A 48477-nucleotide genomic window follows, 5' to 3' on the forward strand; every position below is an offset into this window, starting at 1 on the left:
GAAGGGCTGGGCCGCCCGCACCGCCAAGGAACGCGCCCAGATCATGCGCAAATGGTTCGACCTGATGATGGAGAACCAGGACGACCTGGGCAAGATCCTGACCGCCGAACAGGGCAAGCCCCTGCCAGAGGCCAAGGGCGAGATCGCCTATGGCGCCAGCTTCATCGAATGGTTCGGCGAAGAGGCCAAGCGCATCTACGGCGAAACCATCCCCGGCCACCAGCCCGACAAGCGCCTGACGGTGATCCGCCAGCCGATCGGCGTGGTCGGCTCGATCACGCCCTGGAACTTTCCCAATGCGATGATCACCCGCAAATGCGGCCCGGCCATCGCCGCCGGCTGCGGCTTCGTCGGCCGCCCCGCCGCCGAGACGCCGCTCTCGGCCCTGGCGCTCGCCGTGCTCGCGGAACGCGCCGGCCTGCCCAAGGGGCTGTTCAGCATCGTGACCTCGTCGCGCTCCTCCGACATCGGCAAGGAATTCTGCGAGAACCCGCTGATCCGCAAGCTGACCTTCACCGGCTCGACCGAGGTCGGCCGCATCCTGCTGCGCCAGGCCGCGGACCAGGTGCTGAAATGCTCGATGGAACTCGGCGGCAACGCGCCCTTCATCGTCTTCGACGACGCCGACCTGGATGCGGCGGTGGAAGGCGCCATGGCCTCGAAATTCCGCAACAACGGCCAGACCTGCGTCTGCGCCAATCGCATCTATGTGCAGGCCGGCGTCTATGACGAATTCGCCAGGCGGCTGGCGGCGGCGGTCGACAAGCTGCGCGTCGGCGACGGGCTCGAGGAAGGCGTCACCACCGGCCCGCTGATCAACCGGGACGCGGTCGAAAAGGTCCAGGAGCATATCCAGGACGCGGTCGAGGGCGGCGCCACCGTCGTCACCGGCGGCAAGCCGCGCGAGGGGCTGTTCTTCGACCCGACCGTCGTCACCGGCATCACCGACAGGATGAAGGTGGCAAGCGAGGAAACCTTCGGCCCGCTGGCGCCGCTGTTCCGCTTCGAGACCGAGCAAGAGGCGATCGAGCGCGCCAATGCCACCATCTTCGGCCTCGCCGCCTATTTCTATGCCCGCGACATCGGCCGCATCACCCGCGTGCAGGAGGCGCTGGAATACGGCATCGTCGGGGTGAACACCGGCATCATCTCGACCGAGGTGGCACCCTTCGGCGGCGTCAAGCAATCCGGCCTCGGCCGCGAGGGCTCGCGCCACGGCATCGAGGATTACCTGGAGATGAAATATATCTGCCTGTCGATCTGACCGGCCAGAAAAAACCCCGGAGCCGAGCTCCGGGGTTTGCGGGATCAGTGATCCTCGTCCTCGTCGTCATCTGCATCGGGCAGGTTGAAGAAGCTGTCCGCATCCAGGTTGTCGTCCCGCTCGGGCTTGTCGTCGTCCTTGCTGAGGCTGAAATTCTCCAGCCCGGCGATCGAGCTGGGCAGGCGCGGCTCGTCCGACATGGCAAGCGAGGTCTCGGTCGAAAGCAGCTTGCGACGCTCGTCGTCGGTCATGGCGCCGCCCTCGGCCGCCTTGCGCTTGGCAGCCTTCTGCACGGCGGCGTCCAGCTCGGACTGCCGGCACAGCCCCAGTGCCACGGGGTCGATGGGCTGGATGTTCTGGATGTTCCAATGCGTCCGGTCGCGGATCGAGGCGATGGTCGGCTTGGTGGTGCCCACCAGCTTCGATATCTGCGAATCACCCAGCTCGGGATGGAACTTGACCAGCCACAGGATCGCGGCGGGCCGGTCCTGGCGCTTGGAAAGCGGCGTATAGCGCGGGCCGCGGCGCTTCTCCTCGCCCTCGGCGGCGGGGTTGTGCTTGAGCTTCAGCCGGTGCAGCGGGTTCTTCTGGCCCTTCTCGATCTCGGAGGCGTCGAGCTGGTTCGAGGCGACCGGGTCGAAGCCCTTGACGCCGACCGCCACGTCGCCGTCGGCGATGCCCTGGACCTCAAGCTCGTGCATGCCGCAGAAATCGGCGATCTGCTTGAAGCTCAGCGTCGTGTTGTCGACCAGCCAGACGGCGGTGGCCTTGGCCATCAGCGGCTTGTTCATGACCTTCTCCTTAACAATATCTTTTCCGGCCGGGGAAAACGGCTTTCGGCGGGGTGCCATTCCATTTTCGGGGGATTGACAGGCTATATAGGGCCGGAAGGGGCCAAAATAAAGCCTGAAATTCGTGGCGCGCGGCAAGGACCGGCGCTAGGTTCCCCACCATGAAACCGGCCATCCTGATCGCCTTCCTCCTGCTCGCCCCCGCGGCCCTGGCCCAGGACATCGCGGGACGGTTCGACTATTACGTCCTGTCGCTCAGCTGGTCGCCCAGCTGGTGCCGCGCCGAGCGCGATGCCGAGCAATGCGCGAGCGGACGGAAGCTTGGCTTCGTCGTCCATGGCCTGTGGCCGCAATACGAACGCGGCTGGCCAGAATATTGCCGGACCGAGGCCCGCGACCCCCCGCGCCGCGAAACCCGCGCCATGGCGGATGTGATGGGAACGGGCGGCCTGGCCTGGCATCAATGGAAGAAGCACGGGCGCTGCTCGGGCCTGCCGGCGCGGGACTACTTCGCCCTGACCCGCGAGGCCGCCGCCCGGATCGCCCTGCCCGAAACCCTGCGCCGGCTCGACCGCGACGTCACCCTGCCCGCCCAGGTGATCGAAGACGCCTTCATCGAGGCCAATCCCGGCCTGGCGCGCGACGGCATCACCGTGACCTGCCGCGCCCGCGCCCTGCAAGAGATCCGCATCTGCCTGACCCGCGACCTGCAGCCCCGCGCCTGCGCCGAGGATGCCAGGCGGGATTGCCTGGGCAGCTTCCTGATGCCGGCGCCGCGGTGACGGAACGGCTGCGATGCCTCCGGCGGGGATATTTAGACACGAAAGAAAAGCACACACCCCGCCCGCCGGAGCTGAAGGTCGGGGTGTGGCTTCTTCCGTGACGGCCATCGGCGTCCCCGCCTGTTCCGTGATTCCAAACTGGCAGAAAATCCTTGCGATTCGGTTAACGGCTTCTTTCGTGCTTCAAATATCCCCGCCGGAGGCACCGGGCCGTGCCAAAACCGCCGGAGCGGTCAATCCTCGGCCGAAACCCGCAACAGGATCTTGCCGATATGGCCGCTGCCCTCCATGCGGCGATGCGCCTCGGCCGCCTCGGCGAGCGCGAAGGTGCTGTCGATCAGCGGGCGCACCGCCCCGGCCTCGACCAGTGGCCAGAGCCGTTCCTGCAACGCGCCTGCGATGCGGGCCTTGGCCAGGTCGGATTGCGGGCGCAGGGTCGAACCCGTCACGGACAGCCGCCGGGCCATGATCTGGGCGAAATTGATCTCGGCCTTGGGACCGGCAAGGAAGGCGATCATGGCCAGCCGGCCGTCATCCGCAAGGCACCGGACGTTGCGGGCGATATAGTCGCCCCCGACCATGTCGAGGATCAGATCGGCGCCGCCGGCCTTGCGCAGCACGGCGACGAAATCCTGCTCGCGATAGTTGATCGCGGTGGCGCCCAGCCGCTCGCAGGCCGCGCATTTCTCGGCCGAGCCCGCCGTCGCCCAGACCCGCGCGCCCAGCGCCCTGGCGATCTGGATCGCCATGGTGCCGATGCCCGAGGAGCCGCCATGGACCAGGAAGCGCTCGCCCGGCTGCAGGGCCCCGCGCATGACCACGTTGGACCAGACGGTGAAGGCGGTTTCCGGCAATGCGGCGGCCAGGCGCAGCGACAGGCCCTGCGGAATCGGCAGGGCGTGGTCTGCCGGGCAGGTCGCGTATTGCGCATAGCCGCCGCCCGGCAGCAGGGCGCAGACCCGGTCGCCCGGCCTCCAGCGCGTGACGCCTGGGCCGACGGCCGCCACCTCGCCGGCGCATTCCAGGCCCGGCAGGTCCGAGGCCCCCGGCGGCGGCGCATAGGAGCCGGCGCGTTGCAGCACGTCGGGACGGTTCACCCCCGCCCAGGCGACGCGGATCAGGATCTGGCCATGCCCGGCCACCGGAACCGGCCGCGTCACCGGCCGCAGCACCTCGGCCCCGCCGGGGGATGAAATCTCGATCGCCTGCATCACATCGGGAATCACCCGTCGCCTCCTTCCGTCCGGGCGCGCGGATTTGCGCGCAACGCTCCGGGCAGATTGCGATTTTCCGGCCGCCTGATCCAGCCCGTCGCAAGCCCGGCCAGGGTCGAGACGCCGGGCAGCCCGCCGACCCGTTCCTTGAGGCTTTCGAAGCGCATCACGCCCTCGATGCGGCGGTCCAGGAAGCGGCGCGTCTCCTCGGCCTCGGGCGAATCGTCGCCCAGCCAGTAAAGCACCGTCGCGCCATAGACCGCCGACAGCGTCGCGCGCTTGGAATACCAGTTCACGTCCTCGGAGCGGTCGCCGAGCCCGTCCCAGATCGCATCGGCCGTCTCCCAGACCAAGCGCGCGCCGAGCGCCGCGTTCTGCGGCAGGGCCAGGATCGCCGCCCCCGCCCGCGCAAGCTCGCGGTTGCTCAGCGACAGCCGCTGCATCACCGCCGCCGAGACGCGGTCGCGAAACCGTCCCTCGGGCGGATGCGCGGCCATCCAGTCGCGCAGCGCCTGGTCGCCCCGGCGGTGATAGGCGGCGGCAAGATCCGCGCCGCCGCGCGGCAGATGCACCCGCGCCAGCGCCGGGTTCATGCCGATGTCGCGCGCGCCCTCGGCGATGGCCTTTTCCCCCATGCCCTCGAAGACGACATGGGACAGGGCGGCCTCGATCAGCCGCTCGCGGTCATCCGTCATGGCACTCTCCTTTTTTCTTCCTGCAGCGCGGGTCCAGAAAATCTGGACAAAGCCGATTCGGCTTGCTAGAAGGCCGCGTCCTGCAAATCAGCTCAACTTTAACCTAGGAAGGTGGTGACAACCACATGCAGGTAAGTGTTCGCGACAACAACGTCGAACAGGCGCTTCGTGCTCTGAAGAAAAAACTTCAGCGCGAGGGGGTGTTCCGTGAAATGAAGCTCAAGCAGCATTTCGAGAAACCCTCGGTCAAGAAGGCCCGTGAAAAGGCCGAGGCCGTCCGCCGCGCCCGCAAGCTGGCGCGCAAGAAAGCGCAACGCGAAGGCGCGCTGTAAGACGAGCGACACGTTCGTTTCAGGAAAACCCCCGTGCCATGCGCGGGGGTTTTTCATTCACGCCGGCACATTCACACCGGCAGCGCCGTGGTGAAGGCCACCGTGCGCAGCGAGAACGAGGAATGCATCTGCTGCACCCCCGGCAGCTTGGCCAGCCGCTGGCGGTGGATGCGGGCGAAATCGTCGGTGTCCTGGGCCACCACCTTCAGCAGGTAATCCGCCGAGCCGGCCATCAGGTGGCATTCCAGCACGTCGGGGATGGTGCGCACGGCGCGCTCGAAAGCCTCCAGCAACTCGTCGGCCTGGCCGGACAGCGTGATCTCGACGAAGACCGTGGTCGGGCGTTCGAGCTTGCGCGCGTCGAGCAGCGCGACATAGCCGCGGATCACCCCCGCCTCTTCCAGCCGCTGCACGCGGCGATGGCAAGCGCTGGGGGACAGCCCGACCTCGCCTGCCAGGTCGGCATTGGTCATGCGCCCGTCGCGTTGCAGGACGGAAAGAATGCGGCGATCCGTTGCGTCAAGCTCGATCATCGGGGCGATCCCTGTCTCGCGGCTGCCGGCCGGCGCCGGTTTCTTCGACCATAGCGCCGCCAGAGCCGGGATATAAGCGAAAATCGCCGCCATGGACGACAAGGCGCGACCCCAAAGGGGGGCCGCGCCATTGCCTTCCTGGGTCGCTTTCGCCTCAGGCGCGGCGGGCGCGCAGCTCGTCGCGGATCTCCATCAGCAGTTCCTCTTGCGTCGGGCCGGCGGGGGCGGCCTCTTCGGCCTCCTTCTTGCGGGTGGCGGCGCTTTGCACCCGGTTCACCGCCTTGACCAGCAGGAACACCGCCCAGGCGATGATCAGGAAATTGATGATCGCCGAGAGGAAGGCGCCATAGGCAAAGACCGAGGCGCCCGAATCGCGCGCCACCTGCAGGCTGGTGCCCGGCGGAACCTCGCCCTTCAGCACCAGGTAATGCCCGCTGAAATCCGTGCCGCCGGTCAACAGCCCGATGATCGGGTTGATCAGGTCGGCGACCAGCGAATTCACGATCGCCGTGAAGGCTGCGCCGATGATGATGCCGACGGCAAGGTCGATGACATTGCCGCGGGCGATGAATTCCTTGAACTCCTTGAACATGGGCTTACCTTTCCCAGCCTGTTGCGCGCGTTCCGGCAAAGGCTGCCACATCACGCTAACCCCTTGCAACATGAGACAGGACTCGACAGGAAACGACATGACGGCACTTTCCGAATTTCCGATCACCCGCCGCTGGCCGCCCCGGCGTCCCGACGTGATCCAGCTTTACACGCTGAACACCCCGAACGGCATCAAGACCTCGGTCATGCTGGAGGAATGCGGGCTGGACTATGACGCCCACCGCATCAGCATCGGCGACCCCGAGGACCAGTTCACCCCGGAATTCCTGTCGCTGAACCCCAACAACAAGATCCCGGCGATGATCGACCCGAACGGGCCGGACGGCCAGCCCATCGGGTTGTTCGAGACCGGCGCCATGCTGATCTATCTGGGCGACAAGACCGGGAAATTCCTGCCCGCCTCGGGGGCTGCGCGCTATCACACGATCCAGTGGCTGATGTGGCAGATGGGCGGGGTCGGGCCGATGTTCGGCCAGGTCGGCTATTTCCACCGCTACAAGGGCAGCGAGATCGAGGATCCCCGCCCGCGCACCCGCTATTACAACGAGGCGCGGCGGTTGCTGGGCGTGCTGGACAAGCAGCTTCAGGGGCGGGACTGGATCACCGGCGAATATTCCATCGCCGACATGGCCACCGGCCCCTGGCTGCGCACGGTGCGCGTGAACTACGAGGCCGAGGCCGAAACCGGCATGGACGGGTTCGCCAATGTGCGGGCCTATCTGGACCGCTTCCTTGCCCGCCCCGCCGTGCAGCGCGGCATCGAGGTCGGCGCCGCCTGACCGGCATCGCGGCAGGGCTTGCATCCGATGCGCAATTCATGGACCGTCCGGGAAACTTTCCCGGATGGTTGCATGCCTTTTATCGAGTATAACGGAAAACGTATCCTTTTCATTCACATCCCCAAGACCGGCGGCACGTCGATCGAGAACTGGATGCAGGGCGTCGCGCCGCTGCGCCTGTTCAGCCAGGGCATTCCCGCGGCGATGAAATGCACGCCGCAGCACCTGCGCATGCAGGACATCCGCGCGCTTCTGGGCGAGGGGTATTTCGACCATGTGCTGACGGTGGTGCGCAACCCCTACGACCGGGTCGCCAGCGAATACCGGATGCGGGCGCATCTGGCGAAGGAGAACTTCTTCAAGGGGTTGCCCGTCTTCTCGCTCTGGCTCGAGGACTGGCTGAACCGCCAGAAGCGCGAACCCTTCTGCCTGGACAACCACCTGCGCCCGCAATGGGAGTTCCTGGGCAGCGAGGTCGAGACCTTTCGCTTCGAGGACGGCTTGCAAGCCCCGGTTGCCCGCATGGCGGAATGGCTGGGCGTCGCCCCGCCCGAAAGCCTGACCCATGACCTGCGCCCCGACCCGCTGGAGATCGCCTGGGACCAGGTGGACCGGATCCGGGTGCGCGACCATTACGCCCGCGATTTCGAGACGCTGGGCTATTTCACCGACTGAACCGGGGTATCAGGCCGGGGCGCGGACCCCGGCCCCATGGCCCGCCCTAGCTGCGCAGCACGCCGCCGGTGGCCTTGCCGACCTTTTCGACGATCTTGGCGCTGACCGCCTCGATCTCGGCATCGGTCAGGGTCTTTTCCCGCGGCTGCAACCGCGCGGTGATGGCGATGGACTTCTTGCCGCCTTCCAGCCCGGTAAACTGGTCAAAGACCGTCACCCGCTCGATCAGCGCCTTGTCCGCGCCCGCCGCGGCATTGACCAGCGCCAGCGCCTCGACGCCGCCATCCACCACGAAGGCGAAGTCGCGCTCGACCGCCTGCAGGTCCGACAGCACCAGCGCCGGGCGCGAGGGCGTCCTGACCTTGGGCAGCGGCACGGCGGCGATGCGCAGGGTAAAGCCGACCGCCGCGCCCTTGATGCCGAAATGGCGCAGCACGCGGGGGTGGATCTCGCCGAAGGTGGCCAGCGTATTCGGCCCCAGCGCGATGTTCCCCGCCCGGCCGGGATGCCACCAGCCGTCCAGCTTGCGGTTGATCTGGGCTTTCGCGGGGGCGCCGATGGCCTGCAACACCGCCTCGGCATCGGCCTTGGCGTCGTAGATGTCCACCTTGCGCCGCGAGGCATAGGGGTCGCGCGCCGCGTTCGCCCCGACCAGGATGCCCGACAGGTGCAGATCCTGCTCGCCCGGCTCGCCGCCCGAAAAGACCGGGCCGCATTCGAACAGCGCCAGGTCGGCAAAGCCGCGCGCCTGGTTGCGCGCCGCCGCCGCCAGCAGGCCCGGCAGCAGGTCGGGGCGCATATGCGTCATCTCGCTGCTGATCGGGTTCTCGATCCTGACCGCCTCGGAACCCCCGCCGAACAGCGCCGCGGCCTTATGGTCGATGAAGCTGTAGGTCACGCATTCGTTGTAGCCCAGCGAGGCCGCCATGCGCCGCGCCGCCTGTTCGCGGCGCTGCAGGGGGGTCAGCACCGGCTGCGGCACGCCCGCCTGCGGGCGCGGCAGCGGCTGGCCCTGCAGCTTGGTCAGGCTGGCGATGCGCGCCACCTCCTCGACCAGGTCGGCGCTGCCCTGCACGTCGGGTCGCCAGCTGGGCACGAAAGCCCGGTCGCCCTCCAGCCGGAAACCCAGCGCGGCCAGCGTCGCGCGCTGCTCGGCCTCGGGGATGTCCATGCCGACCAGGCTGCTGACCCGCGCCGGCTCCAGAAGGTAGCTGCGGGTGGTGTCGGGAACCGCGCCCGCCGTCACCACCTCGGAAGCCTCGCCGCCGCACAGCTCCAGGATCATCTGCGTCGCCAGTTCCAGCCCCGGCCGGGTAAAGGCCGGGTCCGCGCCACGTTCGAAGCGATAGCGGGCGTCGGAGCTGATCTTCAGCGCCCGGCCCGCCGTGGCGATGGCGATGGGATCCCAATAGGCGCTTTCCAGGAAGACGTTCACCGTTTCCTCGGAACAGCCGGTCTCCTCGCCGCCCATGATGCCGGCGATGCTTTCCGGGCCGGCCTCATCGGCGATGATCATGGTGCCGGGGGCGAAGGCATAGATCTTGCCGTCCAGCGCCAGCAATTCCTCGCCCTCGGCCGAGGCGCGCACGGTCAGGTCGCCCCGCACCTTGTCGGCGTCGAAGACATGCAGCGGCCGGTTCAGGTCGAAGGTGAAGAAATTGGTGATGTCCACCAGCGTATTGATCGGCCGCAGCCCGATGGCGGTCAGCCGCTTTTGCAGCCAGTCCGGCGACGGCCCGTTCCTGACCCCGCGGATCAGCCGGCCGCTGAAGAACGGCGCCTTTTCCGCCATCTCGGGCGTGATCGTAACCTTGATGGGCGAGGCGAAGCTGCCCGGCACGGTCACGTCCCTGACCGGCTTCAGCCGGCCCAGCCCGCGCGCGGCAAGGTCGCGCGCGATGCCATGGACGCCCAGCGCGTCGGGGCGGTTCGGGGTGATCTTGATCTCGATCACCGGATCGACCGCCTCGGGACGGTTCGCGGCCAGCCAGTCGACGAACCTGTCGCCCACCTCGCCCGAGGGCAGTTCGATGATGCCGTCATGCTCCTCCGACAGCTCCAGCTCGCGTTCCGAGGCCATCATGCCATGGCTCTCGACGCCGCGGATCTTGCCGACGCCCAGGGTCACGTCGATGCCGGGGACGTAGTCGCCGGGCTTGGCCAGCACCACGGTAATGCCGGCGCGGGCGTTGGGGGCGCCGCAGACGATCTGCTTCTCGCCCTCGTCGGTCATGACGCGGCAGACCCGCAGCCGGTCGGCATCGGGATGCTGCTCGGCATGCAGAACCTTGGCCAGGGTAAAGGCCCCCAGCTTCGCCGCCGGATCGGCCACGCCCTCGACCTCGAGGCCAAGGTCGGTCAGCGCCTCGGTGATCTCATCGAGGCTGGCAGTGGTGTCGAGATGCTCCTTGAGCCAGGAGAGGGTGAATTTCATTGCGGCGGCTCCGTCGGGTTTGCGGGTGCTGTAACGCATGACGCGGCGGATTGGTAGGGTGGTGCCACCCGGATGCGAAGGCCCGGCATCCGGCGGGGCTCACCGCGAGATGGGCAAACATTCCGCGCATCGGCCCGCCCTTGTTGCGACGCCCATCCGGCCTATATGTGAATTGCATTAACATGGACGGAGCCGATGGACACGCAAAGGGAACTGCTGATCGAACAGAGGGTCGCGAATGACGCGAAATCGCCGCTGGTGGCTTACCTGCTGGCGATCCTGCTTTGGGGTTTCGGCGCGCATCGCATGTATCTGGGCCGCTGGGCCAGCGGCGTCGTCATGCTGCTGCTCTGGGGTCTTGGCTGGCTGTTGACGCCGGTGCTGATCGGCTGGCCGCTGGTCGGGCTGGTGTGTTTGTGGGCGCTGATCGACCTGTTCCTGATCCCCGGCATGATCCAGGACGACAAGGACGAAATGCGGCGGCGGTTGGGGTCGGGCTGGCGATAAAGGCTGCGGATCGAGGCGACATGGCTTTCCGGCATGCCGACTATGCCAGCGGATCACTTCAGGAGTTCGATTTCCTTGTGAGTTATCCATGCGACGACCATCGCGGCCGCCCCGGCAAAAATCGACATGATCGAAATCACGCCGAAGAACACGATAAGTCCGTTCTTCACCGGGCCGCGCTTCTGGCCGAATAGCTGGACGGTCCCAGCCGGAACCAGGGAACCATTTGCCCAGACGCCGGCGATGTCCGCTTTCTTCACCCCCGTCACCAGGATCCCGAACACATGATGCGCCGGTATGTTCGGCACTTGAAAGAAAGACCCGTTTTTCTCCCAGGCGATCGTGACGATCGGATCCCGATAGATATTTGCGACAGGCTTGCGAAAGTTCAGGCTGACATTCTGTAAGAGATCACTCCCCGAATTTTCCAGAAGGAAATAGACGCCCCCGCCGCAATACTCCAGGTTGGAACAGTTGGTCTCACCAGAACGGTCATCGGCCTGCCAGACCAAAGCAGCCGGCGCATGATACAGTTGGCCGAGATGCTTTACGACAAGTTCCAAGCCCGCGGTGATCGGATAGCCGATGAAGGCACCCGCGATGGCAGCCACCACGTGACTGCGAAAACTCACCGCGACAGCCCACCGCTCACGCTCGGCACATCCCCCGCCGCGAACCCGTAATGCCGCAGCCAGCGCAGATCGCTTTCAAAGAAGGCCCGCAGGTCGGGAATGCCGTATTTCAGCATGGCGATCCGGTCGATGCCCATGCCGAAGGCGAAGCCCTGCCATTCCTCGGGGTCGATGCCGCCGGCCGCCAGCACCTTGGGATGCACCATGCCCGAGCCCAGGATCTCGAGCCAGCTTTCCCCCTGGCCGATGGTCAGCTTGCCGCCTTCCCAGGAACAGCGGATGTCCACCTCGGCCGAAGGCTCGGTAAAGGGAAAATGCGAGGCGCGGAAGCGCAGCTCGACCTCGTCCACCTCGAAGAAGGCGCGGCAGAACTCCTCCAGCGTCCATTTCAGGTTCGCCATCGAGATGTCCTTGCCCAGCGCCAGCCCCTCGACCTGGTGGAACATCGGCGTATGGGTCTGGTCCATGTCCATGCGATAGACGCGGCCGGGGCAGATCACCCGGATCGGCGCGCCGGTCGCCTGCATGGCGCGGATCTGCACAGGCGAGGTATGGGTGCGCAGCACATGCGGCGGGCGCGGGTCGTCGGCAGAGCGCGCCATGAAGAAAGTGTCATGCTCCTGCCGGGCGGGATGCTCGGGCGGGATGTTCAGCGCGTCGAAGTTGAACCAGTCGCTTTCGATCTGCGGACCCTCGGCCACGCGGAAGCCCATGTCGGCAAAGATCGCCGTGACCTCCTCGGTCACCTGGCTGATCGGGTGGATGGTGCCCTGCGGACGCGGCCGTCCGGGCAGGGTCACGTCCAGCCATTCCTGCTTCAGCCGCGCATCCAGCGCCGCATCCTCCAGCCCCTGCTTGCGGGCGCGCAGGGCGGCGTCGATCTCGTCCTTAAGGCGGTTCAGGGCGGCGCCGGTGGTCTGGCGCTCCTCGGGCGTCATCCGGCCCAGCTCCTTCATCATGCCGCTGATCTCGCCCTTCTTGCCAAGGGCGGCCAGGCGCACCTGCTCCAGCGCGTCGCCGTCGGCGGCGGTCGAGATGCGGTCGAGATAGGACTGGCGAAGGGTGGTCAGGTCGGACTGGTCGGACATGGGCGGGCTTTCCTTGCGGTTTGCCCGCGCCGATTAGCACGCGGACGCCGCAGGGAAAAGCCTCAGCGGGCGAAGGTTTCCGCCACCCGCTCGGCCGGGCGGCACAGCCGCACCCCGCCGGGGCCGCAGACGAAGGGACGCTCGACCAGCAGCGGGTTATCGACCATGGCGGCCAGGATGTCGGCGTCGCCGGCGGCCAGCAGGCCGCGCGCCTCGGCATCGGTGCCCTTGACGCGCAAGGCCTGGCGCGGCGTCACGTCGGCGGCGGCGAACAGGCCCAGAAGCTGGCCGCGGCTCCAGCCCGCGCGGGCATAGTCGACGATCTCGGGCTCATGCCCGGCGTCGCGGATCATCTGCAGGACCTTGCGCGAGGTCGAGCAGGTCGGCTTGTGATAGATGGTGATCATGGCGCGACTTTGGCCCGGCCCGCGCGGGCTTTCAAGAGCGTTCCGCGACCTGCAGCCAAAGCCCGCCATGCGGCCGCAGGGTCAGGATCATGCGCGGCTGCGGCTGGCGCTCGGTCAGCGCAAAGCGGAAGCGGGCGACCAGCGTGGCCAGGATGATCACCGCCTCCTGCATGGCGAAGCTGGCGCCGATGCAGATCCGGGGACCGGCGCCGAAGGGCAGGAAGGCATAGCGGTCGCGAGTCACGCCGGGGGCGAAGCGCTCGGGGTCGAAACGGTCGGGATCATCCCAAAGCAGGCGGTGGCGATGCAGCGCATAGATCGGCAGCATGACCGTGTCGCCCCGCCGCACCTCGCGCCCGCCCAGGACGTCGGCCGTGCGCGCGGTGCGCGACAGGAAGGCGGCGGGGGGATAAAGCCGCAGCGCCTCCTCGACCACCTGGCGGATATAGGTCAGGCGCGGCAGGTCGGCGGCGGTCGCGGCGCGACCGCCCAGCACCGCGACCGCCTCGATGGCGGCGCGGTGCTGGACATCGGCGTCGAAGGCCAGCAGGTAAAGCGCCCAGGCAAGGGCCAGCGCCGTGGTCTCGTGCCCCGCGACGATGAAGGTCAGCAGGTTGTCGCGCAGCTCGGGCGTGCTCATGCGGCGCCGGGTCTCGGGGTCCACCCCTGCCCGCAACAGGTCCAGCAGGTCCGGCACCGGATGCGGGCCGGACCGGGCGCGCAGCCGGATCGCCTGGTCGGCCAGGCGCTTCATCCGCCGCAGGTCATTGCCCGAGAACAACCGCCCCGGTCGCGGAATCCAGCCGGGCAGGCCCAGAACGTCGAATACCGAAACCCGGGCCGCGCCGGCAATATAGGCGTCGATCGCCCGATGCACCGCGTCGCGGTCGAACCCCTCGTCGCCGGAAAAGGTCACGTCCGAGATCACCTCGAAGGTCGCGGCGGCGGTCTCGGAAAAGATCTCGACCCGCCCCGACGCCGCCGCCAGCCGGCGCGCGCAGGCCTCGGCGGCGGCGGTCATCACCGGGGCCAGCGCCTCGACATGGCGCTGGGAAAAGGCGGGTGCCGCGGCCAGGCGCTGCCAGCGCCAATGCGCGCCCTCGGCCACGAACAGCGAATTGCCGATGGCGGGCTCCAGGATCAGCCGGGTGACCAGCGATTTCGGATAATCCTCGACCCGGTCCTTCAGCACCCGGCGCAATGCCTCGGGGTCCATGACCATGTGCCAGCGCGCGCCCGTCCGCCCGGAAACCATGGGCTGGCGGGTGGCGATCTCGGGGATCAGCTCCAGCACGTTGCGCCGCGCGGCCAGGGCGCTGGCGATCACCCCGATCGGCTTGCGCTGCAAGGGCACGCGAACGGGATAGCGCGGGGAAGACAGATCCGGGGACATCAGCGCCGGCCTCCGCCGAAAAGGTCACGACCCCCGGCTTCTTTCGTGCCCAAATATCCTGGGGGAACGCCGGGCCGGCCCCATCGAGGGGCCGGCCCGGCGTGGGGGCAAAGCCCCCCTCGCCCCCCATGGTCCGGCCGCGAAAAAACCCGCGCCGGAAGCAGCGCGGGTTTCATCCGTTTCATCCTCTCGCCCCGACTCAGGCGGCGGCTTTCGCCTGCGCGACGACGGCCGCAAAGGCCTCGGGCTCGTGGACGGCCAGGTCGGCCAGGACCTTGCGGTCCACCTCGATGCCCGCTTTCGCCAGCGCGGCGATGAAGCGCGAATAGGTCATCTCGGCATCGACGGCGCGGACGGCGGCGTTGATGCGCTGGATCCACAGCGCCCGGAAGTTGCGCTTGCGCGTCTTGCGGTCGCGGGTCGCATACTGGTTGGCCTTGTCCACGGCCTGGGTCGCGGTGCGGAAATTCCGCGAACGGTTGCCGTAATAGCCTTTCGCCGCGTCCAGAACCTTCTTGTGGCGGGCGTGGGTGATCTTACCCGATTTGACTCGTGCCATGTCCGGTTCTCCTTAGCGGTTGTAGGGCATGTATTTCTTGACGATCTTCGCGTCCGCATCGGACAGGATCATGGTCCCGGTCACATCGCGGATGAATTTCGTCGAGCGCTTGATCATGCCGTGGCGCTTGCCGGCCGGGCCGGCCTTCACCTTGCCCGAGGCCGTCATCGAGAACCGCTTCTTGGCGGCCGCTTTCGTCTTCATCTTCGGCATTTTACTCTCCTTGCGGTCAGAGTGAACACGCGACTCGGCAATGCCATCGGCCGGCCGCGTGGGTGGAAGCGTGCGCTATAAGCGGGCACGCGCGGATTGGCAAGGGCTATTGGCCCTCGGCCTGCGCCTCGCCCTCGCCTGCATCCGGGGCGGCGGCATCGGCGGCGGGGGCTTCAGCAGCAGGCTCTTCGGCGGCAGGCTCTGCGGCGGCAGGCTCTGCGGCGACGGGTTCTTCCGCCGCGGGGGCCGCGGCCTCGGGCGCATCCGCTTCGGGCGCTTCGACCGCAGGGGGCTCGGCAGCGGGGGCCTCGACCGCCGGGGTCGCGGGCGCATCGGCGGCCGGGGTTTCCGCCGGCGCCTCCTCGGCCGGGGCCTCGGGCGCGGGGGCGGTCACCGGATCGGTGCCCGTCGTCACCTGCCCGTTCACCAGCCGCTGCCAGCTTTCCTGCAGGGACTGCACGCCGAAGGGCCGCTGGTCCAGCCACCCCCCGGCCAGAAGCATCGCAAGGCCCAGCACCAGCAGGATGGCGGCACCGCGGGGGGCCTGCGTGCGGGCCACCGACACGATGGCCATGAGGACCGAAAGAACGCAAAGCGCCACGCCGGCCAGCAGCAGGATGTCGATCATCGGATTACCTTTCCGTTGCGGATCTCTTTGAACCCGCGCCTTATTCTGGATCGGTACGATAGATCAAGCGCTCGTCGCATGGCGCGATGCGCAGGATGTTGGTGGTGCCGGGCACGTTGAAGGGCACGCCGGCCATGACGACGATCTGGTTCGTCTCGTCGGCAAAGCCGAAATCCCGCGCCGCCTTGGCCGCATTGACCACCGCCTGCTTGAAGCGCTCGAGCGAGGGGGTCTGCACGCAATGCGTGCCCCAGGTCAGGCACAGCCGGCGCAGCGTGTCCTGTTCCGAGGACATGGCGACGATCGGCACCCGCGGCCGCTCGCGCGCGGTCAGGCTGGCGGTGGTGCCCGACTGGGTGAAGGCGCAGATGCAGGAGATGTCGGTGGTCTCGGCGATCTCGCGCGCCGCGGCGACGATGGCATCGGCCACGGTCTGGCGCTTGGCGCTGCGCGAGCTTTCGATGATGTCGCGATAGGTCGGATCGCTTTCGACCGAGCGGGCAACGTTGTCCATGGTCGCGACCGCCTCGACCGGATAGGCCCCGGCGGCGCTTTCGGCCGAGAGCATCACCGCATCGGCGCCCTCGTAGATGGCGGTGGCCACGTCCGAGACCTCGGCGCGGGTCGGCATCGGGCTTTCGATCATCGATTCCAGCATCTGCGTGGCGACGATCACCGGCTTTGCCGCCGAGCGGCAGGCGCGCACCAGCCGCTTCTGGATCGGCGGCACGGAATGGACCGGCAGTTCGACCCCCAGGTCGCCCCGCGCCACCATGATCCCGTCCGAGACCTTGAGGATCTCGGAAAACGCGCGCACGGCGGCGGGCTTTTCGATCTTGGACAGGATGGCGGCGCGGCCCTTGGTCAGCTCGCGCGCCTCGATCACGTCCTCGGGGCGCTGCACGAAGCTCAGCGCCAGCCAGTCCACGCCCATCGCGCAGGCGAATTCCAGGTCGTCGCGGTCCTTGTCCGACAGCGCCGCCAGCGGCAGCACCACGTCGGGCACGTTCACGCCCTTGCGGTTCGAGATCGCGCCCCCCGCCGTCACCGTGCAATCGGCGAAATCGGCGCCGCAGGCCTCGACCCGCAGGCGGATCTTGCCGTCGTTGACCAGAAGCTCGGCGCCGGGCTCCAGCGCGGCAAAGATCTCGGGATGCGGCAATTGGACGCGGCTGGCATCGCCCGGCGCGGGGTCCAGGTCAAAACGGAAGGCCTGCCCGTCGGCCAGGTCGTGCGGGCCGTCGGCGAAGGTGCCGACGCGCAGCTTGGGCCCTTGCAGGTCGGCCAGCACGGCGATGGGGCGGCCTGATTCGGCCTCGACCCGGCGGATGATGTCATAGCGGGCGCGCTGTTCCTCATGCGTGCCGTGGCTCATGTTCAGGCGAAACACGTCCGCGCCGGCCTCGAAAAGGGCTCGGATGGTGGCGAAATCGCTGGATGCAGGGCCCAGGGTTGCCACGATCTTGACCTTGCGATGCCGTCTCATCCGTCTCTCCGTGCATGTTTGCGCTATCGTCGCCGCTGTTATGGCCTATCGGAGCGCTTGCGGCAACTGGTGCTTGGTCCGGCGATTGCCTAAACCTTGCAGCGGAAAGGCGACGGACGGATGACGGCACAGCCCTATTCAACGATCGGAGAGGACCGGCCCTCGCGCTGGCTGATCACCTGCGACCATGCGACGAACCGCGTGCCGGGCTGGATCGGCGGCGGCGAGCTGGGCATCGCGCCCGAGGACATGGCGCGCCACATCGCCTATGACGTGGGCGCGGCGGGGCTGACGCGCGCGCTGGCCGAGCGGCTGGACGCGCCGGCGATCCTGTCGGATTTCTCGCGGCTGGTGATCGACCCGAACCGGGGCGAGGACGACCCGACGCTGGTGATGCGCATCTATGACGGCACGGTGATTCCCGCCAACCGCCATATCGACGCGGCCGAGCGCGAAAGGCGGCTCGAGCGGCTCTATCGCCCCTATCACGCGGCCTATGCCCGGCTGGCGGCGATGCATCCGCGCCGGGCGATCTGCGCGATCCACAGCTTTACCCGGCAATTGCGCGGCCGGCCGCGCCGGCCCTGGGCGGTGGGGGTGCTTTATTCGCATCGCGACAAGCGGCTCGGCCCGGCGCTGGTGCGCGAATGCCGCGACCTGGGCTGGATCACCGGCGAGAACGAGCCCTATTCCGGCCATCTCGACGGCGATTCTATCGACCGCCATGCGCTGGCGCATGGCCGCCCGAACGTGCTGATCGAGGTCAGGAACGACCTGATCGCCGATGCGGCGGGCCAGCAGCTTTGGGCCGAGCGCCTGTCCGATGTGCTGGCAGGCTTCCTGGACCGGCGCGGCGTCTGAAACGGCTGGGCGCAGGCGGGGGATGACGGGCGGCCGCCTTGTCGATGGACAGGGCGATTTCAGGACAATGAAAAATGGCGGGGTTTGGTAGGCCCGGAGGGCGTCCGGGACATGCGGTAAATCAAGGACTTAGGGCGGCGAACCGGGAAAATCCGGTCCTTGATTTCATTGTGGAATTTCAGGGTTTGGCGAACCTTTTTCGGGGCGCACATACCCCCGAAACGAAAACTGCCGAGGGGGCTGGCACCCGCCTCGACAGCATTCAAAGTCTCGATATTCTTGGATTCTACCCGCCCCATGCTCGGTGCGCAAGCCTTGCGGAGATGGTGCGATGAGCTGGCGGGTTGCGAACCTTTGCGCCGAGCGCCGTTTCGGCAGCCCCGTGCGCAAGCAGATCATCATGTTTCTGGCGGACAAGGCGTCCGACGACGGTTCGGGCATCTGGTGCTCGAAAGGCACCATCGCGCGGCACACCGAGCTTGGCGATACCACGGTGAAGCGGGCGATCTCCGAGTTTCTGGCTGAGGGCATCCTGGTCGAAACGGGCCGACGCCCCTGCGTGAATGGATACACCGCGATCTATCGGATCGACCTTGATGCTGTCGGGTTGTTGGAGACGATTTCGGACCCCGACCTGGGGACGGGGTCCAGAGCGGACGGGGTCCGCAGCGGACCCGGTAGGGGGGCCAGTGTGGACGGGGTACCCGGTCCAGAGCGGACCCCAAACCATCCTAAAACCATCCAGAAACCACCTACGCGCGCGGAGACGCGCGAGGAGGCGGCAGAGGCTCCTGAACTGGCAAGGGTCTGGGCGGCCTATCCTGCGGATCGTCGGCGCGACCGGACGACCTGCCTGCGACGGATGCGCGAGGCGCTGGCCGAGGTTTCGCCCGATGAATTGCTCGCCGCCGTGCGGGCCTACGCCGCCGAGAGCGAGGGTTTCACGCGGTCCAAGGTCAGTTTCTCTGACAACTGGCTGCGGGATGGAAAGTGGCGGCGGTATGTCGAGGAGCTTCGGCGACGGAAGGCCGAGGCGGAAGCGGCTGCCGAGAAGCAACTTGTCCAAGTGGCGGCTTGGGTGAAGGCGCGGCACGGGATGTGCAAGCATGTGACCGAAGCGCAGGTCGCCTCCGCCATGGAGCGCGGGTTGCTCTTGCGGCAGGACGCGCAGGCAGCGGGGTTCATGCGATGATCCGGGTCATCCTGTCACCGCCCGCCCTCGCGCATGTCGCCCCGTCCCCGCGCAATGCCTTCGCGAAACCTGACCGCAGCGCCCATCACAAGGCTGGCGGAGGGCAGGTTTTGCAGCCGCCACCGGCGGCTTCGATCCGGGACGGATCGGCGGCGCAGTCGCTGGCGGGGTCGAGGGGCGTAGCGCCCTCGCCGACAGGTTGCTTGCAACCTAATAGTCGGTCCGTATTGCGTTTCTCTGGCAACGGGGGCTGAGCGATGCCCGGTCCCCAGTTCTTCCATGTCCAGACCTATTCCCGCAAGCCGAACGGGAAGGGCCAGTCGGTCGAGCAGGTTCTGGCCGAGGCCGGCCGCGCGCCGAAGTTCTCGCAGCATGTGGCCGCGCGTCAGGCGTATCGCATCGTCTTCGGTCTGTCGCCGCAGGAGGTCCAGGATCGCCATGACGAGATGGTCGCAGCGGGCGGCGTCACCGTCGCGTTGAAAGGCGGCAAGACCGCGCGCAGGGGTATCCGAAAGGACCGCCATACGCTGATGACCTGCGTGGCCTCTCACCCGTATCTGACCGCGCAGATCATGGGCGATCCCGCCGCGCGGGCGGATTACGGCGCATGGGTGGATCGCAATCTCCGGTTCCTCCGCGGCCTGTTCGGCAACCGCCTCGTCAGCGTGATCGAGCATGTCGATGAGGAGCATCCCCATCTCCACGCCTATGTCCTGCCGCTGGACGATCCAGGCTGTTCGGCGCGCGACCTCAATCCATGCTGGATCGCCAAGACCCGGGCGGAGGCCGAGGCGCGGGCGGCGGGGCATGACGACAAGACGGCGGTGAAGCTCGGGAACCTCGCCTACCGCGAGAGGGCGCGCGAGCTTCAGGACCAGTATCACCGGGAGGTTGGGCTGGCCTCCGGCCTGACCCGCACCGGGCCGAAGCGGGAGCGGTTGTCGCGGCAGCAGTGGCGGGCGCGGAAGGATGAGGCCGTGCGCGCGGCCCGGACCCTGCGCCAGATGGAGGAGATGGTGGGCGATCTGACCGACCGGGAGGAGGCGTTGACGCGCTCGGCCGAGGAGATGGCCCGCGATCTGGTGGCGAAGCTCGACCAGGCCGAAGCGCTGTTTGCCGAGGCGGAGACGGAGAAGGCTCTGGCGGTGCAGGAGCGCGCCAGAGCGGCGGCGGTTGCAGAGGCGCAGGAGAGGGAAGCAGCAGCCCGCCAGGCCGCTGCGGAGGAGGAGGCCAGGAAGATTAGGGTTTTGGCGCAGAAGGAGGCCGATGGGATGATCGCCCGCGCCGAGGCGGTGGCGGCCGACGCCACCCGGAGATCGGAGGAGAAGGCCCGGCAGCTTCACGAAGCGCGGCAGGCGTTCGAGGGCCAGAAAGCGGTTATCGCGCGACATGCCGCGAAGGAGGCGGCGGCCGTGGTGGTGCAGGTGATCGCTGGGGTTCTGACCGGCAGCGTGGGCATGAAACCTGATGGCTCGGGGTGGTTCATCCGGGACGAGGTGCTGCGCAGGCGGGTGCAGGCACTGCATCTCGGCGAGGCGCTGCGCGATGTCGTCGCGGTGGTCTCTGCACTGTGGGACCGGCTGACGGCACGTCTGTCGGCGGCCGATCTTTCCGGCGAACGTCACAACGCAACGGAACTGGCGCGTAAGCTCGATATGCCGCCTTTCTCCAACCGGCGAGGCGGGTTCGAGCCATGACCAACGATCTCGAAGCGCGGATCGCCGAACTGCGGCAACGGCGTCGGGCGGGACAGGAGGATACCGAGGTTGAACTGGACCGCCTGAAGGCCCAGCTTTCGGAGCATGTCCAGGGCATCAGGGCGGGCATGGACGACGAACTCGTGGACCGCATCGCCGAGTTCGCCACCGTCGGAAAGCTGGCCGCGAAGGCGTTGGAAACCGCAGAAAGGATACACCGGGAACACGAGGCCCTGGGTGAACGGATCACTGCCCACGGGGCCTTGCTCCGGCGGCAGGCGCGATTTGCATGGGCCGCCCTCGGCGGGGCATGTCTCGCCGCCGGGGCGGTTCTCCTGTTGGTGATCTGGACCGGGGCCGCGCTGAAACAGGCGGCAGCAAGAGAAGCCGACATCATCCGCGCCACGAATATCCGGGAACTGGCGGCCGCGCGTGACGAAGGAGAACGCGCCATTGCCACCCTGCACGAGCAGCTTGCTGGGCAGCGGACCTGGATCGAGCGTAGCATCGAGACGGTGGGCGTCGAACTGGCGAGCCTGACCGCCGAACGCGATGCGGTGCGGGCCGAGTTGGAACACTTCGCCGCCTTGCGCGACCGCCTCGGCATCCGGTTGATCGAGACCCGGACGCAGCCGGTCATCGTTGTGCCCGAGGGTCAGGAAATCCGCCTCTGGCGCGCGGCAGGCTTGCATGAACTCGCCCGCTATAACGGCCGGATGTATCGGGTTTTGGCGCGTGACTGACGATCAGTGCAAAGCCAGCAGGTCTTGCCCCAACTGGTGCAGGGGTATGACTTCGATCCCGTTCGGCAGCGGGAAGGCCTCGGAGCCGGGATAGATAACGATGCGCCGCGCGGGTTCCAGGTCTTCGCAGGCCGAGTGAAAGCCGCGCTCGACCTTGGGTGCAAGATTGCGCTTGACCTCTATCGCCCAGACCGCGCCGCCCGGCAGGGTCAGCACCAGATCGACCTCGGCCCCCGCGCCGCTGCGGTAGAATTGGGCCTGCGTCCCGTCGGGCATCGTGGTGTGCGCTGTTTCGATGACGAGACCTTCCCAACTCGCCCCCGCGACGGGGTGGCCGAGAACGTCATCGAGCGTCGTCAACCCGAGAAGGGCGTGCAGGATGCCGGTGTCGCGCACATAGATGCGCGGGGATTTGACCAGCCGCTTGCCGATATTCGCGTGCCAGGGCTCCAGGCGGCGCACCAGCATCAGATCGACCAGCAGATCGAGATAGGAGGCGACGGTCTTGGCATCGACCCCGAGCGCGCGGCCGAGTTCGGCGGCGTTCGACAGGCCGGATTGCCGATGCGCCAGCATGGTCCAGAACCGCCGCAGGGTCTCGGCGGCGATGCGGGGGCCGAGCGCGGGAATGTCGCGCTCCAGATAGGTGCGGATGAAGTCGCGCCGCCAGCGCTGACTGGCCTGATCACCCTTGGCGAGGAAGCTGTCGGGGAAGCCGCCGCGCAGCCAGAGGCGATCCAGATCGGCGGCGGGAACCTCCAGCGCATCGAGAGGGGCGAGTTCGGCATAGGCGATCCGTCCCGCCAGCGTCTCGCCGGATTGCCGCAAGAGGTCGATAGAGGCCGAGCCGAGCAGCAGGAACCGGCCCGCCCGCAGCCCCTTGCGCCGCCCCCGGTCGATCAGCCCGCGTAAGGATTGGAACAGGTCCGGCACCCGCTGGACCTCGTCGAGGATGACCAGCTTGTCTTCATGGGCTGACAGGTAGAGTTCGGGATCGGAGAGCTTCGCCCGGTCGGTGCTGGATTCGAGGTCGAGATAGAGCGAAGGGCGCGCATCGCCCAGCTCCTGGGCTAAGGTGATCTTGCCCACCTGCCGCGGCCCCAGCAGGGCAACGGCGGGGCTGTCGTCCAGCAGGGACTTGAGGGTGTCGGTTATGCGGCGTTCAATCATCATCCTTGCAATTAGGGAGTTTTGATCCCGATTTGCAAGGTTATTTTGAGGTGATCTTGCGGCCAGAAGTTAGATAGTCCCCCACGGGCTACTGACCGGGAACAGCTTTTGCCACCCTGTCCATCAGCAAGGCCGGTGACGCACCGATCCCCTCCGCCCATTCGATGAACTCGACCACGTCGAGCCGCCTTTCGCCGGTTTCCACCTTTGCCACATAGGATTGCGGCCGGTTCAGCCGGTCTGCCAACTCCTGCTGCGTGATCCCCGCTTCCTTCCGTGTCTCGATCAGCACCAGCATCAACGCCCGGTGCCCGGGCGTTCGCAGACTTCGGGCCATCGCGGCGTCTCCAAAGGGCCTAAGCCCTTGCCGCGTAATCCCGTTCTGGTATTATCCCATTTCAGGATGCTGGCGTTGCTGCATCCTCCTGCGCTCAGTGCCTTCTGAAGTGTGCGAGTGAATCTGGTCAGGCCATTCAATGCCGGTGCCGGAGCGTGGGTTTCGGTGGTGGAGGCATTGAAGATGAACAGGACGGCACCATGGCATCGCGCATTCGCGTCCCACCACCGCCATGTGCGGCCCGACAGGCGATCTTTGTCTGTCTATCGTGGCCGGGTGGTCTCCGTTGCAGACCGGGTGACGAGCACGACCGTCAGCGGCCAGCATGGCTACACCTCGGTCAACTCGGTGCCCGAGGTCTGGATCGCCGATGCCAACGGACAGGAGCTGCGATTCATCGACGTGACGCTGGGGGATTGCCGGGCCGGGCATGAGGTGGTGATCGTCGGCGATCCGGCGAAGGACAAGGTCCTCTCGATGCGGAACCTCTCGACCGGGCAGACGTGGTTTTCATCGTCCCTGACGGACCTGCCGTTCAATGGAAGCCACCTTTTCAGCATGATCCCGACCGCGATCCTGTTCTGTGGCATCGCCTCGTTCATATCGTTTGCCATGTTCGGTGAGGCATGGTCGCGCAGGACCTGGTGGGAGCAAACCGCCCCCGATCTGATGTTCTACGCCGCGCTGGCCCTGGGCTGTTGGTTGCCCGAAATGGGGCGGACATGGATCAACCACCGGAACGAGGCCCTGCGTGTCAGGATCACGCAGGAGCTGGAGGCGGCTTCCAAATGAGACATGCTCCTACGTTCACAGGCATCGTTCTGGCCGCCTGCCTCGGCCTGCCTGCTTCGGCTATCGATGACCCATTGCCGTCGGTGCCGTTCCAGACCACGGAAACCGGCCAGATGCGGGACCCGACCGGCCTCTGGACCCCGGCTGAGGTAGCCGAGGGCGGGTCGGATGTGCAGCCCTCGGTCTGGTATGCCCGTTTCCCGGTGCGGGGTGGCGAGGTCACGCTGGCGGTTCTGGTCGATGCCTGGTGCGGCATGTCCGAATGCCCGGTGCGGTTCCGGATTGAAACGGCCGATGGCCGGGCGGTCCAGAACTTCGGGACCGTCGATTACGACATGGTCTGCCAGGATTTCGAGAGCTTCACCTATGATCCCGAGGCGCGGGCGCTCCACGCCTGCGCCGCCAGGATCGCGCTGCTGCCGGAGGGTTGAGCCATGCGCGTTCTGCTTGCAGGGCTGACAATGGTCTGCCTTGCCGCGACGGCCTCGGCCGAAACCGCGCTGGACTCCCTCGCGCCGGGGCCGAGGGCGGCCTGGAACAATCTCGTGCTGGGGCTGACCCAGACCGATGGCTCCATTGACGTGGTGATCGCCGAGCGGCCCGATCCGGTGGCTCTGGCCAACCTGCTCGATCTGCTGGTGCTGCATACCGGCCTTCAGGTCCGGTTCAGCGTCTTCCACGATGTCGCGGATCGCGGCGAGGTGCTGGCGCAAATCTATGCCTTCCGCGAGGTGACGGGCACCGATCTGCACGTTTGCCGGAGCTGGTGGTCCTGGCCGGAGGCCGATGGCTATGCCGCGATGCTGCGCGATCGGTTCGGCGGCAGCCTGGTTTTCATCGACAACGGCGACAGTTCCGACGCCTATGACAACCCGGCCTCGGATTTCATGGCGGCGCGCATCCTCGATCCCCTATTTGCTGGCGTCTTCGGCCCAGACCCGCGCCGGATCGAAGATGGCGGCGACTACCTCGCGGCGATGGAGATGTTCTGGCGGCAGATCGACACGCTGAACATATGGGACCGCGACCGGCTGCTGGTACGCGGCGGCTGGGTCGATGGCTGCGGCGACCGATAGACGTTGACCGCGCCGCCCCCGCCGGGGCACAAGCCACCTTCCTTCCGTCTGGACCTGTAACGATGACCCACTGGTACACCGCCGACCCGCATTTCGGGCATGACAGCATCATCCCCAACACCCGCCGCCCCTTCCGCGACACCGGCCATATGGACGCGGTGCTGATCGAACGGTTGTGGGAGAAGGTCGGCCCCGATGACGATCTCTGGATCGTCGGCGATTTCGCCTTCGGGCCGAAGGCGAAGGACGAGGACTGGCTGCTGGTGATCTTCGGCCAGCTGCCCGGCGCGCGGCGGCATCTGGTGGTGGGCAATCACGATGGCCCGCTGACCCAGGCGTTGCCTTGGGACAGCGTGTCGTGGCTGGTCGAGGTCGATGACCCGGCCAGCGACCGGCCGGTGACGCTTTGCCACTATCCGATGATGACCTGGAACCACGCCCGGAAGGGCGCGCTGCATCTGTTCGGCCATGTGCATGGCAACTGGCAGGGCAGTGCGAACGCGGTCAATGTCGGGGTGGACGCCTGGGACTTTTACCCGGTGACGGTGCAGGAGGCCGCCCGGCGGGCGAAGGGGATGCCGGTGAACCGGCACTGGAAAGATGTCGAGCCAAGGGCGTGAGCTGATGCGTACAGGTTGTTTTACGCGGGCGACCTGTGCTGGGCAGTGGAAGGAATGGAAACGGCCCCTACCAGGATAGTCGTACCAGATACAGCATCCGGCCATGCTATTTAATCGGCGCGTGCATCAACGGGACAATGCTATGACGAACGAAAAAAATACACCCTGAGTTCGGGCATTTGTGGCTTGTTCGAAAATTCAAATTGGAGCCTTCAATGTCTTCTGTGATTGTCACATCGGAATGGGCAGCCGTAAGACGGTCTCTCCATTCGGTTAGAACGGCTTTTGAATCGCCCTGCCGATGATAGATGATCAGCTCACCGTGATCCCGCCCCAGCATAGCGGTCCCATACCGATGAGAAAGCTGGTGATAGCCATCCTCAAGCCAGCCGTAATCTCTATGGACCTTGGCCTCACCCAACCACATGAAGCTGTCGTGCTCGATTATCAGATCGCAATGGCCGTTCACATGCCGATCATGGGTTGCCGAAATACCTCCGGATTCAAGCATATCGGCGATCCGCATCGTGAGTTCGTCTTCACCTCTGTTCTCCTCTAAGCCACGCGTATCGACCAATCGTGAAAAACAAAATGCCAAGCTCTCTTCGAGAATCTTCAAACGCTCATCATGCGTTTTAGCTAGCTGCCAGCGCACGGCTCGCCCGCCCGCACTTCCCCCGAAAAAACTCAAATAGTCTGCTAAGCGCATGTCTTCAGCAGCCATCTACTCACCAGCCTTCAAGGAGTAGAAAATTCGGACATGACGCATAGGCTCATCTACGAGTTTACCAGATATCGGATGAGCAAGAACGCCACTCTCCATCAAGCCTTGAAATTCTTCTGTAGTTAGGTGGAGCTGTCCCTCCTCAGCGTCATCGAGATAACCATGAATTTCAAGTATTGCACTTTCACGTGAAGCCAGGATGCTCAATGCTGGCAGAAGCAATTCTCGATGCTTGTCGCTATCAAGATGTTCATAGAAGAACGATAACCCGATGTGCGCGCCGTCGCCTGCTCGGAAATCAGAGAGAATATCCGTAATAGCCAGACACGCGGACCGCATGTCTGCGGAAAGCCTTGAGGCGGCTAAGCGGTCTCTGAACTCCCCGAGGTTCATGTCGGCACTATTGCACGCTGTCGACTTCTAGTTTAGCCTTTTTTCCAAGGCGGTCGATTACAAACTCGTAGTCGGTTGCCCGCACGCAGTTCTGGATCTTCGCGCCTGTTACTATTGGGTTTCCATTTGTACCGTTACCCGCTGGACCGGATGCCGACAGCATCAATGATGGTACATAAGACACCCCATCTTCGTGGAAAGCCCACTCTACGGTGATTCGATAGATCGCGATGGCTTCCACTGCACCCTTTCCCGCGACATGGTAGGCTTCCGTCCGCTGATCGGCGTTAGCTCGCCTACGCGGCATCTTTTCGTCTTTGATACCGCCAGTTGTAGTCTGGAACGTCATCTGCGTTACCGTGCCTTCCGTTGCGTCTTCGTAAAATGGACGCACCGCTGGGAAGAGGTTCACAGCCCTGCCGAGTTCTACAATACCCCAGCTGTTAATGATCGTTTTTAGAACTGAATGTAACCCATGCACATCGGCCTCCGATGCTCCACGGGGAAAGTCCACGCGAACCTCCAGAAAATCGCGCTCGTGAGGCATCCAGATCACGTGGAACATCTGGACTGGCTGCCGCTTCAGCCCAACAACCTCGTCGTATAAAGCTTTCATCCCGGCAGGGTCATCAAATTCCTGAAAGGGAATTTCTTCACGGGTTCTGATCCAGAATACCGAAGAAAGCATAAGCCCAATGCCATCTTCGTTACTCTCTGCTCTGACGATAGCCATATCCCCAGTAGCTTTCATCAGCTCCTCGTCGGGCATTAGATGAGGATAGCTTTTAGTGGCGGGCGTATTAGAGATTTCAGCGCTTAACAACTTATTCTGGATTACGTTTCGAAGTGACGGATCAACCGCATAGAGCTTGGTGAACTTCTCGCCACATAGCAGATGTTCAACCAACGCATCTTCTAGTGCTCCGTGATTGACTTGTTGCCCTGAATCCTCGATTTTCTTAAGTGTGCTGTCCCAGCCGTGACTCGTGGAGATGCCGTTGGCCTGCAAAATTTTCTTTGCGTTTGTCCAATTCATTCGATGACGAAGGGTGCGGAAAAGTTCTTCCATCTGATCCTACTGTCTGTTCCAGGGGCTCAAGCTAAAGACACGTCGAGCGATAACTTGGGTCGTCAGTATATGACTGCATGTCCGCAAAGATCTCAAGGCAATAGTAGCGCGTGGTTGCCACATCGCCGAGGGAGTAGAAGTGCTTTTTCCGTCCATCGCCAGGCGCTAGAGATCTCATTTCTCCCGATCGCAGCAGTTCAGGCCGCCCGCCGCGAGAGACCGATTCCGCCCATCCCTTCACAACAGCATATATCCCACCCGGCACATCGCCATCCACAACCCGCACGGCTCAGCCCCCCTCCCGTCGCAGAATCTCTTCGTACTCTTCAGCCTCCCTCCGGGCAACCTCGGCTATCGTCTCTCGCCGCAGCCGATCATGGCTATAGTCCGGCTCCGACCGAGTGGCGGCGGCGGCGAAAGCGGCCTTGTCCCTGACTTCGGAGAGGGGAAGCTCCGGGAACTCCTTGAGCAGGACGCGGAAGGCGTCGATGGCCGTCTCGGCGATCCGGGTGCGGGCGCTGTATGACACCGGCAGCGGCGCACCCGTCACCAGCTCGTTCATGTCGCAGTCCAGCCACGCCGCCAGCTTGATCATCGCGGGCAGGGGGAGGGAGCGTGTGCCGTCCTCATACTGCTGGTAGGTGCGGCGGCCCACGCCCAGGGTCTTTGCCATTTCCTCCTGAGTCAGGCGCTTGGTCTTGCGGAAACGCCGAAGGTTCCCGTGCGGGACGCAGGCCGCTTCCTGCTGCGAACGCTCGATCTCCCGATACTCGGCCTCCAGTTCCTCGAACATCTCGGCCTCGATTCGGGCCTTTTCTTCGGGCGTTCGCTTCTGAAATCTGTACGTCGTCATCCTGCCACCTTGGAATGCGCATATTTGTGCGCCTATATGGGCATTTTTCGACGTTTCGCGCAAGATTTCTTGTCTCGGATGTGGTTCTGCGCAAACTTGCATCGAGAGGTAGCAGGAGGCGCAGGATGACGAGTTTTGTAGAGGATGCGCAGACCCCGGAAAGCTGGGTCGAGCAACTGCGGGTGCGCGGGATCAAACTGTCGGCCCGGCGGCTGCGGGAAAAGGCCCGTGCTTATGGTCAGTTCTATTGCCTTGGGCGCACGGTGTTTCTGTCGTCCAGTCATGTCGAAACGATCCTGGCGGCTGAGGCGGCTGGCTGGAACGAAGCGCTGCCCAACGGAAGGGCTAGGGCCGCAGCCTTGGAAGGAAGGGGCTGATGGCCAACCGCCGTTCGGCCTTCAGACAGTCCGATGTCGAGAAGGTGCTGAAGGCCTACCGGAGCGCTGGCTTCTCGGCCCCCGTCATCATCATTGAGCCGGAGCGGATCACAGCCAAGCCGGTGGAGGCAGCCGCCGATACCGCCCCGAACGAATGGGATGAGGTTCTGCGATGAAGAAGAAGCGCACGTTTCCGGGGGCTTCGGCCTATGCAGACCGCCACGGCACCCGCCGCTGGCGTTACCGAAAGGGTGGTTTCAGCCGGGAGCTTGGCACCGATTACGGATCGGAAGAGTTCGTGCGGCGCTACGAGGCCGCTGTGCAGGAACATCGCACCGGCCGGAAGGCGGGGGCGGGAGCCGCGCAGACAGTTCCGGGCAGCATCAACGATCTGGTCGCCAGCTACTACCGCACCCCGGAATGGCGAAACCTCGTCGAACTGACGAAGAAGACCTACAAGGGGGTGATCGAGCCGTTCCGGCTGGAGCATGGCACGAAGCTGGTGGTGCGGATGGAGCGCAAGCACGTCATGGCGATCCTCGGCAAGAAGGCCGACACCCCGGCGGCGGCGAACAACCTGCGCAAGCGCCTCGGCCAGCTTTTCGACCATGCCATCGCGCTGGATTGGATCAAGTTCAACCCGGCGCGGCTGACCAAAGCCTACAAGATCGCGGGCGACGGGTTCCACACCTGGGACGAGACCGAAATCGCAGGCTATTTCGAGGAGCACGAGCCGGGCACGATGGCGCATATCGCTGTGACGCTCATGCTCTACACCGGGGCGGCGCGGGTCGATGCCGTCAAGCTCGGCTGGGCCAGCATCAAGGCAACGGCGGATGGCCCGCGCCTGCAATATACCCGCCAGAAGACCCAGAAGAGCAACGGCGTCCCGGTCAGTATCCCCATCCACCCCGACCTCTGGAAGGTGATCCGCGATTTGCCCAAGGACCGGCCTTTCCTCGCGACAGCCTATGGCAGGGGTCGGACGGCGGCGGGCCTCGGGAACAAGATGCGCGAATGGTGCGATGCGGCGGGACTGGACGAATGTTCCGCCCACGGTCTGCGCAAGGCCTGCGCCCGGCGTCTGGCCGAGGCGGGGGCGACGCCGCATGAAATCATGGCGATCACCGGGCACAAGACATTGGCCGAAGTGCAGCGCTATACCCAAGCGGCGCTGCGTGAAGGGCTGGCGGATTCCGCGATGCAAAAGCTTCTGGCGCGGCCGAACCGGGAACAAACCGTGGTGAACCTTGTCCAATGGTTCGCCAATAATTCCTCTAACCACATGAAAGGACAATAAAAAATGACGGGGTTTGGTAGGCCCGGAGGGACTCGAACCCCCAACCAAGGCGTTATGAGCGCCCTGCTCTGACCATTGAGCTACAGGCCCCGAACGGCGCCACCATTGATCGAGCAGGCCGGCCGCGTCAAGGCCGGGAACGTCGCATTGCGGGAAATCCGCGGCAGGCGGGCCGGCATCGGCTCTTGATCCCGCATCCCGCCTGTGGGCTGATGGCGCAGGAAGCCGCGGCCCGGCCGCGGCAGGAAACCAGAGGCCCGATCATGTCCAGAACCGCCCTGCTGCCCTCGCTTGCCCTTGCCCTGATTGCCGCCGCGCCCGCGCTGGCGGACGATCCCGCCAGCTGCGGCACCGTCCGCTTCTCGGACCCCGGCTGGACCGACATCACCGCGACCAACGGCGTCGCCACCGCGCTGCTGCAAGGGCTGGGCTATACGCCCGACCTGCGCACGCTGTCGGTCCCCGTCGGCTACGAGGCGCTGAAGAACGGCGATACCGACCTGTTCCTGGGCAACTGGATGCCGGCGCAGCAGAAGTTCCGCGACGACCTCGACGCTTCGGGCCGGACCGAGGAGCTGGTGCAGAACCTGACCGGCGCCAAGTTCACCCTGGCCGTCACCGCTGCGGCCGCGGACCTGGGCGTCCAGGATTTCGCCGATCTCGACGGCCACAAGGACGCCTTCCAGGGCAAGATCTATGGCATCGAGCCGGGCGCGCCGGCGAACCAGACCATCCAGGCCATGATCGAGGCGGACAAGTTCGGCCTGGGCGACTGGGAGCTGGTCGAATCGAGCGAACAGGGCATGCTGGCCCAGGTGCAGCGCAACGACGCCGCCGGCCAGCCCTCGGTCTTCCTGGCCTGGGCGCCGCATCCGATGAACGTCGCGCTGGACATCACCTACCTGTCGGGCGGCGACGAGGAATTCGGCCCCGATTACGGCAGCGCCACCGTCCACACGCTGGCCCGCAAGGAATGGGCCGCCGCCTGCCCCAATGCCGCCAGGCTCTTCGGCCAGCTGGTCTTTACCGTGGAGATGGAGAACCTGCTGATGGGCAAGATCCTGGACGAGGGCATGGACCCGACCCAGGCCGCCAAGGGCTGGATCGCCGAGAACCCGGATGCGGTGGCGGCATGGCTTGACGGCGTGACCACGCTGGATGGAAAACCCGGCGCGGAAGCAGTCATGGCATCGGTGAAGTAATTGCAACGACCCAATATCCTGATCGTGATGGCCGACCAGTTGTCGGGGGTGCTGTTCCCCGACGGCCCGGCCGAGTTCCTGCATGTGCCGCATCTGCGCCGGCTGGCCGCGCGCTCGACCCGCTATGCCAACGCCTATACCGGCAGCCCGCTTTGCGCGCCCGGCCGCGCCAGCTTTATGTCCGGGCAATTGCCGCGCCGCACGCGGGTCTATGACAATGCGGCCGAGTTCTGCTCGGACATCCCGACCTATGCCCATCACCTGCGCCGGGCGGGCTGGCAGACCTGCCTGTCGGGCAAGATGCATTTCGTCGGCCCCGACCAGCTGCACGGGTTCGAGGAGCGGCTGACCACCGACATCTATCCGGCCGATTTCGGCTGGACCCCGGATTACCGCCGCCCCGGCGAGCGCATCGACTGGTGGTATCACAACCTGGGCTCTGTCACCGGCGCCGGCGTGGCCGAGATCACCAACCAATACGAATACGACGACGAGGTGGCCTATCACGCCACCCGCAAGCTCTACGACCTGGCGCGCGGCGGCGACGCGCGGCCCTGGTGCCTGACCGTCAGCTTCACCCATCCGCACGACCCCTTCGTCGCCCGGCGCAGGTATTGGGATCTCTACGAGGGCATCCCCGAGCTGGAGCCGCCCGAGGCGATCCCATATGACCAGATGGACCCGCATTCGCAGCGGCTGATGGACGCCTGCGACTGGCGGGGCCTTGAGGTGACGCCCGATCACATCCGCCGCGCAAGGCAGGGCTATTTCGCCAATATCTCGTATATCGACGACAAGCTGGGCGAGATCCTGGACGTGCTGGAGCGCACCCGGCAGGAGGCGATCGTGGTCTTCCTGTCGGACCATGGCGAGATGCTGGGCAGCCGCGGGCTGTGGTTCAAGATGCACTTCTTCGAGGGCGCGGCGCGGGTGCCGCTGATGATCGCGGCGCCGGGCATGGCGCCGGGGCGGGTGGACACGCCGGTCTCGACCATCGACGTGCTGCCGACGCTCTGCGAACTTGCCGGCATCTCGATGGCCGAGGTCGCGCCCTGGACCGACGGGCGGTCGCTGGCGCAGGGCGCCGGGGCGCGCGGGCCGGTGGCGATGGAATACGCGGCCGAGGGCAGCATCGCGCCGCTGGTCTGCCTGCGCGACGGCGACTGGAAATACATCGCCTGCGCGGCCGATCCCGAGATGCTGTTCGACCTGGCCGCGGACCCGGACGAGCGGGTGAACCGCGCCGCCGATCCGGCGGCGGCCGGGGTGCTGGCGCGGATGCGGGACATGGCCGGGGCGCGCTGGGACCTGGCCGCCTATGACGCCGAGGTGCGCGAAAGCCAGGCCCGGCGCCGGGTGGTCTACGAGGCGCTGCGCAACGGCGCCTATTTCCCCTGGGACCACCAGCCGCTGATGAAGGCATCCGAACGCTACATGCGCAACCACATGGACCTGAACGTGCTGGAGGAGGCCAAGCGCTTTCCGCGCGGCGAATAGGCGGGCGGCGAATAGGCGGGCGGCGGCCCCCGGCCGCTCCGTCGCGGCCGGGGGCTGTCTGCCCCCGGACCCCCGAGGATATTTGGCCACGAAAGAAGCGGGTAGGGATTTCGGCGGCCGCGACCCTGTGCCGCAGCAAGGAACCCGCGATGCGGGCGGGGCGTTGGCCCGCCATCAGCCAAGAGGGATTTCCGCCATGTCCGACCTGCTTGTCATCGCCTTCGACGACGAGGCGACCGGCTTCGAGTTGCGCACCGAACTGGTCAAGATGCAGAAGGAATATCTGATCGAGCTCGAGGATGCCGTGGTCGTCACCCGCCCCTCGGCCGAGGATATCCAGCTGCACCAGGCCGTGAACCTGACCGCGGCGGGCGCGCTTGGCGGCGGCTTCTGGGGCACGCTGGTCGGGCTGATCTTCCTCAACCCGCTGATCGGCGCCGCGGTCGGCGCGGGCGCCGGCGCCATCGCGGGCACGCTGTCCGACATCGGCATCAACGACGATTTCATGCGCGAGCTTGGCCAATCCGTCCCGCCCGGCGGCTCGGCCGTGTTCATCCTGGTGCGCAAGATGACCGCCGACAAGGTGCTGGCGCGGCTGGAAAGCTTCCACCTGAGGGGCCGGGTGCTGCAAAGCTCGCTGCCCGAGGCCGAGGAGGATCGCCTGCGCGAGGCCTTTGCCGGCGGCAAGCTGGGCACGGCGCTGGGCATGCCGCATGTGGACCGGCCGGCGTCGGGCGTGGCGCCGGCGGAGGGATCGGACCCGTCGCCCTCGGCCTGACGCTTGACGCAAGGGGCATGGGCGTGACAGGACGCCCCCATGCCCCACCGCACGGACACCCTTGACGACAACCCCGAGGCGCAGGTGACGCGCCGGCGCCGCGGCCTGCGCGTCGGGCGGCCGCTGCGCCGCCTGGCGCGGTGGCTCTGGTCCTGGACCAGCTGGATCGGCGCGCGGCTGCTGGCGCTGATGTTCGTGCTGGTCTTTCTGTTTTCCTTCATCAACCCGCCGACCACCTGGACCATCATCCAGGGCCAACGCGAATTTCCCGGCCGGGCCACGCGCGAATGGGTCGGCCTGGACCAGGTCTCGGCGCATATGGTCCGCGCCGTGGTCGCGGCCGAGGACGCCAATTTCTGCAACCACTGGGGCTTCGACATGGTCGAGATCCGCAGGGTGATCGCCTCGGGCTCGTCGCGCGGCGCCTCGACCATCACCCAGCAGACGGCGAAGAACGTCTTCCTGTGGCAGGGGCGCAGCTGGCCGCGCAAGGTGATGGAGACGGCCTATACCCCGATGATCGAGGCGCTGTGGTCCAAGCGCCGCATCGTCGAGGTCTACCTGAACATCGCCGAATTCGGCCGCGGCGTCTTCGGCATCAAGGCCGCCTCGGAGTATTATTTCAAGACCACGCCCGACAAGCTGAGCCTGCGGCAGGCGGCGGCGCTGGCCTCGATCCTGCCGGCACCGCGCACGCGCAACCCGCAGACCGGCTCGGCCCGCACCCGCTCGATCGTCAGCGGCGCCGAGACGATCCGGGCGGATGGCCGCGATTCCTGCCTGGGGCTTGGGCGCTGATCCGCGCCCTGCCGCGCATCGCGGTTGAAACTGCGCGTCCCCAAGCGTATCAACCGGAAGCCCGAGAACGAACCGGTTTTTCCACCCATGAACACGCCCTCGCCCAGTTCCACGATTCGCCTTTACCATGTCGCCCTGTCGCCCTTTTGCCGCAAGGTCCGTCTGGTGCTGGCCGAAAAGCGCATCGAGGTCGAGCTGGTCGAGGACCGTTTCTGGGAGCCGGGCTCGGAAATCATGCGCCGCAACCCGGCGGGCAAGCTGCCGGTCCTGCGCATGGACGGCCGGCTTCTGGCCGAAAGCCAGGCGATCTGCGAATACCTGGACGAGATCCAGCCGCAGCCCTCGCTGATGCCCGCCCTGCCGGCCGAGCGCTACGAGGTGCGCCGGCTTTGCGCCTGGTTCGATGACAAGTTCAACGCCGAGGTGACGCGCCCGGTAATGAACGAGCGGGTCTGGAAGAAGGTGATGCGCCTGGGCTACCCGGATTCGCGCACGGTCAAGGCCGGGCTTTCGGCAATCCGCTATCACCTGGACTACATGAAGGGCCTGCTGGAACATCGGCGCTGGCTGGCGGGCGACGTGATGACGCTGGCCGATTTCACCGCCGCCGCGCATCTGTCCTGCCTCGACTATATCTCGGACGTGGACTGGACCCATTCGGCCGAGGTGCAGGAATGGTATGCCAAGATCAAGTCGCGGCCCGCCTTCCGCAGCCTTTTGGCCGACCACCTGCCGGGCGTCCACCCGGCGCCGCATTATGCGCTGCTCGACTTCTAGGCCGACCGACCCGGCGGAGATCCGTTCGCGGCTGGAACAGCAGGCACGGGCCGAGGGTTTCTCGGCCCTTGGCATTTGCGCCCCCGACGCCAACCCGCAGCTGCCCGAGCGGCTGGCCGCCTTCCTGGAGCAGGGCCGCCACGGCCAGATGGGCTGGATGGCCGAGCGGGCGCATTGGCGCGCCTCGCCGGGAAGCCTGTGGCCCGAGGCGCGTTCGGTCATCATGCTGGCCGAGCTCTACACGCCCGAGCATGATCCGATGGAGGTCATCGGCCACAAGGACCGCGGCGCGGTCAGCGTCTATGCCCAGGGCAAGGACTACCACGACCTGGTCAAGAAACGGCTCAAGCGCCTGGGCGGCTGGCTGGTCGGGCTGACCGGCTGCGAGATCAAGGTCTTTGTCGACACCGCTCCGGTGATGGAAAAGCCGCTGGCGCAGGCGGCGGGCCTGGGCTGGCAGGGCAAGCACACCAACCTGCTGTCGCGCGAGCTGGGCAGCTGGTTCTTCCTGGGCGCGATCTTCACCACGCTGGAGCTGCCCAGGGACGCGGCGGAACGCAGCCATTGCGGCTCGTGCCGGGCCTGCCTCGACGCCTGCCCGACCGGGGCCTTTCCGGCACCCTACCAGCTGGATGCGCGGCGCTGCATCTCTTACCTGACCATCGAGCACAAGGGGCCGGTCGACCCCGAGCTGCGGCCGAGCCTGGGCAACCGCATCTATGGCTGCGACGATTGCCTGGCCGCCTGCCCCTGGAACAAGTTCGCGCAGGAAGCGACCGAGCTGCGCTATCACGGGCCCCATGGCGCGCCGGCGCTGGCGGAACTGGCGGCGCTGGACGATGCGGGTTTCCGCGAGCGTTTCTCGGGCAGCCCGATCAAGCGCATCGGGCGCGACCGCATGGTGCGCAACGTGCTTTACGCCATCGGCAATTCGGGGCTTGCACATCTGCGCCCGCTGGCCGAATCCTTGGCCGATGACCCCGACCCCGCGGTCGCCGATGCGGCACGCTGGGCATGCGAGCGATTGCCATGATCCATACGCCCCCAAGCCCGCTGCGCGGCATCCTGCTGAAATGCCTCAGCGTGCTGGTGTTCACCATCATGGCCTCGATCGTCAAGGCGACCGCCCAGGGGGGCCTGGGCGTGCCGCCGGGCCAGCAGGTGTTCTTCCGCTCGCTTTTCGCCATCCCGGTCATCCTGGTCTGGCTGGCCTTCCGGCACGAGCTGGGCGTGGGGCTGAAGACCTTTCGCCCGATGGGGCATTTCTATCGCGGCGTGATCGGCACTGCGGCCATGGGGCTGGGCTTCTGGGCGCTGGCCCTGCTGCCTTTCCCCGAGGTCACGGCCATCGGCTATGCCGCGCCGCTGCTGACGGTGATCTTCGCCGCCATGTTCCTGGGCGAGGACGTGCGGCTGTTCCGCCTGTCCATGGTGGTGCTGGGGCTGGTCGGCGTGGTCATCGTGCTGTCGCCGCGGCTGAGCTTCGGCGCCGCCATGGGCTACAGGGAAAGCCTGGGCGCCATGGTCACGCTGTCGGGCGCCGCCTGCACGGCGCTGGCGCAGATCTTCGTGCGCAAGCTGGTGCAGGAGGAACGCACCTCGGCCATCGTGTTCTGGTTCTCGGTCACGTCGACGCTGCTGGGGCTGCTGACGCTGCCCTTCGGCTGGGTCTGGCCCGATGCCGAGACCGCCGCGCTGCTGGTCACGATCGGGCTGCTGGGCGGGCTGGGGCAGATCCTGCTGACCTCGGCCTATCGCTATGCCGATGCCTCGCTGGTCGCGCCCTTCGAATATGCCTCGATGCTGCTGGCGCTGCTGATCGGCTGGTTCATCTTCGACGAGGCGCCGACGCTGGTCATGCTGGCAGGCGCGGCGCTGGTCATCACCGCCGGCATCCTGATCATCTGGCGCGAGCGGCAACTGGGGCTGGAACGCAACCGCCAGCGCAAGGCCATGACCCCGCAGGGCTAGTCACGGCTGGGCCGGGCCAGGCTAGGGCTGGCCGGCAAAGCCGAAGGCGACGTAATCGCGCAGATAAGCCCTTTTCGCCGCGGCGCGCAGTTCCTGGTCGTTCAGGAAATCCGGGAAGGGCCCGGCCCTGGGCAGGTCGGCCGGCGCCCCGATGCCGACGCTGGCGGCAAGCCAGGACAGCTCGCGCGGCAGGTCCGCCTCGCGCAGCACCATGTCGGGGGCGCCGAAGCGGGCGAACCCGGCCAGCACCTCGGACTGGCTGGCCCAGCCGGGATAGGTCGGCAGCGTGGTCTGGCCGTTCAGGTTGCGGCGCAGCAGGTCCAGGAAGGCCGCGAACAGCTCGGCCTTGCGGCCCTGGTCCAGCGCCGCAAGCTCGGGATCGTGCGGCAGCGGCACGCGATGGATCCGCCGCAGCAGGTCGCGCAATTCGGCATTCCTGCCCTGGGTCAGCGATTCGAACGCCTTCCAGGCCCGCAGCAACGGATGGCGCAGCACGGTGAAACTGCGATGGCCGACATGCTGGCGCTTCCATTGCCGCAGGCTGGCCTGGGTGAAATCGCCCGCGACCTCGCCCATCGCCCGCAGCCAGTCCGAGACCCGGCCGGTCGGCCCGCCCTTGACCGGCATGAAGATCAGCCCCCTGCCCGCCTCGGCCCCCAGGAACGAGGGCACGGCGGGACCGCGGCGCGGCTCGAAATTCGGGATGCGGCGCAGCATGAACGGGTCGAGGCGCGCCAGTTCCGCCTGCATCTCGTCGAAATTCTCGACCTTCTCGGACAGTTCGCGCGGGTTTTGCGGCACCTGGTCGCTGGCCGGCTCGACCCGCTCCAGGTCGGTGCGGCCCAGCCAGTGCAAGAGACCGGTCATCACCTCGGCGTCGCGCAGATCCTCGTAGCCCAGCCAGAAGGCGGCCTGGCCGGTCACTTGCAGCCGGTGCATGACCTTCAGCTGGAACGCCTCGATCTCGCCCACCGCCTGCCGGAACGCGGCGCCGTCGAAGCGCACGGCGGCGGGGATCGGGGTTTCGGTCTCGTTCAGCTTCCACTGGTTCGTCGCCCGCGCCAGCGCGGTCGAGACATAGCTGTCCACCGGGTTGCGGGTCAGCACGATCTTGGCGCAGGACCGATCCTCGATGATGGCGTCCAGGACGCGCGGGTCGTGGTCGTGGAAATAGCGAAACCCCGGCAGGTGGTTCGGCTTGTCGAAGATCGCGGCCAGCAGCCGGTGGGGATCGGCCTCGCGCTCGGCCATGGTGATGCCCTTCAGCTCGTCCTTGTCGGGCCAGCCCATCATGTAGGGGTTGAAGGCCTCGCCAAAGCAGGTGACGCGCTTGACGGCGTTCAGCGTCGCCTCGAGCAGGTTCGAGCCGGTGCGCATCTCGGCGAAGATGACAAAGCTGCGAAAGGGCTGGGTCATGGCGCGGGGTTTCCTTGGCTGGTCGGCGGGGCGGGATCGGCCACCGGGAAATCCCCCATCAGCCGCGGATGCAGCCCGGCATTGCGCAGCCTTTGCAGGAACCGCCCCATGCCGGCGATGTCGCACATCCGGGGCAGGTCGGCCGCGGCCCGGGCATCGCCGCCCAGCCCTTGCAAGAGGCCGCCCAGCACGGCCGCGGGCCGGGCGCAGACATCGCCCAGATCCCAGACCTGCGTGCGCGCCTTGAGCCAGACCGAGTTCAGCACCTCCATCTGCGCCAGTTCGGTGCGTTGCAGGATGGCGGCGACCCGGCGGATGTCGTCGAAGGGCATGTCGGAATGCAGCAGCGGCACCGCCCAGGCGCCGGTGACGACGAAGATGCGCGCATTGGGATCGGTGGCGAGGAACCAGTTCATTTCCTGCCCGTCGCGCGGGCTGAACTGCCAGGCCTGCATCCGCTGCGAGCTGCGGATCAGGTTGGCCAGGAAGCCGCGCTGGTCCAGGTCGCGCAGCCCGGCGCTGTCGGGCAGCGCCCCCGGCCCCAGCGGCTTGCGGCCGGCGAACTCGACGCCCTGCACGGCGAAGACATGGCCATGCACATCGGCGTCGATCCGCCCGGCCAGCCAGGATTTGAAACCGGGGAACAGGTCGGTGAAGCCCTGGAACAGGGCATAGGGCGCAGCGGTCTTGCCGTTCTCGCGGTCCTTCAGCGGAAAGCGGCTTTGCATGTAAAGCCCCGGCCGGCCCAGCCGCCGGCGCGCCACCGCCTGCGCGATGATGCGCTCCACCCGCTCGGGGCGGGGCTCGGCGGCCGGGGGGGCCGCGGCCTCGGCCGGCGGGAAATGCCGGTAAAGCCGATCCGCACCCCGCCAGATCTTGCGCGCGACAAAGCAGCGCGATTGCTGCAAAAGCTCCAGGTGGTCGTCGTAAAAGATATAGGGCTTGCCCTGGTCGTCGAACCTGGCCAGCGTCAGCGAGCGGCTTTCGATGCTTCTGGAATGGCGGCGGGCGAGGGTCTGGAAATAGCTTTCGTCCGGGATCCAGACCCGGCTGAAATAGCGGTCGAACTCGGCCCGGCGCGGATCGGCCAGGATCGCGCCCAGCGTGGCCCGCGTCAGGCACCACCATTGCGAGCCCAGATGCGGCACCAGGCCCCGCGGGATGCGGCGCTTGTAGCCCAGCCGGCGCTGCAGCGCGACATAGCGGTCGAAAAGCTTGTGCCGGCGCCGCCAGGAAAAGGGGAAATGCAGGGTGAAGCGTTCCTCGTTCAGCCCGCCGACGGTCCAGCCGACATCCTCGGCCGTCACGCTTTCGATGAAGTCGCGTCCGGGATGCGACGCCAGATAGGCGCAAAGATCCGCCACCGGGCGCAAGGGCAGGCAGGCGCCCGAGACGACCAGCACATGCGTCACGTCCCCGAACCGCCCGAGCAGCAGGGCCGCGGCGTCCTGCGTGGCGCGCACCAGGCTGAAGGTGCCCCATTCGCAGGGATGGCGCGGGCTGAACAGCACCTGCGGCAGGTCGGCCAGCCCGGCGCGCATGGGCCGGACCGCATCCTCGGCCGTCCGGGCATCGACATGGACCGCGACCGCCGCCCCGCCCTCGGCCCAGACCCGCGCCATGCGGGCGGCGATGGGCAGTTCCTCGTGGCACAGCATGACCACGCCCAGCCGCACCGGCGCGTCGCTCATGCCCAGTTCCCCTTGGAGATCAGGCCCAGATCCTCGAGCAGGCGCCAGTCCCGCAGCGCGCAGGACTGCTCGCACCAGAAATCCGGGTCGTCGCGCAGCCCGGCGTGATAGGCCAGGTATTCCTGGCTGTCGGCGTAATGCTGGCGCCGGCTCAGCTCTTCGGCGGATTTCTCGACGAAGCTGGACAGGAACTTGGCATGCAGCAGGCAACCCGAGGCCTTTTCGCCGCCGTCCTGGTCATAGACCAGGTTCAGCGAGCGCGGCAGCAGCATATGGGTCGAGCTGACATAGGCCTGGCCCCGCTGCCAGCGCACCAGCGGGATCTTGTTCAGCGCCGGGGCGTTTTCGGGATCGTCGGCAAAGAAGGCTCGCGCCCGCGGCCCGCCCTGGATCCACAGGTTGCCGTATTCGCCGTTCTTGCGGATGACGTAATTGGCCGGGTCGAACCAGCGCGCGATCTGGAACGGATCCTGCCCGGCGCGATAGGGCTCGGCGGCCAGCGAGCCCTGGGGATACATGTCCAGCAGCATGGCCGAGAAGGCGCGGATGTTGCTGGCATCCAGCCAGTCGGTCAGCGCCTGCAAGGGCCGGGTGTCGTGATGGGGATAGACCAGAAATTCGTCGGGATCGACCGTCAGGCACCAATGCCCCGCGCCATGGCGGTGCAAGAGCCAGTTCATCCAGTCCATGCCGAAGCGCGCCGCCTTGTAGCTGGCATGGGTCAGCCAGACCGAGACGTCCTGCTGCTCGCCCAGGTATTCGCGCCCGCCATCCTGCGAGCCGTTGTCCACCACCAGGAAGTGCCGGATGCCCATCGCCCGGTAATAGTCCAGAAACCACGGCAGGCGCGGCGCCTCGTTGCGCATGGTCATGAACAGCAGGATGTCGCCCGGCGCGATTCGGGCGGTGCGGTCCCAGACCGGATGCAACTGCCGGCGACGGCGGATCGCGCGCCCCAGCAGCCATTGACGGCGGGCGCGGAGCCTCAGTTTACGCCGGATAATCCTGAACGGGCGCGGCACGGGAACTCTTTTTACCTTTTACTGCCCGTCACATAGACGCAACCTCCGAGAGGCGCAATGTTTCGCTCAACCCCGCGTGGAAATGCGCGAAATGCCCGTCCCAGGCCGGCACCGGCAAGGCCGGCCGCCGCAGCGGCGAGGCAGCCGCCAGCCGCGCGATCTCGGCCGCCCAGTCGGCGGGGGCGTCGGGCGACAGCCAGGTCGCGTAATCGCCCAGCATCTCGCGCGCCGCCGGCAGGGGCGTGGCCAGGACCGGGATGCCGCGCCCGGCCGCCTCGGTCAGCGGCAGGCCGAAGCCCTCGGCCCGGCTGGGCATCAGCAACCCGTGGCTGCCGCTCAGCAGCGCCGCCACCGCACCGTCGTCCAGGTCGGAAAGCTCCTGCACCGGCCCGCCCGGCGGCAGGCGGTCGAGCCGGGCAAAGATCGCGCGATTCTCCCAGCCGCGACGGCCGATGACGAACAGCTGCGGCTTCGGCCCGCGCTCCAGCAACTGCCAGGCGTCCAGCAGCAGCCCGTGGTTCTTGCGCGGCTCGATGGTGCCCAGGGTGACGAAGAAGGGGCGCGACAGGTCCAGGCCGGCCGGCAGCCCGGCCGGATCGGGCGCGGCCAGCCTGGTGCCGATGGGCGCGGCGACGACCGGCGCATGGCCCGGCAGCCCCAGCCGCTCGCCCCAGCGCAGCACATCGGCGCGGGTGGCCTGCGAAACGGTCAGGATCAACTCTGCCTGCCCCAGCGCGGCGGCGAAGCGGTCGCGGAACTTCCCGGCCTGACCCGCGCGGGTGAATTCGGGATGGTCCAGCGGGATGGTGTCGTGGATCAGCACCGCCCGCGGCAGGGGACGCAGGTTCGCCAGCAGCGCCGGTTGCAGGTTGGCATGGCCGACGTTGACATAGACGCCCTGCCCCAGATGCGCCTGGGCGGCGCGGCCCAGGCCCCGCCCGTCGCGACCGGCCCGTGCCAGCGCCATGCCGCGCAGCGCCGCCTCGGCCCGCGCGGCCAGGGTGCGCCGCCCGCGCAGCCGGTCCAGCAGGTCGGGCGGCGGCAGGTCGTCCAGCGCCCCGCCCAGCCAGCGCAGGATCGCCGCCCCGGCCTGGGGCGGCAGCAGCAACTGCCCGCGCCGCACCCGGCACAGCAGCAGGTGCGGGCGGTCTTGCAGATGGGCCAGCCATTCCGCCTCGACCCGGTCGATGCCCGTCGCCGGGCCACCGCCAAGCCGCGAGATCAGCCGCGAGACATCCAGCAGAACCGCCGGGTCAGGCCTCATATCCGCCGTTCTGGTGCCAGCGCCAGGCGTCGCCGATCATCTGCGGCAGGGTCGAGCGCGCCGGGTTCCAGCCCAGCACCGAGACCGCCTTTTCACTGCCCGAGACCAGCTTGACGGCATCGCCGCCACGGCGCGGCCCCTCGGTCAGCGGCACCGCGCGGTTGGTGACATGCCGGGAATGGTCGATCACCTCGCGCACCGAAAAACCGTTGCCGGTGCCCAGGCAGAAGACCTCGTGCCCACCCTCGGCCACCTTGCCGTCCAGCAGGTGTTTCAGCCCCAGCACATGCGCGTCCACCAGGTCCATCACATGGACATAGTCGCGGATGCAGGTGCCGTCCGGGGTCGGATAATCCGTGCCGTGGATGGTCAGCGCCGCGCGCTTGCCATCGATGGCGTCCAGGATCAGCGGGATCAGATGCGTCTCGGGCTGGTGGAACTCGCCCACCTCGGCATCCGGGTCGGCGCCGGCCACGTTGAAATAGCGGAAGATCACCGATTTCAGCCCGTCCGAGGCGCCGAAATCCTTCAGCATGTCCTCGATCGCGCGCTTGGAGGCGCCATAGGCGTTCAGCGGCGTCTGCGCGGTCGTCTCGTCCAGCACGACACCGTCATGGTCGCCATAGGTGGCGCAGGTCGAACTGAAGACGAAATTCCGCACCCCCGCCGCCAGCGTCGCCTCGATCAGGCTCAGCGAGGCGCTGACATTGCCGCGCCAATACTTGCCCGGCTCGCGCATCGCCTCGCCGACCTGGCTCAGCGCGGCGAAATGCATCACCGCGACGGGCTTGTGGCGGGCAAAGACCTCGTCCAGCCGGGCCCGGTCCATGAGGTCGCCCTGCTCGAAGGGGCCGAATTTCACCGCCTGCCGCCAGCCGGTGCAGAGATTGTCATAGGTGACGGGCTCGAAGCCCGCCGCGCGCAATGCCTTGCAGGCGTGCGAGCCGATATAGCCCGCGCCGCCGGTCACCAGAACCTTGTTCGTCATGCCCGCTTATTCCGCCGCCTTGCGCATTGCCAGGACGTCGGAAAGATAGTCGGCAAATTCATCCCTCAGATCGTCGCGCGCCAGGCCGAAAGCCACGGTCGCCTGCAGGAAGCCCGCCTTCGAGCCGCAGTCGAAGCGCTGGCCGCGGAAGCGCAGGCCGAACACGTCGCGACCCTCGGCGATCTCGTCGGCGATGGCGTCGGTCAACTGGATCTCGCCGCCCGAGCCCTGCTTGAGCTTGTTGAGGTTGCTCAGCACCGAGGGCGCCAGGATGTAGCGGCCGATCACGGCCAGGTTCGAGGGCGGGTTGTCCTTGGGCTTTTCCACCATGCCGCGGGCGCGGACGATGGCGCCCATGTCCTCGGACACGTCCAGCACGCCGTAGGCCCTGGTCTTCTCGGCCGGAACCTCCATGGTGGCGACCATGCTGCCGCCGGTTTCCTGATAGGCCTCGATCATCTGTTGCAGGCAGGGCGGCTCGCCCATGATGACGTCGTCGGTCAGGATGACGGCAAAGGGCTCGTCGCCGACCAGGCGGCGGGCGCACCAGACGGCATGGCCCAGCCCCAGCGCCTTGTGCTGGCGGACATAGGCGATGGCGCCCGATTCCATGTTGGTCGAGCGCAGGATGTCCAGCAATTCGTTCTTGCCGGATTTCTTCAGGCTCGATTCGAGCTCATGGGCGTGGTCGAAGTAATCCTCGAGCGCGCCCTTGCCGCGCGAGGTGACGAAGATGAACTCCTCGATCCCTGCCGCCCGTGCCTCGTCGATGGCGTATTGGATCAGCGGGCGATCCACCAAGGTCATGATCTCCTTGGGAATGCTCTTGGTGGCGGGAAGAAAGCGGGTGCCCAGTCCAGCCACGGGGAAGATGGCCTTGGTGACTTTGCGAGTCATGAATTCGGTCTCCTGATTTCTGCACCGACGCAGGGCATTTATCCCTTTTTGCGGGCGCCTGCGCAACAAGCGCCTGGCCGGCACAGTCGTTCCTTTAAAATGTTAAAGCGATTCAATTTTTGCGTTTTGCGGCGATTTTCCGCTGATCTCGCTCCGCCGTCCAGGCAAATTTCCTCGCTCGCGCAGAATGCGCGCATTCTTGCTCAGAAATATGACAGGCGGGTCTCTGGGCAGCGAGGCGCCCCAAAGACCGCCCCATTGTTCCCACCAGCCGCCCGCGGCGCGGGTCCGCCGATGCGGCAGGAAACTGGGGGTCAGCAGCAGCAGTTCGGTGGGCCTCCCCTGCGCCACGGCTTGCGCCGCACGGGCGCGCAGGGCGCGCGCCTGCCAGTGCCAGCCGGCCAGAAACAGCGGCTCGCCGCCCGGCGCCCGGTGCGGCAGCGGCTGGAACGGCGGCGGCGGGGGCCGGTTCCAGACCGGCGGGGTGGGCGCCTGCCCTCGGCCCTGCGCCAGGCCGCGGTCCAGCGTCGCCAGGATCGGCGCAATGGCGAAAGGGTCGAGCCGGCCGGCCACCATATGCCGCAGGAGCCGCCGGCGCTGGCCTTCGCGCAGCCAGCCCGCATCGCCGCCGTGCCGCGTGGCGAAGATCGCGGCGGAACGGCCGATGGCGGTCAGATCGCGCGGCACCCCGGCCTCGCCCCGGACGGCGCCGGGGGCGGCGCCATGGATCACCTGCGCCGCCGGGACCACCGCCGTCAGCCCCTGCGGAAACCGCGCCGCCATGCGCAGGTTCGCGTCACTTTCGTCCAGGTAATAGGCGAAGGCCGGATCGAAGCCGCCGATCTGCAGCAGCGCGTCGCGACGAAAGCCGGAATTGGTGCCGATGGTGCTGACCGGGCAGCCGTTCTCGGGCGCAAGCAGCGCGGTTTCGGCGACATGCAGCGGCAGGGTGGCGCCCGAAGGCGTGATTCGCTCGGCCCGGACCTGCCAGCGCAGCCCGTCGGGCCCGCGGGTGAAGCCGGTGGCGGCGATGACGCGCGGATCGGCAAATGGCGCGGCCAGCGCCCCGGCCCAGCCCGGCTCGGCCAGCGCGTCGTCGTCGATGAACAGCACCACCTCGCCCGCCGCCAGCGCCAGCCCCTCGTTGCGCGCGGCCGAGATATTGGCCTGGTCGAAGGCCAGCCGCTTGGCCGGCAGTTCCGGGCAGATGCCGACGGCGGCGGGATCGGCCACCAGCACCAGCTCGAAACCGGCATGGACCTGGCCGGCCAGCGAGGCCAGGCAGCGCGCCAGCGCCTGCGGCCGGTGGCGCGAGACGACGATGATGCTGATCGAAGGCAGCCCGCCTTCGGGCATCAGGCGATGCCCATGCGCTGCATCATCGCTTCCAGCTTGGGCACGTCCGAGGGGTTGTTCAGCTCCCAGAACTCGCGGCCCTTCGCCTCGACCTCGACGCAGAGGATGCGGCGGCCGCGTTCCAGGAAGCGCAGCTGCTCAAGCCCTTCCAGCGCCTCCAGCCGGCCCTCGTCCCAGGTCGGGTATTCGGCCAGCGCCGTCGGGCGATAGGCATAGACGCCGACATGGTGAAAGACCGGCGTCGGCTCGCTGGGGCCGAAATCCGCCGCGGCATAGGGAATCACTTCCTTGGAGAAATACAGCGCCCGCCGGTCATGGCCGAAGACGGCGGTGGTGCCGCCGACGCGCCCCGCCACCCGGTCGGCGATCAGGTCCGAGCGCATGGCCCCCGAACAGCGCAGGACCGGCGTGGCCACGTCGGCGCCGGGATCGGCGCGCAGCCCGGCGACCAGTTCCTCGACGAACCAGGAAGGCGTCAGCGGCGCGTCGCCTTGCAGGTTCACCACGATCTCGGGCGACACGCCCAGATTGGCCACCGCCTCGGCGCAGCGCTCGGTGCCGTTGCGGGCAGCGGTCGAGGTGATGGCGACCTCGGCCCCGAAGCCCTCGGCATGGGCGCGGATGCGCTCGTCGTCGGTGGCGACGATCACCCGGTCGATGCCCTGGACGGCTCGCGCCGCCTCCCAGCTGCGGCGGATAAGCGACAGCCCCGCGCCGGTCGCGCCGCGCAGCTCGACCAGCGGCTTGCCGGGATAGCGGGTCGAGGCGTGGCGGGCGGGGATGACGATGACGACGGACATGGGAGTCAGTCCTTGACCAGCAGCACGCCGGGGGCGAAGGCGATGAAGAACGGGTTCTCGAACCCCGGCTTGCCATAGGTCAGCGGCGCGTGGTCATCGAATCGCACCACCTCGCCGCCCGCGCCGCGCAGCACCGCGTCGCCCGCGGCGGTGTCCCATTCCATCGTCCGGCCCAGGCGCGGGTAAAGATCGGCCTCGCCCGTCGCCACCAGGCAGAACTTCAGCGAGCTGCCCGCCGAGGTCATGTCGCGCACCCCGTAGCGGGCGATATAGTCGTCCGTCGCCGCGTCGCGATGCGATTTCGAGGCGACGACCATCAGCGCCCGGTTGTCGGGCGTCGAGTTGACGCCGATGGGCGTCAGCTCGCCCGGTTCTTCGCCGAAGGGGCCCTTTTCCTCGACCGAGCCGCCCTGCGCGGTGGTATAGAACAGCCGTCTCTTGGCCGGGGCATAGACCACGCCCAGCCGCGGCACGCCGTTTTCCACATAGGCGATGTTGACGGTGAAATCGCCGCGACGCTGCACGAATTCCTTGGTGCCGTCCAGCGGATCGACGATCAGGAAGGTCGAAAGGCTCTGGCCATGTGTCGCCGCCTGTTCCTCGGTCACCAGCGCGATGTCGGGGAAGGCCGCGCGCAGCCCGGCCGAGATCAGCGCGTCGGCGGCCTCGTCGGCCTCGGTCACGGGCGAGGCGTCGGATTTGGCGCGCACATCGAAATCCTCGGCGCCATAGATCTTCATGATCTCGTCGCCGGCCCGCAGGGCAAGACGTCGCATTTCGGCAATCATTCGATCGAATTGCATGGTTTTTCCTTTCCGTCCCGAAGCATCGGGGATGCGGCGCCGATTGAACACGGCTGTCGGCTTCCTTATGATGCGGCGGACCGCGCAGGGCAAGCACCCCGCGAAAGCCATAACCGAAACCGCAGCCAGAGCCATCCCGACCATGTTCACCCAGCACCGCAGCCGCAACATGGTCGAGGCCGCTTTCACCACGCTGTCGCTGATCTATCACGTGACGGTCAACAACCTGCGCAAGGGCCAGCGCAACGCCGTGGTCGGGCTGATCATGACGGTGGTGCAGGCCATCAGCATGATCCTGGGCTTCTATCTGCTTTTCGCCATCATGGGCATGCGCCACGCGCCGATCCGGGGCGACTACATCGTCTATATCATGTCCGGGATCTTCATGTTCATGGCCCATTCGCAGGCCATGGGCGCGGTGGCCATGGCCGGCAACCCCAACAACCAGATGATGAAGCACGGGCCGATGAACACCGCGGTGATGATCTCGGCCGCGGCGCTCGCCTCGCTCTACAAGCAGACCTTCTCGGCCGTCGTGGTGCTGAGCGGCTATCACTACATGATCCAGCCGATCCAGATCGACAACCCGCTGGCCTGCTATGCCATGCTGGTGCTGGCCTGGTTCTCGGGCTGCTGCATCGGGCTGATCTTCCTGGCCCTGCGGCCCTGGTGGCCGCAGGCGGCGCAGGTGCTGACGCAGTTCTACCAGCGCATCAACATGGTGTTTTCCGGCAAGATGTTCGTGGCGAACCTGATGCCCAGCGCGATGCTGCAGATGTTTTCCTGGAACCCGCTGTTCCACCTGATCGACCAGACGCGCGGCTTCGCCTTCATCAACTATTCGCCGCGCAACTCGTCGCTGGACTATCCGCTCTATGCCACGCTGACGCTGCTGATGATCGGGCTGATGGCGGAATACGCGACCCGCAAGGCGGTCTCGATCAGCTGGGCGGCCGGCCGGTGACGGCGGCCCCCGCCCCCTCTCCTGC

Annotated in this window: 54 protein-coding genes and 1 tRNA gene (1 of these 55 running past the window's edge); 25 read left to right on the plus strand and 30 right to left on the minus strand. The window is 66.8% G+C overall.

What is annotated here, in order from left to right:
• On the plus strand, positions 1 to 1264 hold the 3' portion of the coding sequence (locus IT40_RS06980) for an NAD-dependent succinate-semialdehyde dehydrogenase (protein ID WP_036752289.1). 209 nt of this gene lie to the left of the window's left edge; only the last 1264 of its 1473 coding nucleotides appear in the window; the start codon falls outside the window, past its left edge; its stop codon occupies positions 1262 to 1264.
• Between the two features lie 44 nt (positions 1265 to 1308).
• On the opposite strand, the gene IT40_RS06985 is transcribed toward IT40_RS06980, so the two are convergent.
• The gene (locus IT40_RS06985) at positions 1309 to 2055 is read right to left on the minus strand and encodes a DUF1013 domain-containing protein (RefSeq protein WP_036752291.1); all 747 of its coding nucleotides are present in this window, start codon (positions 2053 to 2055) and stop codon (positions 1309 to 1311) included.
• 161 nt (positions 2056 to 2216) lie between these two features.
• Here IT40_RS06985 and IT40_RS06990 point away from each other — a divergent pair, with 161 nt between their 5' ends.
• Complete coding sequence (locus tag IT40_RS06990; RefSeq protein WP_036752293.1) at positions 2217 to 2837, plus strand: ribonuclease T2 family protein; 621 nt, start codon at positions 2217 to 2219, stop codon at positions 2835 to 2837.
• 233 nt (positions 2838 to 3070) lie between these two features.
• Here IT40_RS06990 and IT40_RS06995 read toward each other — a convergent pair whose 3' ends face one another.
• Positions 3071 to 4048 (minus strand): NAD(P)H-quinone oxidoreductase, encoded by a 978-nt coding sequence (locus IT40_RS06995; RefSeq protein WP_036752294.1) that lies wholly within the window; start codon positions 4046 to 4048, stop codon positions 3071 to 3073.
• Positions 4049 to 4059: 11 nt separating this feature from the next.
• On the minus strand, positions 4060 to 4746 hold the full coding sequence (locus IT40_RS07000; protein ID WP_036752297.1) for a COQ9 family protein: 687 nt from the start codon (positions 4744 to 4746) through the stop codon (positions 4060 to 4062).
• Between the two features lie 125 nt (positions 4747 to 4871).
• Between IT40_RS07000 and rpsU the strand changes: the two genes are divergently transcribed.
• Positions 4872 to 5078, plus strand: a complete 207-nt coding sequence (rpsU, locus tag IT40_RS07005) for a 30S ribosomal protein S21 (protein ID WP_011748553.1) — start codon at positions 4872 to 4874, stop codon at positions 5076 to 5078.
• A 71-nt stretch (positions 5079 to 5149) separates the two neighbouring features.
• Here the strand turns inward: rpsU and IT40_RS07010 are convergent, their stop codons facing one another.
• Together IT40_RS07010 and mscL are read right to left on the minus strand one after the other, a co-directional pair.
• The gene (locus tag IT40_RS07010; protein ID WP_175562323.1) at positions 5150 to 5608 is read right to left on the minus strand and encodes an Lrp/AsnC family transcriptional regulator; all 459 of its coding nucleotides are present in this window, start codon (positions 5606 to 5608) and stop codon (positions 5150 to 5152) included.
• Between the two features lie 157 nt (positions 5609 to 5765).
• Complete coding sequence (gene mscL / locus IT40_RS07015; protein ID WP_036752300.1) at positions 5766 to 6203, minus strand: large conductance mechanosensitive channel protein MscL; 438 nt, start codon at positions 6201 to 6203, stop codon at positions 5766 to 5768.
• 97 nt (positions 6204 to 6300) lie between these two features.
• Between mscL and IT40_RS07020 the strand changes: the two genes are divergently transcribed.
• Both IT40_RS07020 and IT40_RS07025 read left to right on the plus strand, forming a co-directional pair.
• Positions 6301 to 7002: a glutathione S-transferase C-terminal domain-containing protein gene (locus tag IT40_RS07020; protein ID WP_036752303.1), complete on the plus strand. Its 702-nt coding sequence runs from the start codon at positions 6301 to 6303 to the stop codon at positions 7000 to 7002.
• A 72-nt stretch (positions 7003 to 7074) separates the two neighbouring features.
• Positions 7075 to 7677, plus strand: coding sequence for a sulfotransferase family 2 domain-containing protein (locus IT40_RS07025; RefSeq protein WP_036752306.1), 603 nt, complete (start codon positions 7075 to 7077; stop codon positions 7675 to 7677).
• A 46-nt stretch (positions 7678 to 7723) separates the two neighbouring features.
• Here the strand turns inward: IT40_RS07025 and pheT are convergent, their stop codons facing one another.
• Complete coding sequence (pheT, locus tag IT40_RS07030; protein WP_036752307.1) at positions 7724 to 10111, minus strand: phenylalanine--tRNA ligase subunit beta; 2388 nt, start codon at positions 10109 to 10111, stop codon at positions 7724 to 7726.
• A 195-nt stretch (positions 10112 to 10306) separates the two neighbouring features.
• On the opposite strand from pheT, the gene IT40_RS07035 reads away from it, so the two are divergent.
• Positions 10307 to 10618, plus strand: coding sequence for a TM2 domain-containing protein (locus IT40_RS07035; protein ID WP_036752310.1), 312 nt, complete (start codon positions 10307 to 10309; stop codon positions 10616 to 10618).
• A 53-nt stretch (positions 10619 to 10671) separates the two neighbouring features.
• Here the strand turns inward: IT40_RS07035 and IT40_RS07040 are convergent, their stop codons facing one another.
• The 8 genes from IT40_RS07040 to pyk form a co-directional block, all read right to left on the minus strand.
• A complete protein-coding gene (locus IT40_RS07040) occupies positions 10672 to 11229 on the minus strand; it encodes a hypothetical protein (RefSeq protein ID WP_147307263.1) in 558 nt (185 codons plus the stop codon).
• A gap of 17 nt (positions 11230 to 11246) precedes the next feature.
• Positions 11247 to 12338 carry a phenylalanine--tRNA ligase subunit alpha gene (gene pheS, locus IT40_RS07045; RefSeq protein WP_036752316.1) on the minus strand — a complete coding sequence of 364 codons (1092 nt, stop codon included), beginning with the start codon at positions 12336 to 12338 and terminating at the stop codon, positions 11247 to 11249.
• A gap of 62 nt (positions 12339 to 12400) precedes the next feature.
• On the minus strand, positions 12401 to 12745 hold the full coding sequence (locus IT40_RS07050) for an arsenate reductase family protein (protein WP_036752319.1): 345 nt from the start codon (positions 12743 to 12745) through the stop codon (positions 12401 to 12403).
• 31 nt (positions 12746 to 12776) lie between these two features.
• Complete coding sequence (locus tag IT40_RS07055) at positions 12777 to 14138, minus strand: cytochrome P450 (protein ID WP_036752322.1); 1362 nt, start codon at positions 14136 to 14138, stop codon at positions 12777 to 12779.
• A gap of 199 nt (positions 14139 to 14337) precedes the next feature.
• Entirely contained in the window at positions 14338 to 14697 is a 360-nt protein-coding gene (rplT, locus tag IT40_RS07060) for a 50S ribosomal protein L20 (protein ID WP_011748559.1), read from the minus strand.
• A 12-nt stretch (positions 14698 to 14709) separates the two neighbouring features.
• On the minus strand, positions 14710 to 14910 hold the full coding sequence (gene rpmI / locus IT40_RS07065) for a 50S ribosomal protein L35 (protein ID WP_017998717.1): 201 nt from the start codon (positions 14908 to 14910) through the stop codon (positions 14710 to 14712).
• Positions 14911 to 15016: 106 nt separating this feature from the next.
• The gene (locus tag IT40_RS07070; protein ID WP_036752325.1) at positions 15017 to 15538 is read right to left on the minus strand and encodes a hypothetical protein; all 522 of its coding nucleotides are present in this window, start codon (positions 15536 to 15538) and stop codon (positions 15017 to 15019) included.
• 40 nt (positions 15539 to 15578) lie between these two features.
• Positions 15579 to 17024, minus strand: coding sequence for a pyruvate kinase (gene pyk / locus IT40_RS07075; protein WP_036752328.1), 1446 nt, complete (start codon positions 17022 to 17024; stop codon positions 15579 to 15581).
• 120 nt (positions 17025 to 17144) lie between these two features.
• Here pyk and IT40_RS07080 point away from each other — a divergent pair, with 120 nt between their 5' ends.
• The 4 genes from IT40_RS07080 to IT40_RS07095 all read left to right on the plus strand — a co-directional run bounded on the left by IT40_RS07080 (position 17145) and on the right by IT40_RS07095 (position 21517).
• Positions 17145 to 17885, plus strand: a complete 741-nt coding sequence (locus IT40_RS07080; RefSeq protein ID WP_036752331.1) for an N-formylglutamate amidohydrolase — start codon at positions 17145 to 17147, stop codon at positions 17883 to 17885.
• Positions 17886 to 18216: 331 nt separating this feature from the next.
• Complete coding sequence (locus tag IT40_RS07085; RefSeq protein WP_036752334.1) at positions 18217 to 19077, plus strand: helix-turn-helix domain-containing protein; 861 nt, start codon at positions 18217 to 18219, stop codon at positions 19075 to 19077.
• A gap of 257 nt (positions 19078 to 19334) precedes the next feature.
• Entirely contained in the window at positions 19335 to 20774 is a 1440-nt protein-coding gene (locus IT40_RS07090; RefSeq protein WP_036752337.1) for a plasmid recombination protein, read from the plus strand.
• On the plus strand, positions 20771 to 21517 hold the full coding sequence (locus IT40_RS07095) for a hypothetical protein (protein ID WP_036752340.1): 747 nt from the start codon (positions 20771 to 20773) through the stop codon (positions 21515 to 21517). Before IT40_RS07090 ends, IT40_RS07095 begins: the two co-directional genes overlap by 4 nt.
• A 3-nt stretch (positions 21518 to 21520) precedes the next feature.
• Here the strand turns inward: IT40_RS07095 and IT40_RS07100 are convergent, their stop codons facing one another.
• Both IT40_RS07100 and IT40_RS07105 read right to left on the minus strand, forming a co-directional pair.
• On the minus strand, positions 21521 to 22687 hold the full coding sequence (locus IT40_RS07100; RefSeq protein ID WP_036752427.1) for an ATP-binding protein: 1167 nt from the start codon (positions 22685 to 22687) through the stop codon (positions 21521 to 21523).
• Between the two features lie 88 nt (positions 22688 to 22775).
• A complete protein-coding gene (locus IT40_RS07105) occupies positions 22776 to 22985 on the minus strand; it encodes a helix-turn-helix domain-containing protein (RefSeq protein WP_243700148.1) in 210 nt (69 codons plus the stop codon).
• Between the two features lie 222 nt (positions 22986 to 23207).
• On the opposite strand from IT40_RS07105, the gene IT40_RS07110 reads away from it, so the two are divergent.
• The 4 genes from IT40_RS07110 to IT40_RS07125 all read left to right on the plus strand — a co-directional run bounded on the left by IT40_RS07110 (position 23208) and on the right by IT40_RS07125 (position 25512).
• On the plus strand, positions 23208 to 23816 hold the full coding sequence (locus IT40_RS07110; RefSeq protein ID WP_166443841.1) for a hypothetical protein: 609 nt from the start codon (positions 23208 to 23210) through the stop codon (positions 23814 to 23816).
• A gap of 113 nt (positions 23817 to 23929) precedes the next feature.
• Positions 23930 to 24247: a hypothetical protein gene (locus IT40_RS07115; protein WP_147307261.1), complete on the plus strand. Its 318-nt coding sequence runs from the start codon at positions 23930 to 23932 to the stop codon at positions 24245 to 24247.
• 3 nt (positions 24248 to 24250) lie between these two features.
• Entirely contained in the window at positions 24251 to 24892 is a 642-nt protein-coding gene (locus tag IT40_RS07120) for a hypothetical protein (protein ID WP_116171070.1), read from the plus strand.
• 62 nt (positions 24893 to 24954) lie between these two features.
• Positions 24955 to 25512 (plus strand): metallophosphoesterase, encoded by a 558-nt coding sequence (locus tag IT40_RS07125; RefSeq protein WP_036752355.1) that lies wholly within the window; start codon positions 24955 to 24957, stop codon positions 25510 to 25512.
• A gap of 106 nt (positions 25513 to 25618) precedes the next feature.
• Here IT40_RS07125 and IT40_RS27370 read toward each other — a convergent pair whose 3' ends face one another.
• The 4 genes from IT40_RS27370 to IT40_RS26630 form a co-directional block, all read right to left on the minus strand.
• Positions 25619 to 26236: a hypothetical protein gene (locus IT40_RS27370; RefSeq protein ID WP_084196889.1), complete on the minus strand. Its 618-nt coding sequence runs from the start codon at positions 26234 to 26236 to the stop codon at positions 25619 to 25621.
• Positions 26237 to 26629: a hypothetical protein gene (locus tag IT40_RS28405; RefSeq protein ID WP_147307260.1), complete on the minus strand. Its 393-nt coding sequence runs from the start codon at positions 26627 to 26629 to the stop codon at positions 26237 to 26239.
• 7 nt (positions 26630 to 26636) lie between these two features.
• Complete coding sequence (locus IT40_RS28410) at positions 26637 to 27698, minus strand: hypothetical protein (RefSeq protein ID WP_147307259.1); 1062 nt, start codon at positions 27696 to 27698, stop codon at positions 26637 to 26639.
• A gap of 289 nt (positions 27699 to 27987) precedes the next feature.
• Positions 27988 to 28551 carry a helix-turn-helix domain-containing protein gene (locus IT40_RS26630; protein WP_052095772.1) on the minus strand — a complete coding sequence of 188 codons (564 nt, stop codon included), beginning with the start codon at positions 28549 to 28551 and terminating at the stop codon, positions 27988 to 27990.
• A 125-nt stretch (positions 28552 to 28676) separates the two neighbouring features.
• Between IT40_RS26630 and IT40_RS28415 the strand changes: the two genes are divergently transcribed.
• Genes IT40_RS28415 through IT40_RS07140 form a run of 3 tightly spaced genes read left to right on the plus strand, consistent with a single transcriptional unit; the run spans position 28677 to position 30228 of the window.
• Positions 28677 to 28928, plus strand: coding sequence for a hypothetical protein (locus IT40_RS28415; protein ID WP_116171069.1), 252 nt, complete (start codon positions 28677 to 28679; stop codon positions 28926 to 28928).
• Positions 28928 to 29104, plus strand: a complete 177-nt coding sequence (locus IT40_RS28420) for a hypothetical protein (protein ID WP_157034062.1) — start codon at positions 28928 to 28930, stop codon at positions 29102 to 29104. The genes IT40_RS28415 and IT40_RS28420 overlap by 1 nt, the downstream gene beginning before the upstream one ends.
• Positions 29101 to 30228: a site-specific integrase gene (locus IT40_RS07140; protein ID WP_052095773.1), complete on the plus strand. Its 1128-nt coding sequence runs from the start codon at positions 29101 to 29103 to the stop codon at positions 30226 to 30228. The genes IT40_RS28420 and IT40_RS07140 overlap by 4 nt, the downstream gene beginning before the upstream one ends.
• A 14-nt stretch (positions 30229 to 30242) precedes the next feature.
• Here IT40_RS07140 and IT40_RS07145 read toward each other — a convergent pair.
• Positions 30243 to 30318 (minus strand) — tRNA-Ile (locus IT40_RS07145).
• Between the two features lie 173 nt (positions 30319 to 30491).
• Here IT40_RS07145 and choX point away from each other — a divergent pair.
• From choX to IT40_RS07180, 7 genes are all read left to right on the plus strand, one after another.
• A complete protein-coding gene (gene choX / locus IT40_RS07150; RefSeq protein WP_084196897.1) occupies positions 30492 to 31430 on the plus strand; it encodes a choline ABC transporter substrate-binding protein in 939 nt (312 codons plus the stop codon).
• Positions 31431 to 32927: a choline-sulfatase gene (betC, locus tag IT40_RS07155; RefSeq protein ID WP_036752360.1), complete on the plus strand. Its 1497-nt coding sequence runs from the start codon at positions 31431 to 31433 to the stop codon at positions 32925 to 32927. It begins immediately after the preceding gene.
• Positions 32928 to 33123: 196 nt separating this feature from the next.
• Complete coding sequence (locus tag IT40_RS07160) at positions 33124 to 33705, plus strand: DUF1269 domain-containing protein (protein WP_036752363.1); 582 nt, start codon at positions 33124 to 33126, stop codon at positions 33703 to 33705.
• Between the two features lie 39 nt (positions 33706 to 33744).
• Complete coding sequence (gene mtgA, locus IT40_RS07165; RefSeq protein WP_036752366.1) at positions 33745 to 34503, plus strand: monofunctional biosynthetic peptidoglycan transglycosylase; 759 nt, start codon at positions 33745 to 33747, stop codon at positions 34501 to 34503.
• A gap of 87 nt (positions 34504 to 34590) precedes the next feature.
• A complete protein-coding gene (gene fzlA / locus IT40_RS07170; protein ID WP_036752368.1) occupies positions 34591 to 35280 on the plus strand; it encodes an FtsZ-binding protein FzlA in 690 nt (229 codons plus the stop codon).
• Positions 35261 to 36313 (plus strand): tRNA epoxyqueuosine(34) reductase QueG, encoded by a 1053-nt coding sequence (queG, locus tag IT40_RS07175; protein WP_052095774.1) that lies wholly within the window; start codon positions 35261 to 35263, stop codon positions 36311 to 36313. Before fzlA ends, queG begins: the two co-directional genes overlap by 20 nt.
• On the plus strand, positions 36310 to 37251 hold the full coding sequence (locus tag IT40_RS07180) for a DMT family transporter (RefSeq protein WP_036752370.1): 942 nt from the start codon (positions 36310 to 36312) through the stop codon (positions 37249 to 37251). The genes queG and IT40_RS07180 overlap by 4 nt, the downstream gene beginning before the upstream one ends.
• A 21-nt stretch (positions 37252 to 37272) precedes the next feature.
• Here IT40_RS07180 and IT40_RS07185 read toward each other — a convergent pair whose 3' ends face one another.
• The 9 genes from IT40_RS07185 to cysQ form a co-directional block, all read right to left on the minus strand.
• Positions 37273 to 38667 (minus strand): hypothetical protein, encoded by a 1395-nt coding sequence (locus IT40_RS07185; RefSeq protein WP_036752373.1) that lies wholly within the window; start codon positions 38665 to 38667, stop codon positions 37273 to 37275.
• On the minus strand, positions 38664 to 40358 hold the full coding sequence (locus IT40_RS07190; protein WP_208021297.1) for a DUF5927 domain-containing protein: 1695 nt from the start codon (positions 40356 to 40358) through the stop codon (positions 38664 to 38666). Before IT40_RS07190 ends, IT40_RS07185 begins: the two co-directional genes overlap by 4 nt.
• Positions 40355 to 41380, minus strand: a complete 1026-nt coding sequence (locus tag IT40_RS07195) for a glycosyltransferase family 2 protein (RefSeq protein WP_084196893.1) — start codon at positions 41378 to 41380, stop codon at positions 40355 to 40357. The genes IT40_RS07190 and IT40_RS07195 overlap by 4 nt, the downstream gene beginning before the upstream one ends.
• Before the next feature lie 28 nt (positions 41381 to 41408).
• Positions 41409 to 42644 carry a glycosyltransferase family 4 protein gene (locus tag IT40_RS07200; protein ID WP_036752377.1) on the minus strand — a complete coding sequence of 412 codons (1236 nt, stop codon included), beginning with the start codon at positions 42642 to 42644 and terminating at the stop codon, positions 41409 to 41411.
• Positions 42634 to 43632 (minus strand): UDP-glucose 4-epimerase GalE, encoded by a 999-nt coding sequence (galE, locus tag IT40_RS07205; protein WP_036752380.1) that lies wholly within the window; start codon positions 43630 to 43632, stop codon positions 42634 to 42636. The genes IT40_RS07200 and galE overlap by 11 nt, the downstream gene beginning before the upstream one ends.
• A gap of 6 nt (positions 43633 to 43638) precedes the next feature.
• Entirely contained in the window at positions 43639 to 44529 is an 891-nt protein-coding gene (locus IT40_RS07210) for a UTP--glucose-1-phosphate uridylyltransferase (RefSeq protein ID WP_036752388.1), read from the minus strand.
• A 102-nt stretch (positions 44530 to 44631) separates the two neighbouring features.
• A complete protein-coding gene (locus tag IT40_RS07215; protein WP_052095775.1) occupies positions 44632 to 45885 on the minus strand; it encodes a glycosyltransferase family 2 protein in 1254 nt (417 codons plus the stop codon).
• The gene (locus IT40_RS07220) at positions 45885 to 46685 is read right to left on the minus strand and encodes a 3-deoxy-manno-octulosonate cytidylyltransferase (RefSeq protein ID WP_036752391.1); all 801 of its coding nucleotides are present in this window, start codon (positions 46683 to 46685) and stop codon (positions 45885 to 45887) included. Before IT40_RS07220 ends, IT40_RS07215 begins: the two co-directional genes overlap by 1 nt.
• A gap of 5 nt (positions 46686 to 46690) precedes the next feature.
• Positions 46691 to 47488, minus strand: a complete 798-nt coding sequence (gene cysQ, locus IT40_RS07225) for a 3'(2'),5'-bisphosphate nucleotidase CysQ (protein WP_036752393.1) — start codon at positions 47486 to 47488, stop codon at positions 46691 to 46693.
• A 142-nt stretch (positions 47489 to 47630) separates the two neighbouring features.
• Here cysQ and IT40_RS07230 point away from each other — a divergent pair, with 142 nt between their 5' ends.
• Positions 47631 to 48452: an ABC transporter permease gene (locus tag IT40_RS07230; protein WP_036752462.1), complete on the plus strand. Its 822-nt coding sequence runs from the start codon at positions 47631 to 47633 to the stop codon at positions 48450 to 48452.
• The last annotated feature ends 25 nt before the right edge of the window (positions 48453 to 48477 follow it).

Origin of the sequence: Paracoccus versutus (assembly GCF_000763885.1) — a bacterium.
Lineage (GTDB): Bacteria > Pseudomonadota > Alphaproteobacteria > Rhodobacterales > Rhodobacteraceae > Paracoccus > Paracoccus versutus.

What these genes read in the sequence shown, in the direction of transcription:
- IT40_RS07140 (WP_052095773.1), top strand. Translation starts at nt 29,101, where the DNA reads ATGAAGAAGAAGCGCACGTTTCCGGGGGCTTCGGCCTATGCAGACCGC.
- IT40_RS07070 (WP_036752325.1), bottom strand. Translation starts at nt 15,538, where the DNA reads ATGATCGACATCCTGCTGCTGGCCGGCGTGGCGCTTTGCGTTCTTTCG.
- rplT (WP_011748559.1), bottom strand. Translation starts at nt 14,697, where the DNA reads ATGGCACGAGTCAAATCGGGTAAGATCACCCACGCCCGCCACAAGAAG.
- IT40_RS28410 (WP_147307259.1), bottom strand. Translation starts at nt 27,698, where the DNA reads ATGGAAGAACTTTTCCGCACCCTTCGTCATCGAATGAATTGGACAAAC.
- IT40_RS07095 (WP_036752340.1), top strand. Translation starts at nt 20,771, where the DNA reads ATGACCAACGATCTCGAAGCGCGGATCGCCGAACTGCGGCAACGGCGT.
- pheS (WP_036752316.1), bottom strand. Translation starts at nt 12,338, where the DNA reads ATGTCCGACCAGTCCGACCTGACCACCCTTCGCCAGTCCTATCTCGAC.
- mtgA (WP_036752366.1), top strand. Translation starts at nt 33,745, where the DNA reads ATGCCCCACCGCACGGACACCCTTGACGACAACCCCGAGGCGCAGGTG.
- pyk (WP_036752328.1), bottom strand. Translation starts at nt 17,024, where the DNA reads ATGAGACGGCATCGCAAGGTCAAGATCGTGGCAACCCTGGGCCCTGCA.
- IT40_RS07220 (WP_036752391.1), bottom strand. Translation starts at nt 46,685, where the DNA reads ATGTCCGTCGTCATCGTCATCCCCGCCCGCCACGCCTCGACCCGCTAT.
- IT40_RS07160 (WP_036752363.1), top strand. Translation starts at nt 33,124, where the DNA reads ATGTCCGACCTGCTTGTCATCGCCTTCGACGACGAGGCGACCGGCTTC.
- IT40_RS06990 (WP_036752293.1), top strand. Translation starts at nt 2,217, where the DNA reads ATGAAACCGGCCATCCTGATCGCCTTCCTCCTGCTCGCCCCCGCGGCC.
- IT40_RS28420 (WP_157034062.1), top strand. Translation starts at nt 28,928, where the DNA reads ATGGCCAACCGCCGTTCGGCCTTCAGACAGTCCGATGTCGAGAAGGTG.
- IT40_RS07115 (WP_147307261.1), top strand. Translation starts at nt 23,930, where the DNA reads ATGCGGGACCCGACCGGCCTCTGGACCCCGGCTGAGGTAGCCGAGGGC.
- queG (WP_052095774.1), top strand. Translation starts at nt 35,261, where the DNA reads ATGCGCTGCTCGACTTCTAGGCCGACCGACCCGGCGGAGATCCGTTCG.
- IT40_RS07035 (WP_036752310.1), top strand. Translation starts at nt 10,307, where the DNA reads ATGGACACGCAAAGGGAACTGCTGATCGAACAGAGGGTCGCGAATGAC.
- IT40_RS07210 (WP_036752388.1), bottom strand. Translation starts at nt 44,529, where the DNA reads ATGACTCGCAAAGTCACCAAGGCCATCTTCCCCGTGGCTGGACTGGGC.
- IT40_RS07125 (WP_036752355.1), top strand. Translation starts at nt 24,955, where the DNA reads ATGACCCACTGGTACACCGCCGACCCGCATTTCGGGCATGACAGCATC.
- IT40_RS07090 (WP_036752337.1), top strand. Translation starts at nt 19,335, where the DNA reads ATGCCCGGTCCCCAGTTCTTCCATGTCCAGACCTATTCCCGCAAGCCG.
- IT40_RS28415 (WP_116171069.1), top strand. Translation starts at nt 28,677, where the DNA reads ATGACGAGTTTTGTAGAGGATGCGCAGACCCCGGAAAGCTGGGTCGAG.
- IT40_RS06995 (WP_036752294.1), bottom strand. Translation starts at nt 4,048, where the DNA reads ATGCAGGCGATCGAGATTTCATCCCCCGGCGGGGCCGAGGTGCTGCGG.
- IT40_RS07215 (WP_052095775.1), bottom strand. Translation starts at nt 45,885, where the DNA reads ATGCCCGAAGGCGGGCTGCCTTCGATCAGCATCATCGTCGTCTCGCGC.
- IT40_RS06985 (WP_036752291.1), bottom strand. Translation starts at nt 2,055, where the DNA reads ATGAACAAGCCGCTGATGGCCAAGGCCACCGCCGTCTGGCTGGTCGAC.
- rpsU (WP_011748553.1), top strand. Translation starts at nt 4,872, where the DNA reads ATGCAGGTAAGTGTTCGCGACAACAACGTCGAACAGGCGCTTCGTGCT.
- IT40_RS07105 (WP_243700148.1), bottom strand. Translation starts at nt 22,985, where the DNA reads ATGCTGGTGCTGATCGAGACACGGAAGGAAGCGGGGATCACGCAGCAG.
- IT40_RS07080 (WP_036752331.1), top strand. Translation starts at nt 17,145, where the DNA reads ATGACGGCACAGCCCTATTCAACGATCGGAGAGGACCGGCCCTCGCGC.
- IT40_RS07120 (WP_116171070.1), top strand. Translation starts at nt 24,251, where the DNA reads ATGCGCGTTCTGCTTGCAGGGCTGACAATGGTCTGCCTTGCCGCGACG.
- IT40_RS07100 (WP_036752427.1), bottom strand. Translation starts at nt 22,687, where the DNA reads ATGATTGAACGCCGCATAACCGACACCCTCAAGTCCCTGCTGGACGAC.
- IT40_RS07025 (WP_036752306.1), top strand. Translation starts at nt 7,075, where the DNA reads ATGCCTTTTATCGAGTATAACGGAAAACGTATCCTTTTCATTCACATC.
- IT40_RS07000 (WP_036752297.1), bottom strand. Translation starts at nt 4,746, where the DNA reads ATGACGGATGACCGCGAGCGGCTGATCGAGGCCGCCCTGTCCCATGTC.
- galE (WP_036752380.1), bottom strand. Translation starts at nt 43,632, where the DNA reads ATGACGAACAAGGTTCTGGTGACCGGCGGCGCGGGCTATATCGGCTCG.
- rpmI (WP_017998717.1), bottom strand. Translation starts at nt 14,910, where the DNA reads ATGCCGAAGATGAAGACGAAAGCGGCCGCCAAGAAGCGGTTCTCGATG.
- IT40_RS07055 (WP_036752322.1), bottom strand. Translation starts at nt 14,138, where the DNA reads ATGTCCCCGGATCTGTCTTCCCCGCGCTATCCCGTTCGCGTGCCCTTG.
- IT40_RS07085 (WP_036752334.1), top strand. Translation starts at nt 18,217, where the DNA reads ATGAGCTGGCGGGTTGCGAACCTTTGCGCCGAGCGCCGTTTCGGCAGC.
- cysQ (WP_036752393.1), bottom strand. Translation starts at nt 47,488, where the DNA reads ATGCAATTCGATCGAATGATTGCCGAAATGCGACGTCTTGCCCTGCGG.
- IT40_RS07185 (WP_036752373.1), bottom strand. Translation starts at nt 38,667, where the DNA reads ATGACCCAGCCCTTTCGCAGCTTTGTCATCTTCGCCGAGATGCGCACC.
- choX (WP_084196897.1), top strand. Translation starts at nt 30,492, where the DNA reads ATGTCCAGAACCGCCCTGCTGCCCTCGCTTGCCCTTGCCCTGATTGCC.
- IT40_RS28405 (WP_147307260.1), bottom strand. Translation starts at nt 26,629, where the DNA reads ATGAACCTCGGGGAGTTCAGAGACCGCTTAGCCGCCTCAAGGCTTTCC.
- IT40_RS07200 (WP_036752377.1), bottom strand. Translation starts at nt 42,644, where the DNA reads ATGAGGCCTGACCCGGCGGTTCTGCTGGATGTCTCGCGGCTGATCTCG.
- IT40_RS07110 (WP_166443841.1), top strand. Translation starts at nt 23,208, where the DNA reads ATGAACAGGACGGCACCATGGCATCGCGCATTCGCGTCCCACCACCGC.
- IT40_RS07180 (WP_036752370.1), top strand. Translation starts at nt 36,310, where the DNA reads ATGATCCATACGCCCCCAAGCCCGCTGCGCGGCATCCTGCTGAAATGC.
- IT40_RS27370 (WP_084196889.1), bottom strand. Translation starts at nt 26,236, where the DNA reads ATGGCTGCTGAAGACATGCGCTTAGCAGACTATTTGAGTTTTTTCGGG.
- pheT (WP_036752307.1), bottom strand. Translation starts at nt 10,111, where the DNA reads ATGAAATTCACCCTCTCCTGGCTCAAGGAGCATCTCGACACCACTGCC.
- mscL (WP_036752300.1), bottom strand. Translation starts at nt 6,203, where the DNA reads ATGTTCAAGGAGTTCAAGGAATTCATCGCCCGCGGCAATGTCATCGAC.
- IT40_RS26630 (WP_052095772.1), bottom strand. Translation starts at nt 28,551, where the DNA reads ATGACGACGTACAGATTTCAGAAGCGAACGCCCGAAGAAAAGGCCCGA.
- IT40_RS07020 (WP_036752303.1), top strand. Translation starts at nt 6,301, where the DNA reads ATGACGGCACTTTCCGAATTTCCGATCACCCGCCGCTGGCCGCCCCGG.
- fzlA (WP_036752368.1), top strand. Translation starts at nt 34,591, where the DNA reads ATGAACACGCCCTCGCCCAGTTCCACGATTCGCCTTTACCATGTCGCC.
- IT40_RS07230 (WP_036752462.1), top strand. Translation starts at nt 47,631, where the DNA reads ATGTTCACCCAGCACCGCAGCCGCAACATGGTCGAGGCCGCTTTCACC.
- IT40_RS07050 (WP_036752319.1), bottom strand. Translation starts at nt 12,745, where the DNA reads ATGATCACCATCTATCACAAGCCGACCTGCTCGACCTCGCGCAAGGTC.
- IT40_RS07190 (WP_208021297.1), bottom strand. Translation starts at nt 40,358, where the DNA reads ATGAGCGACGCGCCGGTGCGGCTGGGCGTGGTCATGCTGTGCCACGAG.